The organism is Yersinia artesiana, assembly GCF_902726545.1.
Classification (GTDB): Bacteria; Pseudomonadota; Gammaproteobacteria; order Enterobacterales; family Enterobacteriaceae; genus Yersinia; species Yersinia artesiana.
Genome location: NZ_CACVAD010000005.1, coordinates 57672 through 115342, shown reverse-complemented (window position 1 = coordinate 115342; position 57671 = coordinate 57672). Strand labels below are relative to the sequence as shown.

Here is a 57671-nt window from a genome sequence, read left to right as displayed (position 1 = left end):
TCAGTTATTGCTTCAGCGACATAATGCTGCTGCTGTTGAAACTGCTTACTGAGAAAACGGTTACTTTTATGGATGACCTGCCCAATAGTTTCCGCGGCGATATCGCCAATATAGGGAGCCAGCCATTCAGCTGGTTCCCATTCGGCAAGATCAAGTAAGGTGATAAGTTGCTGAACGACTTGGATATCGCCTTCGACAATCAATTCACCACTACGCATCAAAGGTGAAAGCTGTTGACGGTCCCGCAACTTTGCCAACACAGCAACGTTCGTTTTCACTGTGCAATCCGCATCACCATCCCATTGACTTAAAACATCGACCTGCCGCTCACTAAATACTAATAGCAGAGGAAAGCTCACCTCACGCAGCTCGATACTCAGCACTTTTCCCGCTAAGCGTAAACGTGCAGCTTTCAAGCTTTTATCACGAAATAACACACTATTTAGTGATGTTTCTATAGCGGCAGTTATTAGTGGCGACAGCAAAGTTGGTTTCAGTGATAAGGATTTAAATATCAGTGATTTTAGCGGCATAGCCATATTCCTGTTAGAACTTGAAACCCCGATGTAACGCAACAATGCCACCGGTTAAATTGGAATAGGTTACGTTTTCAAACCCGGCATCCATCATCATGCCCTTCAGTGTTTCTTGGTCGGGGTGCATCCGAATAGACTCAGCCAAATAGCGGTAGCTTTCAGAGTCCTGCGCCACAAGCTCACCAATCTTAGGCAAAATATGGAAGGAGTAAGCATCATAGGCTTTGCTTAAAGGTTCCAGAAGTGGCTTAGAGAACTCAAGAACCAGTAAACGACCACCGGGCTTTAATACCCGAAACATCGATCGCAACGCCTTTTCTTTTTCAGTTACGTTTCTCAAGCCGAATGAAATAGTAATACAATCAAAGTAATTATCAGGGAAAGGTAATGCTTCAGCATTCGCCTGAACATAGCTGACATTACCGACAATACCTTTATCGCGCAGCTTTTCACGGCCCATACGCAACATTGACTCGTTGATATCAGCCAGAACGACCTCACCCTGTTCACCCACCAGACGAGAAAACTTGGCGGTTAAATCGCCGGTACCACCTGCCAGATCCAATACCCGTTGACCGCGCCGAACACCGCTACAGTCAATAGTAAAACGCTTCCAAATACGGTGAACACCGAACGACATCAGGTCATTCATCAGATCGTATTTAGCGGCTACGGAATGAAAAACTTCTGCCACCATGCCTTCTTTTTGTTCTTTGGCTACGGTGCGAAAACCAAAATGAGTGGTTTCCTTCTCCTGATCTACCATTTTCTGTGCCTGCTTTTCAGTCAATCTTTCGAGGAAGTGTACCAGAACTCCGATGAAAGCCCCACCTCACCTGGTATTGAAGTAACTGCTTAATCGCAGCTTTCTCAACATCATACAGAAGAGGAACATGCAACTAACCCTGATACTTCAGCGGTGCAGAATTATTAATTTCGGATTCTGCATCATCGGATAGCGCTAAATCGTCCTCAGGTTGATCTTCCAGACTGGCTTTCTCTGCCAGAGTTGGACTAATAGGTCGTTTTACCTCGACCCCCAGAGTACGAAAACCTTCAACTTGCCCTATCAGGTTACCACGGCCTTGCGACAGTTTGTTCATTGCCTGACGATAACTTAATTGTGCTTTATCGAGGCTTTGCCCCAACGACTCCATATCATCAACAAATAAGCGTAATTTGTCATAGAGTTTGGCGGCTCTCTCCGCAATACGTTGCGCATTTTGGCTTTGATGTTCGTAGCGCCATAAGTTAGTAATAGTCCGTAAAGCCACCAGCAGTGTTGTAGGACTAACCAACATAATATTGTGCTGTAACGCTTCACTGATCAATTCAGGTTGACGGTCGATAGCAACCAAAAACGCAGGCTCAACGGGAATAAACATCAATACATAGTCAAGCGAACGTAAACCGGGAAGTTGCTGATAATCCTTACGGCCCAGCATCCTGATATGTGCGCGTAGTGACGATAAATGCTCACTTAATGCCGCTTCGCGCTCAATATCATCTTCACTATTAAAATAGCGTTCATAAGCTACTAACGACATTTTAGCGTCAATAACGACATCTTTGCCCTGCGGCAACCGCACAATGACATCTGGTTGCATACGGCTATTACTATCAATTTTTATACTAACCTGAGTTTGATACTCATAGCCTTCACGCAAGCCTGACGCCTCAAGCACCTTCGCTAAAACCACTTCACCCCAGTTCCCTTGGGTTTTATTATCCCCTTTGAGAGCTTTGGTCAGGTTTAGAGCTTCCCGTGCCATTTGAGCATTGAGCTGCTGTAAGCTACGAATTTCATGGGTCAGAGTATGGCGTTCACGAGCTTCTTGCCCAAAGCTGTCCTGAACCTGCTTGCGAAAACCATCTAGCTGTTCCCGTAGAGGTAGCAATAAGCGATCCAAACTTTGCTTATTTTGTTCATCGGCTCGGCGACCAGTTTGTTCAAAGATGCGATTTGCCAGATTTTCGAACTGAGTGGTTAGCCGCTGTTCGCTATTAAGGAGTAAACGTTGCTTCTCCTCTGCGGTCAGCCGTGTTTCCTCCAAACGGATAGTCACTTCGCGCAGTTCAGCTTCTTGCGCACTATTCACTTCTCTTTGCGCCCGTAACTCTTGATTGAGCTGCTCACATTCATTACGCCAATGAGCTAATTGTTGCAGTTTTTCAGTATTTGCCGCGAGTTGGCTGTGCAAATTACGTTGTTCTAATTCACTTTGCCGTAATTGCTGTTCATTACGTTGCAAAAGGGTCTGTAATTCTAGAGTATTTTGCTGAGACTGTTGTAATGACTGTTCCAGTAACCGCCGTTCAATATCCTGCTGTGCTTTATTGCGCTGCTGAGACAAACTGGCAATCAGCCAACCTATAAGCCCGCCAAGCAGACAGCCTCCCAGCCCATAAAATAAACTGATATCCACAGTTATCTCCCCCTTTAACCTATGTCAGTCAAGGTAAGGGGATACTGTATGGATGTCCAGAGTGTTTTTCCATTACATACCATCTTGCGAAGCTGTACGCATAAATAATAAGCAGATAAAAAAACGCTTACATTGCGATAAAGAAATACGTTAAAACTGTCAGCCACAAAACATGGCGTCGTACCAAAGCTCATGTAAAGTTAATCTATCCAATGAGATAGCCACTGAATACCAAAAGCGCCAGGAGCAAGAATACCGAATGCCCAGATGATGGCAGATGTGATATTCGCCAACTGGAAATAGAATTTTGGCATAGCGCAAATTCCAGCAACTAGCGGGACTACTGCGCGCAGTGGGCCAAAGAAGCGGCCGATGAAGGCACCAAAGAACCCCCAACGCTCAAAGAAAGCATGGCCACGGACGAGTAGTTGAGGATTGCGGGAAAGAGGCCACAGGGTGCCGACGCGATCTTTATAATGATCACCAATCCAATAGGAGAGCCAGTCGCCAAAAAAAGCCCCTGCTACAGCGGCGGCCCAAATCGGCCAGAAGGAAATCCCACTTTCACCGATTAATGCGCCCAATCCAAGCAAGATAACCGTGGCGGGTAGCAGCAAGGAAAGAAAGGCAAGCGACTCACCAAAAGCGAGAATAAACACGATAGGAATTGCCCATGTTTCATGTACACGAACAAAATCAATAACGACAGTAATAACATCATTTAAGGTCACAGGCATTTTCCTGTTATCGATAAAGTAGCCATTAGCATACTCAATGTGTCGACATTTTTACTTAACAAAAAATAAACGGCCGGGAGGTTCCGACCGTTTATTAGGACTAAAGCTATTGATTTGGGATATCAGGCGTTGGCAGTAACCACCTTATTGCCAGCCATCTCGGCTGATCTGCGGATCCACAGTTCACGCCATTTTTTCAGTGCTGATATCAGGATAATGACACCCAATGTCATCATGATGATAGAGATGATGCCATTAAACAGGTTGTAACCTTTCGCTGCTGAATTGAAGTACACGTGAGTAATCATCCAGTAACCAGCATAGTTTACGGTGACAAACAGGTAAGCCAATGGAATCACACAAGTCAGCATATAAATCCGTTTGGTTGCCAAACGCAGAATAATAGTGGCACCGATAATCAAACCAACGGACGCCATTAACTGATTAGATACACCGAACAGCGCCCAGACCGAGTTGATATCACCGGAATTAAGGAGATAACCCCACAGCGCACAAGCAATAACGCTACATGCTAATGTGCCTGGCAACCAATCGGTACGTTTTAATGGAGCCCAGATATCGCCCAGGAAATCTTGCAGCAGGTAACGGGCAACACGGGTACCAGAGTCAACGGCAGTCAGAATGAATACAGCTTCAAACATCACAACAAACTGGAAGAAGTAAGCGGCCAAACTACTAAACCATGGTACACGAATGAAGATATCCGTCATACCCACAGCTAAGGTGACAGCACCACCGGTACGACCATACAAATCTAAGCCAATTTCCTGACTCAGTTTTGGTAGGTTAACCACTTCCATGCCGAGCACACTCCAGGCTTCGGCGGAAGAGTTAATCGCAAAGTAGTCAGCAGGATGCAGAGATGTTGCAGCGATCAAGGCCATTACCCCGACCATACACTCGGCCAGCATCGCACCAAAACCAACGGGTAAGATGTCACTCCATTTATCGATTTGTTTTGGTGTAGTACCTGAACCAATAAAAGCGTGGAAACCAGAAATAGCGCCACAGGCAATGGTAATAGAGATAAATGGCCAAACTGGGCCAGCCAGTACCGGGCCACCGCCATGGATAAACTGTGTTACTGCTGGAAATTGAATTTCAGGGTTAATAAATACAACACCAACAATCAGTGCACCGAATACGCCGATTTTCATAAAGCTGGAGAGATAACCGCGAGGGGTCAATAACATCCAGACAGGTAAGGCTGTCGCGAAGAAAGCATACATTGGCAGAATGATACTGACGGTATCTGCTTTCAGCATCAGCCATTCACCAAGCCAGGTGTGTTCGATATATGGACCAACAAATACGCACACCATAATGGCGGCGATACCAACATAAGAAGCCCCTTTCATGCTGCCGGTCATGCGTTCCCATAAGCCAACACAAATCGCAATAGGGATTGTCATGAACACCGCGAAAGTACCCCAAGGGTTACGTTCCAGCGCATGTACGACAACCATTGATAATCCGGCCATAGTAATAGTAATGATAAATAGCATTGCCAGACCGGTACACCAGCCCGCGATTGGCCCGAGTTCTGATTTAGCCACTTCAGATAGAGATTTGCCCTGATGTTTCATCGAAGCGAACAGAACAACGGTATCGTGAACAGCACCGCCGATAACACAACCAATCAATAACCACAGGAAGCCAGGTAAATAACCATACTGGGCCGCCAATACAGGGCCAACTAAGGGGCCAGCCGCAGCGATAGCTGCAAAGTGGCTACCAAAGTTCACCCATTTTTTAGTTGGAACGTAATCTTTACCATCTTCAAAGGTGTGGGAAGGTGTTACTTCACTGTCATCGACGCGCAGGACCTTACGAACAAAAAAGATACCGTATAAACGGTAGCAGATCACAAGGACACACGCGGAGGCGATAACAAAGGTAATCGCATGTTGCATGAGCATTCTCTCCAGGGAATTTGTCAGGCGTTAACATACGCTTGATCCCTAAGAGAAATATCAGCGAACTGGTTAAGCGGTAGTTTGCATCATTAAGCGGTTAAAAAGAGCCACTTAGTGGCACAGGCTGCTGACAAACTTCGATAACTCGATCTTGCAAGGTGAAGGCAGGTAGAAGAGTAAAGCGTCCGCGCCAGGGACGGCGCGGCTCGAGCCTCCAGGGAAGGGTCTACGGCGTCTTTACGATCTACCTGTTTTCAGCGTTACGGGCACTTTGTCATTAACTTCAGCCAATTAGTGATGGCTCAATACAGGAGAAATGAGAATATCACTCTCTTGGGAAACCATTACTCCAGGAAATACGACTGCAACTTTTCGCGCTCAATGCCGCCAAGACCAAATTCCTGCTGTAGCCATTGCTCCCGGCTCCCATACCGCTCTTGAATACATCGCAGTGCGGTTTGAATAAACTCTTCTCGAGCCGACAATACAAATGCAAACTGCCCTAGCGCCTGAGAATTTAGTTTTAATGCCAATTCCGCCAGCATGTGTTCACGGAAAGGTGCCAGTGTTGTTTCAGTTAACAGGTAATCTTCCAATACCGTCGATTCATCAGCGCCTAAAGCAAACAACACCAAAGCCGAACCCACTCCAGTACGGTCTTTCCCGACGGCACAATGCTGTACCACGCCAGCAGCCGCATGCTCTGGTGAAGCACTATTTTGTAGCAAACTGACTAACTGTTTATAAGCTTGATTATTAAATGGCAGGCGACGGTACAGCTCTAACATGAAAGCTCTGGCATCAAATGTTGCTAACGTCTCGTTAGTCAGTTTTTCCAGATTGGCGTTAACCTCACTGCTAAGGGGGTTGGCCGGAATATTGTGATAACTGGCCCCTTGCCACACAATATCAGGCTTGGCCTGAACCTCATCCGCATCACGATAATCAAGGATTTGTGCGACAGAACCGCTGCTAAGAACAGCACAATCTTTGGTGCTCAAACGGTCAAGTGATCCTGAACGAAACAATAACCCGCGCTTAATACGCCGGCCATCTGCAACGACGTTACCACCGAGATCACGAAAGTTAATACCACCATCCAGTGGCAGTAGTGAAGGATGAGATAGAGCAGGTGTCGTCATATTTTCCTCTTATTTTACTGTCCATTATAAGAGCTACGACATTAACAGATAATCAGCCGAAAAAAAGAACGGGCCAGTAAACTGACCCGCTCATTTGGTATTCATTGATTCGCTTATTGCGGGTTACACCCATAAGCCGTCTGTATTACAGCAGGTGACGAGCTGCTTCAACGACAATTTTTACTGCGTGGCTTTCAGTTGCTTTCATGGTTTCTTCATTCGGGATCTCTTGTTGGGTGCGGTTAACAATCACCCCAGCGACCATACCGGCACGCAGGCCCTGACTAGCACACATTGTCAGCAAAGTGGCCGATTCCATTTCATAATTCATCACGCCCATAGATTGCCACTCTTCCATGGAACCTTTAAAGCGGCGAACAACACGGCCAGAGTAGGTATCGTAACGTTCTTGCCCTGGATAGAAAGTATCGGAAGAAGCGGTAACGCCAATATGAGTCGTCGCGCCGACTGATTTAGCCGCGTTAACTAATGCCGTGGTGCAATCAAAATCAGCCACCGCTGGGAATTCCATTGGTGCAAAGTGCAAGCTGGCACCGTCTAAACGCACCGCTGCGGTGGTGACCAATACATCACCAACATTAATATGTGGCTGAATAGCACCTGTAGTACCAATACGTAGGAACGTCCGCACACCAAGTTGTGCCAACTCTTCAACCGCAATAGAAGTTGATGGGCCACCGATACCGGTTGAGCAGACAATCACAGCTTTGCCATCGAGTTCGGCACGCCACGAAGTAAATTCACGATGTGAAGCCAGATGCACTGGGTTATCCATCAATTTAGCGATTTTCTCAACACGCTGTGGATCACCCGGAACGATCGCCAGAGTCGCCCCTTGCAAATCATTTTTAGTCAGGCCCAAGTGAAAAACGTCGGATTTAGCCATGTGTGAGACTCCTCTTTCATGAGAGATGTTATGTCCGTCATACTTCAAGCTGCATGTGCGTTGGCTACGTTTAATCTCCAGAATCAGTTACTTATGCAACTCATCGGAATTAATTCACTTGCCGCCTTCCTGCAACTCGAATCATTTAGGAATATAGGGAGGTACAAAGGAATACTTTACTCAAAATCATCACATAATTTCGTGACGACAATCACCTTGATAAAAGAAATGATAAATACAAATACATTAAAAATGTGACTAAAATCACACATTAAGACTATCTAGCCTGAATTTCATACAAACACCACCACCGCAGTAATGATTTATATATGAATAACAATAGTAGGACTCATTGAGCAATGTTGGATGAATATCTTCTTATCAGCAACTGACTTATCTACCATACTCATGCCGCAATAAAATGCTTAATTACTGTAAACCTCATCTCATTAATCCCAAAGATTACCTATAGTTAAAGTCATCAACAGCAAATACCAAGGGCAATGGATAGCTCAACCCAATAAGACTTTACCGAGTCATACTTTCCTCATTTCATAAGGAGACCGCCATGAAAACTGATCAATCTATGACTCTCAGGCAGGCGACAAGCGGATTCACGCCCGCAGTAGATCCTCTGGCCTCGACGATCCGCCATACCGATCAACAAGGTATTCATTGCACAGAAACCACTATCCCTTCTCAAGGCGATGAGTTACCAGCTTATATTGCCAAACCCGCCCAACACCCGGGGCCATATCCTGTGGTGATTGTTGTACAAGAAATCTTTGGTGTGCATGAGCACATTCAAGATATCTGCCGCAGATTGGCGAAGCAGGGTTATCTGGCCATTGCTCCTGAGCTGTTTTTCCGCCAAGGCGATGCCAAAGAATATGATGATATCAATGCGTTAGTTAAAAATCTGGTGAGTAAGGTACCCGATCGGCAGGTCATGGTGGATCTTGATCATACCGCCCACTGGGCATCGCGCCACGGCGGCGATACCAGCAAACTAGCCATTACTGGTTTTTGCTGGGGTGGGCGCATTGCATGGCTATATGCTGCTCATAACCCGCAGTTAAAAGCGGCAGCAGCCTGGTATGGCAAACTGGTAGGAGAAAAAACCTTACTGCTGCCAAAATATCCGGTTGATGTTGCCGTCGACCTCAGCGCCCCAGTGCTGGGGCTGTATGGTGGTAAAGACGGTAGTATCACGCAAGAGCATATCGATACCATGCGTCAGGCATTACGAGCAGCGAATGCGGATGCTGAAATCATTATTTATCCAGATGCAGGGCATGCCTTTAATGCTGATTACCGCCCAAGCTATCACGAAGAATCGGCTCTTGATGGCTGGCAGCGCATGCTTGACTGGTTTGTGCAGCACGGAGCCGCCGCTAATCCCATTACCGAAGATGATAAATAACTGCCATAAAAAAGGGGCGCAATATATGCGCCCAAAGTCTCACAACACAGAGTAAATCGTTATTAATCAGACTTGTTCTTCACGCAGGCGTTGTGCCGCCAGTACCATGTTTGCCAGAGCCTGGCGAGTTTCTGGCCAGCCACGGGTTTTCAGGCCACAGTCTGGGTTAACCCACAGACGTTCCGCCGGGATACGCTGGGCCGCTTTACGCAGTAAAGCTTCAATCCATTCCACACTTGGCACATTCGGCGAGTGAATATCATAAACGCCGGGACCAATTTCATTCGGATACGCGAAATCTTCAAATGATTCCAACAGTTCCATGTCTGAGCGGGAGGTTTCGATGGTAATCACGTCAGCATCCAGCGCAGCAATGGAATCCATGATGTCATTGAATTCGCAATAACACATATGGGTATGAATCTGAGTATCGTTTTGCGCAACCGCAGCATTCAATTTAAAAGCATCAACCGCCCACTGTAGATAAGCTTGCCAGTCAGCACGGCGCAGAGGCAGGCCTTCACGCAGCGCTGGTTCATCAATCTGGATGATACCGATACCGGCTTTTTCCAGATCTTCCACTTCATCACGCAGTGCCAACGCAATTTGCTTCGCGATGGTTTCGCGGCTGACATCTTCGCGTGGGAATGACCAACACAGAATGGTCACCGGCCCCGTCAACATGCCTTTTACCGGTTTATCGGTTAGGGATTGAGCATATTTAGCCCACTCGACGGTAATGGCTTCAGGGCGGCTGATATCACCAATAATCACCGGTGGCTTAACGCAACGTGAACCGTAGCTCTGTACCCACCCATTTTGTGTAAAGACAAAACCGTCCAGATGTTCGCCGAAATATTCCACCATATCATTACGTTCAGCTTCACCATGAACCAGCACATCCAGCCCCAAACGTTCCTGTTCTGCAATAGCTTGCTTGATGTGTTCGCTAATACCGGTGCGGTAGTTTTTACCATCCAGGCGGCCTTGCTTGAAGTCCAAACGCAAGCCACGGATCTCGGTGGTTTGTGGGAATGAGCCGATGGTAGTGGTCGGCCAGGCTGGCAAATTAAACCGCTTACGCTGAGCAGCTGCGCGCGCCTCATAAGGCAGTTGGCGTTCAATATCTTGTGCAGTGATCGCCGCCAAACGTTGTTCTACTTGCGGATTATGCACACGGCTGGAAGCGCGACGAGCACGGATTGGTGCACTATAAGCCGCTAACTCCGCCAGTTTGGCTTCACTTGGTGCGTTCAATGCCTGGGTCAACAGCGCCAGTTCGGCACATTTTTGCAGGGCGAAAGCAAACCAACTCTTCACTTCGGCATCAAGACGTGTTTCTTCACTTAAATCAATCGGGCTATGCAATAAGGAACAAGAACTCCCCAGCCACAGTGGGCGGCTATTCACCAGCGGTTGCAAGCGCTCAAACCAGTGACTCAGATCGGCACGCCATACGTTACGACCATTGATAACGCCCAGTGATAGCAACCACTCTTGCGGCAATTTTGCATTCAGCTCAGCAATATCATCCTGACCGGCAACCACATCAACATGCAGCCCTTGCACTGGCAGAGCGCGGATGGTGTCGAGGTTATGACCGATACTGTCGAAATAGGTGGTCAGCAACAATTTAACCTGGCCTTGCAGCGCCTGATAAGCCGGTTGGTAAGCATCCAGCCACTCTTGTGGCAATTCCAGCACCAATGCCGGTTCGTCAATTTGTACCCACTCGATGCCGCGTTTGGCCAATTCGCCCAACACTTGTTGGTAAACCGGCAGAATGTCTTTCAATAATGACAAGCGATCAAACTGCTCACCTTTCACTTTACCCAGCCACAGATACGTTACCGGGCCAAGCAATACCGGCTTGATTTTGTGACCTAATGCCAGTGCTTCATCCACTTCATCTAACAACTGAGTCCAGCCCAGTTTGAACTGCTGGCCTTGTTGGAACTCTGGCACCATGTAGTGATAATTGGTGTTAAACCATTTGGTCATTTCTGCCGCAGCGGCCGGTATACCGGTTGGTGCCCGGCCACGACCAATGCGGAATAAGGTATCTAAATCAATCGAACCATCGGCATTCTGATGGCGATCCGGGACATTACCCAGCAGCAAACTGGTGGTCAGAACATGGTCATACCAGGCGAAATCACCGACTGGCACTAAATCAACGCCAGCTTGCTGTTGCTGTTGCCAATGGCGGGCGCGCAATTCACGACCCACATTGAGCAATTCTTCTTGCGTGGAGTTGCCTGCCCAGTAACTTTCTTGTGCTTTTTTCAGTTCACGTTTCAGACCTACACGCGGAAAACCCAGTGTGTGATTTAAAATTGTCATCGTCTTATTTCCCATTTAGCCATCCAGATGTTTACACATCCATAATCAGCAGGTACTGTATTAATCACAAGCGCAATTTGCTCACTGTCACTGTGAAGGACTCTCATGATCGAACTGAAACACTTACGCACCCTGCAAGCTCTGCGTAATACCGGCTCACTGGCTGCGGCGGCAACACAACTTCATCAGACTCAATCGGCGTTGTCCCATCAATTCAGTGATCTGGAACAGCGCTTGGGTTTTCGTCTGTTTGTGCGTAAAAGCCAGCCGTTACGTTTCACAACGCAAGGTGAGATCCTGTTGCAGTTGGCGGAACAAGTGCTGCCACAAATCAAGCAAGCGCTGCAAACCTGCAACGAGCCACACCAAACTGCGCTGCGTATCGCCATCGAATGCCATAGCTGTATTCAGTGGCTGACACCCGCGCTGGATAATTTCCACAAAAGCTGGCCGCAAGTGGCGATGGACTTCAAATCAGGCGTGACTTTCGACCCACAACCGGCCTTGCAGCAAGGGGAGTTGGATCTGGTGCTGACATCCGATATTTTGCCGCGCAGTGGTTTGCACTATTCGCCGATGTTTGATTTTGAGGTACGTTTGGTATTGGCACCTGACCATCCATTAGCCAATAAAGCGCGTATCGAGCCGGAAGATTTGGCACAAGAAGTGTTGATGATTTACCCGGTGCAGCGCCAACGGTTGGATATCTGGCGGCATTTTCTGCAACCGGCGGGGATCAATCCCGCGTTGAAAAATGTCGATAACACCTTGCTGCTGATTCAAATGGTCTCAGCACGAATGGGGATCGCCGCTCTGCCACACTGGGTGGTAGAGAGCTTCGAACGTCAGGGGCTGGTGGTGACGAAAACACTGGGAAATGGTTTGTGGAGCCGGTTATACGCTGCCGTCCGAGATGGAGAACAGCGCCAACCGGTCACTGAAGCTTTTATTCGTTCGGCCCGGCAACACGCTTGCGAGAATCTGCCGTTTGTAAAGAATGCGGAGCGACCCAACGCCGGTGTACCCATAGCGAGGCCATTATCACAATTGCCCCAATGATAAAGCTGGGCCAATGGGGTTTTTCTTGCCAAATAGCCAGATTCACCAGTAACCCAGCCGGAACATGCACGTTATTCATGATACCCAGGGTGCCAGCATCAACTTGTGTCGCACCATAGTTCCACATGAAGTAGCCCAAGGCCGAGGCCCCGACACCCAGCCAAACCAGCACCCCCCACTGCAACGGCGTGGTGGGCAGTTTTTGTGGATTGCCGAAAGCAAACCAGGCAATGACAGCGACTATCAAAGCACCAACGTAGAACCATGAAAATGCCACATGCTGCGGGATAGGATGGACTTCCATCAACCGTTTGTAGCCCACCTGCCCGATGGCAAAACAGATGTTTGCCGCCTGAACCAGAACCAATCCCCACCAAAAATGCTCACTGAGATGGTCATAACGGATGATTGCCGCCCCAGCTACAGCCAGCAAAGCGCTGAGGGCATAACCCCACCGCAGGCGCTGACGGCGCAGCAAATCATAGATTAAGGTGACATACAGCGGCGTCATGACGGTGAACAGCAGGAACTCCGGCACCGTCAAATAGAGATAGGCGCGGAAGCTGAACAAATACATGATACCCAGCTGAATTGCGCCCACCGTCATGTACAGCAGAATCACCCGCCAATTGATATTGCGCCAACGCAGGAAAGGCAGGAAGACCAGTGCCGCCAGCCCGACACGCATCAACACCGAGAACCAGCTATCTACCTGGCCGGCCAGATATTCGCCAATCAGGCTAAAAGAGAACGCCCACAAGATAGTGGTAATAACCAGTAACAACACAATAGTTGGCTCTTTGAGGTGATAAAGCGTAATTGTAACGGATGTTAGACACTAATTATTAGCGAAGTAGGTTTACATTTGATTAATAATAAATCAAACGAATGATATCCGCAGTCAGGAATATCATTCGCAGGAGAAAACGCATTTTCTGCGGTTAAGACATCCCGACACCAATAATGGTCAGAATCAGTGGGGTCGTCACCGCCGCGAGCACCGTGGACATCACTAAGCTGGCTGCGGCAGGGCCGGTCAGCACATTAAATTGGCGCGACATCAGATAGACATTTACACCCGTTGCCATTGACCCGAGCAATACCACCACCTGAGTTTCCAGCACGGGTAAATTCATTGTCCACGCCAGCGCCCATATCACCATCGGCTGCACAATCAGCTTCAGAAAACAGATAGCACTGCTGATTTGCCAGCCCTCGCTCACGCGATATTCCGCCAACCCCATGCCCAGCACAATCAATGACAGCGGCGGTGCCACCTGCCCCAGCATAGTGACCGGTTGGTCGATAAACTGCGGCAATTGCAAACCGGTCAGACTAAATAAAGTACCGGATATGATCCCGATAATCAGTGGGTTAGTCAGTACGCTACGGGCGGTTTTCGCAAACCCGGCTATTGTTGGCGAACCATTGCGCGCCCACTCCACGGAGATAGTGACTAATGTCCACAAGATCAATCCGTTAAACACCAAAACCAACGCCACTGCGGGAATAGATTTTTCCCCCAGCATAATGGTGGCAATGGGCAGCCCCAGCATCACGTTATTGGAAAAAATCCCCCCGAGGGCAAAGACCGAGCCGGACACACCATCCAGATGAAATACCCGGCTGGCAATGATTCGCCCGATAACAAAGACCACCAGACAACTGCCAAAAAAGGCAATCAGCAAGCGAGCATCCACCGCCGGGCGCTCAGAGAAATCACACATCATACGAAACAGCATGGCAGGTAACGCGAGGGAGAAGACAAAACGGGTCAGGCCATCAGTAATTGTGGATGGCCATTTACCAAATCGAACCAAACCGTAGCCCAGTGCGAGTAGAACGAACAGCGGTGAAGACAAAACAATCTGGTGCCAGAGCGAAATAACAAAGGCGGGCATGGTTCACTTCCTGTCAAACCGGGCCTGGTCAGCCCGTAAATGTAAGAATGGCTGACCGCTCTGTTTCCTGTTCTGCTTATATCAAAGTCATTGGAGTTACAGGTAGCCGGCAAGCTAACGCCCCTGTAGCTTCAAGGACGAGGATATATCAAATCTATACGGTCAGTACAGACACAGTCAACGCCCCAATTTAACAATTCTTGCGCCCGCGCGGGTTGGTTGACGGTATAAACCAAAATACGCAGCCCGGCGGCTTTGAGTAACGCCACCCGCTCGGCTGTCAGTTGTTTGTGGTTGATATGCAAAGAAACGCAATCCAACTCGCGAGTCATCGCTTGCCAGTTATCATCCCATTTATCCAGCAATAAGCCACGCGGCAACTCAGGAGCTGCCTGCTGCGCCGCCGCTAATGCTTCATACGAAAAAGAGGATAATAACGGCGGAATCGCCTGACCTTGCCATAATAAGCGAGCAGCCAAAGCAATGGCACGGCCAGTCGGGGTTTCAGTCCCGGTGGTCGGTTTAATTTCAATATTTGCCGCCATACCATACTGGGCACAACGGGCCGCCACCTCAGAGAGCAATGGCAGGCGCTCACCACGAAATGCGGTGCTATACCAATCACCGGCATCCAGTTGAATCAGCTTTTCCCAGGGCAAATCTCCGGCCACCCCCCAGCCATTGCTGGTGCGCTCCAGTGTGTCGTCATGCAACAGAAATATCTGGCCGTCTTGCGATAACTTGGCATCAAACTCAATCATTTTGTGGCCGTGACGCGCGCCTACATCAATCGCCGCCAGAGTATTTTCTGGCGCTAATGAACCGCCACCGCGATGAGCCACAATAGTTGGATAAGGCCAGTTTTTACTCATGATTCCATCCGTAGTCCGCTTTCTGAATCAAAAAAGTGCAGCGCCGCAGGAGGCAGATACAAATGCAATATACTGCCCGCCGCGGGCATCTCTTCATGGGATAAACGGGCGATCACACTCTGCCCGCCCCACTGACCATGGGCTAAATTATCCGCCCCCAACAATTCGAGCGTTAATAACGTCATAGGCACACCCTGCGCTGCGGTTCTTTGCTGAGATACTGTTGGCTGAGATACCATGTGCTGAATATGCTCCGGACGGATACCCAGGGTCAAGCGCCGATCTGCCCATTGTGGCCGTGGCACCTCCAGCGGTAGGGTCATTCCATCCGCCAGAATAAAGGCTCGCCCATCCGGGCTAACGGTGCCGGCTAACAGATTCATCGCCGGTGAGCCAATAAAGCTGGCAACAAATAGAGTCGCAGGTCGTTGATACACTTCACTTGGCGTGCCAATTTGCTCCGCCACGCCTTTGTTCATCACAATCACCCGCTGGGCCAGCGTCATAGCTTCAACCTGATCATGAGTGACATACAAACTGGTGGTTTTTAACCGCCGATGCAACTGTTGCAGCTCAAGGCGCATCTGTACCCGCAGCTTGGCATCGAGATTGGACAGCGGCTCGTCGAATAGGAACACCGCCGGTTCGCGCACAATGGCACGGCCCATCGCCACCCGCTGGCGCTGACCGCCGGATAACTCGCGCGGTTTGCGTTTGAGCAGTGGCTCTAGTTCCAAAATACGGGCGGCTTCATCTACGCGCTGGCGAATTTGCTCTTTGCCAAAACCACGGATTTTCAAGCCATAAGCCATATTGTCAAACACGCTCATATGGGGATATAGCGCATAGTTCTGAAACACCATGGCGATGCCACGATCTTTGGGTTCCAAATCCGTCACCCGCAGATTATCAATATAGATATCCCCGCTGGTAGTGCGTTCCAGCCCTGCGACCATACGCAGCAGTGTTGATTTACCGCAACCGGACGGGCCGACCATCACGATGAATTCGCCATCAGCGACATCCAAATCAATCTGCTTTATCACTGGCGTGACGCCATCATAAGATTTGGTTACTGCCTGAAGTTTTAAACATGCCATATCAGATTACTTCTCACTGTCTACCAGACCGCGTACAAACCAACGCTGCATCAAAAGGACCACCGCAACCGGTGGAATTAAAGTCAAAATCATCGCTGCCATCACCTGATTCCACTGAGTTGGAGCGCCTGAGCTGGAAATCATGCTTCTGATTCCCGCCACCGCCGTGCCCATAGAAGCATCGCTGGTAATCAGGATTGGCCAGAGATATTGGTTCCAACCATAGATAAAAGTGATAACAAACAGCGCTGCCAAATTGGTTTTCGATAGCGGCAAAACGATATCCCAGAAAAAGCGCATAGCGCCCGCCCCATCAATGCGCGCCGCTTCCAATAGCTCATCTGGCAAGGTCATAAAGAACTGGCGGAATAAGAAAGTGGCGGTAGCGGATGCCATCAGCGGCAGAGTCAGGCCGGTGTAGCTATCTAACATATTCAGGTTGGCAATCACCTGAATCGTCGGGAAAATTCGCACCTCCACCGGTAGCATTAAGGTGAGAAAAATTAGCCAGAAGAACAGATTACGTAGCGGGAAACGGAAATAGACGATGGCATAGGCAGACAGCATTGACACCGTGATTTTGCCGACGGTAATCGCCAACGCCATCACGAAACTATTAAACAACATCAGCCCAAAAGGCGCGCTGTTATTGCCCACACCAGCATGCCAAATATGGCTGATGTTCTGCCATAAATGCGGCCCAGGGATCAGGGTCATTGGCACCTGAAACACCTGGGTATCATCCAAAGACGCCGCCACAAAAGCCACGTACAGCGGGAACAGAATCAACAGCACGCCGATAATCAGCATGACGTGGCAAAAGATATCCAGCCCACGGCGATTTTCAATCATTGGTAACGCACCTTACGCTCAACAAAGCGGAACTGGATAACCGTCAGGCCAATCACCAGCAACATCAGCACAACCGACTGAGCGGCGGAACTGGATAAATCCAATCCGGCAAAGCCTTCGCGATAAATTTTATAAATCAGGGTGGTGGTCGCCTGCATCGGGCCACCGCCGGTTGCAGCATCAATGACCGGGAAAGTATCGAAGAAGGCATAGACCAGATTCACCACCAGCAGGAAGAAGCTCACTGGCGAAATCAGCGGCAACACCAGATTGAAGAAGCGGCGCACTGGCCCGGCTCCGTCAATAGCTGCGGCTTCAACTAATGAGCGCGGGATGGATTGCAGTGCAGCAAGGAAAAACAAAAAGTTATAACTGATTTGCTTCCACACCGACGCCAATACCACCAGAAACATCGCCTGCCCACTATTTTGGGCGTGATTCCAGTTGTAGCCGAGTGAAGCCAGAAAATGAGTGATCAACCCCAGACCGGGATTGAACAAAAAGATCCACAACACTGCCGCCACTGCGGGGGCTACGGCATAAGGCAGAATCATTAAAGTTTGATAGATACGGCTGCCGCGCAGCACATAATCCACCATCGCCGCCAGAAATAGCGACACCACCAGGCCTATCCCCGCCACCAGTGAACTGAAAATCAGTGTGGTGTAAAACGAGGCCAAATAGTATTCATCGTGAAACAGCGCAATAAAGTTACTCAGCCCAACAAATTCGCTGGAAAGGCCGAATGGATCGAGCATTTGTACTGAATACCACAGCGCTTCACCGGCGGGCCACAGGAAGAAAACGGCGGTAATAGCCAGTTGCGGTAATACCAGCAGGTAAGGTAACCAACTACAGGAAAAACCGGGACGGGAAGATGACATAAAATTAACCGTTTATCGAACAAAATGCTAATGGCAACACAGAGTCATTGGCCTGACGAATACAGCCAGTTTGGGTACCAAAACATCTCACCCAAACTGGCAAGTAAAGTAGCCAAATAATATTACTTGTTGGCTTGCTCGAAACGACGCAGCAACACATCACCTCGTGACACAGCGGTATCTAATGCTTGCTGTGGCGTTTTCTTGCCAGTCCAAACACCTTCCAGCTCTTCATCTACCACCGTGCGAATCTGCGGCATATTGCCCAGACGCAAGCCCTTGGTGTACGGCAATGGCGGCTTATTCAGCATTTGGCGAGTGGCGACATCAGCACCTGGATTCTTGTCATAGAAGCCCTGTTGCTTGGTCAGCTCATAAGCGGCGGTGGTGATAGGCAAGTAGCCTGTTTTCTGGTGCCATTCAGCAGCAATTTCCGGCTGGGTCAGGAATTGTAGGAATTCAGCTACGCCCTTATAAGTATCTTTGTCTTTCCCATCCATCACCCACAGGCTGGCACCGCCAATAATGGCGTTTTGTGGGGCATTTTTGGCATCTGCGTCATAAGGCATCATGCCAACACCGTAATTAAATTTGGCGTAATGGCGAATATCCGCAAGTGATCCGGAAGAGGCGGTGGTAATAGCGCAATCACCGTTATAAAACTTGGCAGTCGATTCATCTTTGCGGCCAAAATAGGTGAAATCACCTTTCTTGTTCATATCAGACAGCAATTGAATATGCTTAACTTGCAAAGGCTGATTAAATTCCAATACCGCATCGGTGCCATCAAAACCATTATTACGGCTGGCAATTGGCTGACCATGCCAGGCACTGAAGTTTTCAATTTGAATCCACCCCTGCCAGCCGCTGGCATAACCACAACTTGATCCTGCGGCACGTAATTTAGCGGTATCTTCGGCCAATTCTTGCCAGGTTTTAGGTGGTTGATCTGGATTCAAACCTGCTTTTTTGAAAGCATCTTTGTTGTAATACAACACCGGCGTGGAGCTGTTAAATGGCTGAGATAATAAGTGGCCAGTTTTAGCATCAGTGTAATAACCCGCAACCGTTGGGACGAAAACTGATTCATCAAAATTAATATTGGCGTCTTTAAATACCTGGAATACCGGCTTAATCGCCTTACTCGCCATCATGGTGGCGGTACCAACTTCATAAACCTGCAAAATAGCTGGTGCTTTCCCTGAACGGAAAGCAGCAATACCCGCCGCCAGATTTTGTTCGTAGTTGCCTTTATAGACCGGCACAATTTTATAATCGCTATGCGACTGGTTAAAGCGATCAGCTAACGAGTTAACTTCTACGCCTAACTCCCCTTCCATTGAATGCCAGAAAGGAATTTCAGTTACCGCCATCGCATTGGCACTGAATGCCAAAGTCAGCGCAACACAAATCGACGTTTTACGAACAGTATTGTTAAACATATCTGGCCCCTGAATAAATCTGTATGGCTCATCTCAATGAATTACGCGGATGAGCGAAATAAATCAGTTTTTGTTCGGAAGCAAACATGACACCTTTTCATGACAGAAATATAACCTTCACATTACAGAAAAGTGACAAAACAATGAAAATACCGAGTCAAATATGTGTCAGACAGGTTAGCGTTTTAAATAACACTTATTAGTGAATAATGACTATTTATTTCCTTAAAAAACAAACCCGCCACGAAGATAATTTCAAAGTTAATTTAACTTAAATACCAACCAATCATTAATAACATCCACAAAGCATAATGATAGATTATTTATCATATTGAATAATAGAATAATTTGAACCCAATAAAATAGGACTAACTCTTACTTGAAATAATGACATTTAAAATGCTAGTGTTCTTTCCGGCTTACGGATGGGTGTATTAACGCAACTACTTAACGCCCTCGTTATCATTGCCACATACACATATAAGCCATTCGTATTATTAACTCCTTTCCATTTATGGATAAGGCTCTCGTATAACACATAACGGACTATTGGATATTTACGATGAAAAAGACACTACTTTCAATGATGACTATGGCTATCTTGGCTAGTGGCAGTGCTAATGCGGTAGATATGGATATTAATGTTACGGCAGAAATTCCGCATAAAGTAAACATGATTCCACAGAGTGCTGGTGTCGATTTAAGTAATGCAAAACTTGCTGCCGACCCTAACGATGACTCTAAGTATATGTATACACAAGCAGTTACTTTAAAGGGAAATGGTAATAAGAGTGTTAATGTTAGGGCTAAAAATGCTTTACAGCTGCGACATAATACAGACAACCAGAGCACACTACCAATTAATGTAGTGACGCTAGGAGGCGAAAATATACAGACAGGTGCTTCGATAACAGCCGGAGGGCAAGATTTTGTTTTGACTAATGGAACAACAGATATTGTGTTGAAGATAGTTGCTGATAAATCACCGTCAACCACCACAGGTACATATGAAGGTGTTTTAGCATTAGAGCTTTCAGAAACGCCGTAATCAAATAAACAGTTATCATTCCTGAGTATTTAATATATACAGCTAGGGTAACCTTAGCTGTATATAGCATTTAAATAAATGAAAATAGTATCAAAAAAATCATTAAATGAAATATTTTTATACGGCAAGTTATGGAATGGAATCCAATGAAAAAATCGCTAATAATTAACAAGGCTACCGCACTTGCTTTATCGCTTGTTTCATTTAATTCATCCGGTAACGAAGATATAACCATTGAATATTTAGTTCCTGCTGGTTTTTCTGCCGCCGAAGAACATAATACACGGCAATTACTGGGTATATTAGATGGAAACCCCCTGCCCAGCCCGTTGTTCTTTTCAGAAGAGAAACAACAATTAAGCTTTGATCAACAACAATATCGCGATAACCATATTGATGAATCATCCATTGCATTATTAGCCGATATTTTACCGCAAATTCCTTATTTACAATGCCAAAATGGTTGTGACTATATCTTATCGGATCATCGCGTCACCGTAGATAAAGTCAATCATGTTGTTACCATATCTAATAACAGCAATCGATATTTTATGCCGGTCACCACTTGGGGGCTGGTACATAACCAATCTGTTGATCTGCGTATGACTGCCAAGAATTACCGCGCTATTTCTGCACGTGGGCAGGGGTATATTGGCCTGCCATGGCAATCATTTGGCTTTGCCCATTGGTTCTATAACACCACTCGAACCAAGAATAATTACGCTTTCGCCAATCAATCGCAATATCAGCAACAAACCCAGATGGGCATCGGCAGCTGGTATCTGCAAAAAAACTTTCAGGCACACTATTTGCGCGCTGGCCGGCAAAACAATCTTGATAGCAGCGCGGGTAGTATTCATACCCTAATCAATCCGTCCTTAGACCAATTCGTCACATTGGGTAGCCAAAGCTATTTAGCCATTGATAAGCCCTCGGCAGGCAGCTTAGTGCTATATGCCACCAGCGAGGGTGATTTTGAAATTTACCGCGACGGTCAACTGATCCGCCGTATTCCAGCCCAACTGGGCCGTAACGAAATTGATTACAGCCAGCTCCCCGGCGGCTATTACACCGCTGAGATTCGTTTAGTGGATCGCACCGGAAAAGTCATCAATCAGGAAAGCCAAATCATCAGTAATATTGGTACACAAACCAATAATGGCTGGTTCCTGACCCTTGGCAAAGGTGCTGTGCGTAACAGTAGCCATCCTCATCTGATGCAATTTGGCCGCAGCATGAGTCTGAAAAGTCTGCAAACTAATGTCACCCTACTAAAAGACACCGCCAGCCACTGGGCCGCAGAAGGTAATGCCTCGCATCCTTTGGGCGTTTCCAGTCTGAATATCACCCCAACGCTGGGAATAATGTCAGGTGAAAAACGCAGTGGGGGATATTTGCGCTTAACAGGTGGGAACTCTGATTTGGGGTATGCATCGGTTGCTCGTTACCAAACACCGGATGTATCAATATACGCACCAAACGCGGGCAGCACCTCAGCCTCTTATAGCCGTCGTTTTGGACCAACCCAACTTAGTTATCAATTCAATCAATATAAAAATAGCAGACAACATCGTATTCAAAGTCGCTGGAACTGGCGGCGACCACAATATGGCATTGCTCTGTCACTCGGCGTGCAAAAGGGCGGCCAATGGAACAGCCAAAATAATTACGGCATATTCCTCAATACCACCCTGTCTTTCCTCAGAAGCAGCGCCAGTATCAACAGCGCCTATACCCGGCAACAGTTAACGACCAGTGCCAGCTATCAAAAAGAGTTTAGTGATAACTACGGTACCAGCACTTTTGGTATTAATGGTAGCACCAGTGGAAAAGCCAATAGCGTGGGTAGTTTTGCCAGTCGCAGAGGGAGTCGTGGCGATGTCTCTGCACGTTTTGGTATTGATAATAAGATAGCCAATGGGGGTTTCAGCTATAACGGCATGCTGGCCATCAGCCCCCAAGGTATTGCACTTGGCCGCAGTAGCTACAGTGGCACCGCATTACTGATAGAAACACCAGATCTGGCGGGTACACCTTATAGCTTCAGTGCAGAAGGCCACCCGATAACTGGCGGCGGTACCTACGCAATCCCCATTCCCCGCTACCAGGACAGTTTATTCATCCGCACCCATAACAACCGCAGTGATCTGGATATGAACATTCGGTTGCCGGTCAATATCCTGCGCGCTCATCCGGGTCAGGTTTTTTCCAGTCAGGCAAACATCACTTTAGATCTGCTGTACAACGGTTTTCTTAAAGACTCACAGGGGCAGCCAGTGAGTGGGGTTATCCAGGAAACCGGTGATAGTGTTCACCCCAATGGGCTGTTTTCTATCCAATCGGGCGTGATACTAAAAAATATCACGGTTCAAAGTGCTTCTGCTCGTTACCGCTGTGATATGCGCCAGCAACACAATCACATTTACCGCTGTCATTTGGATTAAAATCAACAGGAATGGTTATGAAATACGCTTACTTATTCTCCGCAATTGCCTTATTGATTACCCCTATTGCTGCCACTTATGCGCAATTAGTGGCTATCCCCACCCGCACCACGATAGAGGCGTTGGATCAACATCGCACGGTGCAGGTTTATAACAGCGGGGATAAACCACTTTATTTGGATATCACATTACAGCGCGTTGATAACCCAGGAATCAGTCCAGAACTGAAAACACTGATAAGCGATATCACTCAACCTGAAATGATTTTCAATCCTAACCGCATTACCTTAGGCCCGAAGCAAAAACGCGACATTAAGTTATTACCTTTGAAAGTGCCCGCACAGGAAACACTTTATCGCTTGTATATCAACCCAGTAGTTGATGTTAAAGCGATCAACAAGAAAGAGGATAATAAGAAAATTCATGCCCCCGTGACCATCAGTATTGGCTACGGGGTGCTTATTCATCATATTCCCTCTCTGGCTGCGCAAACTCGTCACTGGCAGCATCAATGTTCACCTGATGGCACCATTACCCTCAACTCCACCGGTACCGTTCACAGCAAATTTGCACAGTTGAAATCGGGTGATAACCCAACACTGACAGATAGCCTGAATCTCTACCCTGGCACTCCCGTCACGCTGTCAGCCAAACAACTTACCGGTGAGGCAGATAATGAAACCTTTACTGTTCATTGCGGCTAGCGCCCTGCCCCTTGCTGCTTTTGCAGTCATTGATATTCAGCCACATGTACAGGAAGTGCAGCAGGAAAGTACGGTGGTTACAGTCACTAATCATGGCGCTGAACCTGAATACGTCACCGTGCAACTGTACCAGCTCAATAACCCCGGTGAACCACCTGAGCAGGAATCATTAACCCCGGTCGGCGAGCAACTGCAACCCGCCCTGTTTGCCGCCCCAGCAAAAATGACACTGGGGCCGAAACAGAGTGGGAGGATATTACTTAAAGCGCTGAGTACGCCGGATAAAGAGCAAGTTTATCGATTAGCAGTTATACCGGTAAATAGCCGAAAAGTGAGTGGGGACGGTGCCGTATTAGGTGTGCAACTCAGTTATATGGGGTTGATCAGGCACCTGCCAGCATCCCAACAGCATCAATGGACACACCGCTGCATCAATGGCGCGGTGGAATTACACAATACCGGTAATACTCGCTTGCAATGGTATCAATTAGAAGCTCAGGGCCGAGTTATTGATGATTTTAATCTTTATCCCGATAAACAACGGCAACTGGCTGTCAGCGAAGTGAAGGGAATGGTCGAAGATAAAACTTTCAACTTGCGTTGCCCTGCGGGCTAAAATAAGGAACGCTATGAACACACTAAAAATTGCGCTGATATTACTCTTACTCCCCAGCCAAGTCAGAGCCGATGATATTCCTCTGGGGGATATTAACGTCGCACTTGAGGTCACCGCACAACCCAGAATCGAGGTTGAAACACCCCGTAGCATTAACCTAATAAGCAGTCCCAAGAACAATGGGCTTTATTTGGCTAGCGTCCCAATAGCTGTAACTCTGCGCCGGCAAGAAAGCTTCCGTGTTTCAGTCAAACAACCGCTAACTCTCACCCGTGACACCGGTGTTGTTCAGGAGTTTTATCCTGCGACAATCTACTTGGTTTACCCGGTAGCAGCAGGAACAGGTATAGGTGCCGCAAAAAGAGAGTTATCGCAAATGCCAGAAACTTTCAACGTAGCTAAGGCCACCTCAAGTCATCCCAGAACGGATCTTTTATTAAATATTTACGCTCGGGCACCCGAGGGGCCAGATATCGCCGGTCAATATCACGGCCAGCTAACATTATTGTTTGAAACAAATAGCTGAGGCTAATAACGGACAGTCATGGAGAGACCATCAAGTGAATATGAACTATAAGAAATTAATAATGGGGATATTGTTATTAGTGCAACTCCCTGCCGCCAACGCAAATAGTGAAATGACACTCTATACCTCTAACCAAAATAAGGGCATAAATTATAACCAGTGCTCGATAAAATTATTAGACGATAACAACGTAGAAATTTATTTTCAAACGCAAGGTCTTAGTTTTATGGACGGTTCAGGGCTTGCTCCTGTTGGTGCAGCTTATGCGCTAAAAGAAAATGGTATCAAAGTTGATGGTGACTATTTTGGCAAGAAATTAATTAAAATCTCTCCTAATCGTGTGTTTCTTTCATTTTATTTTTATCACGCTGATGGTACGCGAGATTCAACTATTCAGTTAAATGAAATCAGTAACATTTCGCTCAATGGTATTATTCCTTCTGGTTCGAAGGAGAATGCTCAAGAAATACAGTTCGATAATCAGTCATTATCACTCAGTAATAATTATAATGTATCTTTCAAAATTTCCGCTAATAAGCTAAATAATATTAGTATCGCGGCCACGGTGGGTGGTGAGTTCAGTTATAAAGAGCAATCTTACTCAGTACTCTCATCAAAGGGCGTCTCTTTTAGCCCAGATGGCACACAATGCAGAGACTTCGATCCTCAGGCAGATATCGCGCCAGAAGCACTAAAAATTGATCCTAAATTCCGGATGGACTCAGCCGTCTGGCAATTAAAAACACTCGATCTGGATGAACTACTCGATAATACTGCCAACAATCGTGGTTTGCCCACTCAAATTATCGATGCAGCAAAAAATCGTTTCTGTCTCAATTATCGCGCAATTGCTACGCGAAATAATAGTTATATGATTAGCGCCACGAATATCAATGGACTGGCACTAAACAATCAACATTTTCAGTTAAAAGAACCAGAAGGAAATAACTTTATTAACTACAAGGTAGAGTTGCGTAGTTATGAGAATTCCGGAGCAGATTTTGAGCTTCCCAAAGACAAAAAATATATTCAATTGAAAAATGATAATAATCAGGTGATGTCAGATATGTGCTGGGAACCTAATATAACGCTGTTCAGTACGGATACCACAGGCAAAGGCAGTTATAGCGATACACTGAATTTTACTATCACACCTTTAGCATAAAGAAATTAATAAGGCCCAGACTTGGGCCTTAAAAAATAATAATACAAAAGAGTTAAATAGTTAACCGCCCAAATAAGCTGAACGCACCGCTTCATTTGCCAGTAAAGCCGCGCCCGTATCCTCCAGAACAATACGGCCATTTTCCAGCACATAACCGCGGTCTGCCAACTTCAGTGCCTGATTCGCGTTTTGTTCAACTAAAAAGATGGTCATCCCCTCTTCCCTTAGCTGTTGAATAGTATCGAATATTTGCAAAATAATAATCGGGGCCAGCCCCAGAGACGGCTCATCCAGCAGTAATAATTTAGGCTGGCTCATCAAAGCACGGCCAATCGCCAACATTTGTTGTTCGCCACCTGACATAGTGCCAGCGCGCTGAACACGGCGTTCGAATAACCGTGGGAATAAGTCGTAAACCCGCTCGATACGCTGTTGATATTGCTGGCGATCAGCAAAAAAGCCGCCCATCGCCAGATTCTCTTCCACCGTCATGCGGGAAAACACCCTGCGCCCTTCCGGCACAATGGCAATCGCCTCGCGCATAATGCGTGCCGTCTGCCAGCCGGTAATATCCTGCTCGCCGAAAATAATACTGCCTTCGGTGGCACGCGGTTCGCCACACAATGTGCCCAACAGGGTGGTTTTACCCGCACCATTAGCACCAATCAATGTGACAATTTCACCTTGTTGGATGTGCAAACTAACTTGATGTAATGCCTGAATTTTGCCGTAATGGGCTGAAACTTGATTAAATGACAACATGTTAGGTTAATGCCTCGCCCGTTTTTTATTGGCCTGATAATAAGTTATTCACCCAAATAGGCTCGGATCACATCTGGATTATTACGAATTTCTACTGGTGAGCCTTGTGCCAACGGCGTTCCCTGATTCACCACATAAATACGATCAGAAATCCCCATCACCAGTTTCATATCATGTTCAATTAACAAGACCGAGACTTGGTGTTGATCACGCAATTCCATAATCAACTGGTTCAGTTCATCCGTTTCTTTCGGGTTCAAGCCAGCAGCGGGTTCATCCAGCATCAATAGCTCAGGACGAGTCACCATACAGCGGGCAATTTCCAAACGCCGTTGCTGGCCGTAAGCCAGATTCCCCGCCTGGCGATTGGCAAGATCCAATAACCCGACACGCTCTAGCCAGCTTGCCGCTCGTTCCAATGCATCAGCTTCTGCCCGCCGAAAGCCCGGCGTTTTCAGCAAACCGGCAAACACACCACTTTTAAGATGCTGATGCTGTGCCACCAGTAGGTTCTCTACCACCGTCATCTCGCGGAACAAACGCACATGCTGGAAAGTACGAATCACCCCCATACGCGCAATAACTTGCCCAGCTAACCCTTCAATATGGCGATCACGTAGTTTTATTGTGCCGCCCGTCGGGCGATAGAAACCGGTTAGGCAGTTAAAAATTGTGGTTTTACCTGCACCATTAGGGCCAATCAGCGAGACAATCTCGCCTTGATTGAGATTCAGGCCAACATTGTTCACCGCCAATAACCCACCAAAGCGCATCGACAGCCCTTCGACCGCTAACAAAGGTTGCGTACTCATGCTTGCTCTCCTTGTTTAGCTTTGATATCGGCGACTTTCAGCTTCAATTGTGGTCGCTTCATCGGCAGCAAGCCCTGTGGACGCCAAATCATCATCAATACCATCAATGCACCCAATAGCAACATACTGTACGCATTGAGATCACGCATTAATTCGCGCGATACCACTAGCAATATCGCCGCCAGAATAACGGCGAACTGCGACCCCATCCCACCTAAAACCACAATCGCTAAGACAAAAGCCGACTCGACAAAGGTGAAGGACTCAGGGCTAACAAACCCTTGTCGCGCAGCAAACAGCGTGCCCGCAAAGCCAGCAAAAGCAGCACTGATGGTAAACGCGGTCAGCTTGATTTTGGTTGGGCTTAAACCTAATGAGCGGCAGGCAATTTCATCTTCGCGCAGCGCTTCCCAGGCCCGCCCCAGCGGCATACGCAGCAACCGGTTAATCACAAACAAGGTCAGGATCACCAGCAGTAGGGCTACCATATACAGAAAAATGATGCGATCACTTGGGTCATAAGTCAGACCAAAGAAGTTATGGAAAGTATCCCAGCCCCCGTCTTTTGCCGTGCGGCTGAACTCCAGACCAAACAACGTCGGTTTAGGAATTTGGCTAATCCCATTCGGCCCGCCGGTAATTTCCGTATTATTGAGCAGCAAAATACGCACAATCTCACCGAAGCCCAATGTCACAATCGCTAAATAATCCCCACGCAGACGTAAAACTGGGAAGCCCAATAGGAAGCCCGACAGTGCCGCGACAATCCCCGCCAGCGGCAAACTCTCCCAGAAACCCAAACCGTAATAGTGATTTAGCAACGCATAGGTATAAGCACCGATAGCATAAAAACCACCGTAACCCAGTACCAACAGGCCTGATAGCCCAACTACGACATTTAATCCCAGGCCCAACATGACATAAATCAGTGTCAGGGTCGCGATATCAACGGAACCTCGAGAGACCAAAAATGGCCAGGCTATTGCGGCGATAATAATCGCAGCCGCCAATAATTTCTGGCGCGGGGTGGTGCCGTCAAAGCTGGGCAATACCCAGGCCGGGCCAGAGACTTTTTTAATCCCTTGCTGGATGAACGGGCGCACCAATTGGAAGAAAAACACCACGATACAAGCCGCGCCAATCCACAACCAACGCACTTCCGACGCCCCTTGTACAATGAGTTTGGTGCCGTCTAACTGCAACTGCAATCCCATCACAAACGAAGCGAGAACGAGCAAGACAAAACTGGAAATAATGGCATTAAGGAAGTTGAGCTGTTTCATACTTTTTCAACCTCCGGACGGCCTAAGATCCCGGTAGGCATCACTAACAGCACCACAATCAGCAGTGCAAATGAAACTGCATCTTTGTATTCCGTGCTGAGATAAGCAGAAGTTAATGCTTCCGCGATCCCCAGAATCAAGCCACCGATCATCGCGCCCGGAATACTGCCGATACCACCGAGTACAGCGGCGGTGAATGCTTTCATGCCGGCCATAAAGCCGATGTATGGGTTAATAACACCATAAAACTGCCCCAACAAGACCCCAGCAACTGCGGCCATCAGCGCCCCGATAACAAAAGTCAACGAGATAACCCGGTCAGTATTAATGCCCAGCAAACTGGCCATTTTTAAATCTTCGGCACAGGCACGACAAGCGCGGCCCATACGGGAATAACGAATAAAGAGTGTCAGCGCCAACATTGCCAGGAAGGTCACTATCCAAATGGTCAACTGCATGGTGCTAATGGTCGCGGCAAAACCATTAGCTTCTGCCAGCGTCCACTGGCCTGTCACCAAGCTCGGTAAAGCCAGATCCCGCGAGCCTTGGTTAAGGCTAACGTAGTTTTGCAGGAAGATAGACATCCCGATCGCCGAGATCAGCGCGATCAAGCGCTTAGAGCTGCGAACCGGTTTATACGCCACTCGCTCAATACTCCAACCATAAGTGCTGGCAATGACAATTGAGACAAGAAAAGCAGAGCCTATCAATAACCAACTGGCATCAATCCCCACCATCATCAATGCGGCGATCACGATAAAGGAGACGTAGCTGCTGATCATATACACTTCGCCGTGAGCGAAGTTGATCATGCCGATAATGCCGTACACCATGGTGTAACCAATGGCGATCAGCGCATAAGTGCTGCCCAACGTCACTCCGTTGAACATCTGTTGCAGGAAATAAAGAAACTGCTCTGACATACCCTAACCCTTTGATTCACTTGCCTGGCTGCCCTAGCCAACTGCACCTAATCTACTGTGTGCAGTAAGGAAAAATCCCCCCGGAACGTGGGGGGATGCAGTTGGTAAAAGGGGCCGGATTGCTGCAACAACAACCCTATAACTTATTGATTCTAATATTATTTGACTGCGGTAGATGAGCCATCCGCATGCCATTCAAAAATACCGAATTCAAACCCTTTCAGATCGCCTTTTTCATCCCAGCTCAATGGCCCCATCACTGTTTCCACCGGCTTACCGGTTTTCAGATCTTTGACCAAATCGGCAGGTTCCTGGCTACCACTACGTTCCATCGCGGTGGTCAGCGATTGCAGTGCGGCATAGGTTGTCCAAACGAATGGGCCAGTTGGATCCAGTTTCTTCGCTTTCAACGCATCAACGATAGGTTGGTTAGCAGGAACCTGATCATAACGTTTTGGCAAAGTCACCAGCATGCCTTCAGAAGCATCACCTGCGATATTAGACAGTGAGGAGTTACCAACGCCCTCTGGGCCCATAAAGCGTGCGGTCAAGCCAGCCTGCTTAGCCTGACGTAGGATTTGCCCCATCTCTGGGTAGTAACCGCCGAAATAAACAAAATCGACGTTCTCTTTCTTCAGGCGAGCCACCAAGGTAGAGAAATCTTTATCACCTGCGGTCACACCTTCAAACAACACAGGTTCTGTACCTTGTTTTTTCAAACTATCACGCACAGAGCGCGCCAAACCTTCACCGTATTGCTGCTTATCGTGTACCACAGCTATGCGTTTCGGTTTGATGGTTTCAAGAATATATCTAGCCGCAGTTGGGCCTTGATCCGAGTCCAGACCCGTGGTTCGCATAATCATTTTGTAACCACGAGTGGTTAGATCAGCATTGGTCGCAGCAGGGGTGATCATAATCACGCCTTCATCTTCATAAATATCTGAAGCAGGCTGAGTTGAAGAGGAGCACAAGTGGCCGATAACGTAACGAATACCATCGTTAATGACTTTGTTAGCCACAGCTACAGCTTGTTTCGGGTCGCAGGCATCATCGTATTCCACGCCAACCAGTTTATCGCCTTTAATTCCGCCTTTGGCATTGATATCAGCAATAGCCTGACGTGCGCCGGTAAACTCCATGTCACCATACTGGGCAACCGGGCCGGACATCGCGCCAACAATGGCAACTTTAATGTCTTTCGCCAGCACAGAATGACTCATCGCCATTGCTATACACCCAGCCAGCAACACTTTACCTTTTGTTAATTTCATCCGCGAATTCCCCATCTGTCATTGTGAACGTGCTTGTTGTGTTGGTCTTAACGTTTTATAGCGCCGTAACGTTTTATTCATAAGTAATAATGATTTAGTCTTAAAAATAATACTTTTTCATAATAAGACTTTATTTTTCATACCATTAAACAGGAGTTTTATGCTGTAAATCAACTGAGACAAGCAGAAACAAGCGGTGTAAACAGCATAAAATTAGGATTAAATTGAATGGGTTTTGCACAAATGCTAGTGAGTTGTGCTGGTTATGTGATCATTTACTCTGTTAAAACTCGGAAAATGCAGTAGCGAAAAAACATTTTCCCCCATGAACGTACAGAAAAACTTACACAACTCTCTGACCTGTGATCTAGTACAATAAACCACAGCCCTATAACCCTTATATCTTTGCGGTCTATTGACGATGAAACTGACTATTGAACGTTTAACAAACCTTACTCATCAGGATCTTATCGATTTAGCTAAAATTTGGCCTGAACAGCAACAGACCACTTGGCTGCAATGGATTAATGACGGCAATCCACTCTTCGCTGCACGATTTAATGAGCGCTTGCTCGGAGCAGTAAAGGTCAGAGTAGATGGTCAACGGGCGGAGCTTGAAGATTTGTGTGTCAGAGAAGTGACGCGCCGGCGCGGGGTAGGGCTTTATCTTATCGAACAAACGTTACGTCAGTTACCCGCAGTTCAACAGTGGAATTTAGCTGATAAGCAAGTGATGGCCACAAACCACGAGGCAATGGATGGTTTTATGCTGGCCTGTGGTTTTAGCCGCAATACGCAAGGCTGGCAGCGATAACCCTCTAAATTAAACCTGTGGTGAATAGCAGAAAAGCAAAAGGGCGATATTTCTATCGCCCTCTTTTCGTATTACACAGCGTTGTGTCGCCGTATTAGGCTTCAATCGCCATACGTAATTTTTTCATCGCATTCTTTTCAAGCTGACGAACACGTTCAGCAGATACGCCGTACTGATCAGCCAGTTCCTGCAACGTAGACTTGTTGTCATCATCCAACCAACGAGCACGAATAATATGCTGGCTACGTTCGTCTAGCCCTTCCAGAGCATATGTCAATTTGTCTGCCGCGTGGTTATCCCAATTATCCTCTTCAATGCCATCGGCAAAGTCTGAGGTTTTATCCTGCAAATACAGGACAGGAGCCATAGATTGACCATCACGAGCTTCATCATCTGGAGATGGATCAAACGTCATATCCTGTGCGGACATACGTGATTCCATCTCGCGAACATCTTTACTGGTCACACCCAGTTCTTTGGCAACCAGCTCGACTTCATCCTGGTTGAACCAGCCCAGACGCTGCTTAGTCTTCCGCAGGTTAAAGAACAACTTACGCTGAGCTTTAGTGGTCGCGACTTTAACAATCCGCCAGTTACGCAGAACATATTCATGAATTTCTGCTTTGATCCAGTGTACCGCGAAGGACACCAAACGCACCCCAACTTCAGGGTTAAAGCGGCGAACTGCTTTCATCAAGCCAATATTACCTTCCTGAATAAGGTCAGCCTGTGGCAAACCATAACCGGAATAGTTACGGGCAACATGAGCAACAAAGCGCAGGTGAGACAGGATTAGCTGTTTAGCCGCCTCCAGATCGCCCTGGTAATGCAGCCGTTCAGCCAGTTCCCGCTCTTCCTCTGCTGTCAGCATTGGATAGGCATTGGCAGCCCGAATATAGGCTTCCAGACTACCTTGGGGTACTAAGGCTAAAGTTTGCATTTCTTTGGTCATTCGAAACCCTCTCATTGCATGCATGTTTAGTGCAGATTTCTCTCAGCGCCAATATTTTAGCATCTGCTTAAACAGATTCAAACGCTGTGCACCTTATCATTTCACTGTGCTGTTCGACCGATTATTGCCGTAAAAGTTCAAACTAGATCACAATTTCAACTAATGATCTTAGCAGATAAATCGCTGTGCGTGTCAGGGAGAACTCATGGAATTAGCCGATAACAACGACTCTTTCCCCGCATTAACTGAGCGCCGCAGGGAAAGAGTATAACAAACATTTATTACTGCGGTGTAAATCGGCGTAAATGTTGAACCGTCGCCAGCCAGGCGGCGATCCAGCCAATCATCGCCGAGATTAACACCAACAACAGGCATTCATCCCAGCTCAAACCATGCAGAGTGAAGCTGGTGCCAAACACGGTGGCTACTTGCGTAACAACGGAGCCAAGCTTCCATACCAGCGCTTCCGAGAGAATCAGTGATAACACCGCACCACCGAAGCCCAGCATCGCGCCACCATTCAAGAATGGCCGCAGAATAAACCCATCGGTTGCACCAATCAGCTTCATGACATTGATTGTATCGCGGCGGCTAAAGATGCTCAGACGCACACTGTTACCAATAACCAGGAATACCGCAACCACCATCAATACACCAATCATGGCCGCAACTTGTCCAACCAAGCCGGTTAATGCCGCTAAACGAGCAAACCAACTGTCATCCATACGAACTTCCGCGACCCCTTCAACCTTACTCACCCGGTCGCGCAGAGTATCGAGGGTGCCAGAGTTTTGGAAATCCAGCTTAGGCGTGATAATCGCCACTGCGGGCAACGGGTTTTCTTCCAACATATCCAGCGCACCGCCAAAACCAGACCAGTTGCGGAACTCACCCATCGCTTCTTCCCGCGACAGATAATTAACTTTCTCCACACCGGCTTCTGCTTTCAGCGTAGTCACGACATTTTCAGCCGCATTATCATCCAGCGCTTTATCCAGATAGACCGTCAATTGCGGGGTTGGATACCATTGATCCGCCGCCTGACTGACGTTTTTCCACACGATATAACACACGCTTGGCAAGGTCAGTGAGATGGCAATCACCATCACGGTTAACAATGTCGCCAATGGTTGGCGCATCATATCGGCAATAGCATTGACCCACGAATAGCGCCACTGCTCGCGCCAACCACCTTTCAGCGCCTTGGTTTTTGCTTTCTGCGCACTATTATTCGCCATGATGTGCTCCTGACATCCGCCCCTGACTTAATGTCAGAATCGGGTAGCGACGCCGGGCAATCAACGACGTGTCGTGGGTTGCCATTAATACGGTAACGCCCACACGGTTAAACTCTTCAAACAGACGCAAAATACCTTCGGATAACGCATCATCCAGGTTACCGGTCGGCTCATCGGCCAGTAATACTGCTGGCTTGTTTACCACCGCGCGAGCAATACCAACACGCTGTTGCTCACCACCAGAAAGCTGAATTGGGAAATTCTTTGCCTTATCCAATAACCCGACTTTATCCAGCGCGGCTGACACCCTGCGGCGAATATCTTCGGTACTGGCACCAGCAATAATCAATGGCATAGCAACGTTGTCATATACTGTTCGGTCTAACAGCAGGTGGTGATCCTGGAAGATCATCCCGATCTGACGCCGCAAAAAAGGCACTTCGCGGTTTTTCAGGCGGCTGATGTCGTGACCACCAAACCAGATATGGCCGGCACTGGGGCGCTCAATGCCACAAATCAGTTTCAGCAGAGTACTTTTCCCTGCACCGGAATGGCCGGTCAAAAACGCCATTTCCGCCGGACGCAGATGAAAATCTACCCCTTGCAGCGCCTGTCGTCCGCCCAGATAAGCTTTACTGACCTGTTCAAAGCGAATCATCCGTATTAATCCTCTCGGGCAAAAAGAGCCTCAATAAAATCGTCAGCCTTAAATGGCCGTAAATCCTCTATACCTTCCCCAACACCGATATAACGAATTGGGATACCGAACTGATCTGCGATGGCAAAAATCACCCCGCCCTTAGCGGTACCATCAAGTTTAGTCAGGGTGATTCCGGTCAGACCTACTGCTTCATTAAACAGTTTTGCCTGACTAACCGCATTTTGTCCGGTACTGGCATCTAACGTCAGCATAACCTCATGAGGGGCATCGCCGTCCAGCTTTTTCATCACGCGGACAATCTTCTTCAGCTCTTCCATCAAGTGGGCTTTATTTTGCAGACGCCCGGCGGTATCCGCCAACAGTACGTCGATACCACGCGCTTTAGCAGCCTGAATCGCATCGAAAATAACTGACGCCGAGTCTGCACCAGTATGCTGCGCGACGACAGCAATCTTGTTGCGATCACCCCAGACTTGTAGCTGTTCTACTGCCGCTGCACGGAAAGTATCACCCGCAGCCAGCATGACGGATTTCCCTTCAGCCTGGAATTGGCGCGCCAACTTACCGATGGTGGTTGTTTTACCCACCCCATTAACGCCAACCATTAAGATGACATACGGATTTTTACCACTGACATCCAATGGCTTGTCTACTTTGGACAAAATTTCAGACATTTCCTCTTTGAGCTTGCCATACAGAGCTTCGGCATCTTTGAGTTGCTTACGGCTGGCATGTTCTGTCAGAGAGGTAATAATTTTACGGGTTGTTTCGACGCCAACATCGGCGATCAGGAGCTGTTCTTCCAGTTCTTCAAACAGATCGTCATCGATTTTCTTACCGCTGAACAGCCCCATAAAACCGGAGCCAAGATTCTGCTTGGTTTTGATTAAGCTGCGTTTTAAACGGGCAAAAAAGCCTTCTTTGGTTGGCCGCTCTTGTTCTTGAGCCACAACCGCTACGACTTCCTCTTCAGCTTCAATTTCTTCTTCAAGAACAACCGGTTCTTCAATAACCTCAGCCGGAGATTCTTCCACAATAATAGTTTGCGGTGCTGGTGTATCAATAACGACATTGTGTTCCGTCAACGGCAATTCTGGCGCACTGACTGTGCCTTCATTCCATGAGCTAACATTGTCTTTATCATTTTGATTTTGTGAGAAATGGTGCTGTAAATACTGAGGATCTTCAGCGAAGTCTATAGGCTCGTCAACAACCTGCACAGCCGGTTCCGCTCCCACTTCTGGCAGAGTTTCAGCCGCGGCTTCACTGATCGCGGCGCTATCCCATTCACCTGGGGTCAGTGTAGAGTGCTCAGCCACCGGCTCGCGCCCTTCTGCCTCGATAGAGGTGTTCTCAGGTGCTATTTCAGCCTGTCTCTCGCTGATAGCTTGTTCTTCGGCAGCATGCTCAACTGCATCTTCTTTTTCAGTAGCCAATGGCTCTGCGGTGTGTTCTTCATTCTGACGGCCTAAGCCCAGCCAGGAAAAAAATCCACGTTTTTTTTCTTTTGCCATTTTTGGACTCTAATTACTTTGGGTTTGCATAAATAAGATAATAGTTCGCAAGTCTACCACTTTCCCCTGAACAGCAACACGCGCACGATACTGCTTTCTATTGTGAATTCAATCAACAAAGGTTTAACGTTTCCCCCACACTGCACACATAGGTAGAATAGGGATAACTTTTATATTCAGTGCTGCAATACTGGCCAACTTTCAAGCAAAGCAATCTATGGCAAAGCGACCTTTAAAGCGATCTACAACAGCAAAACAAGCCCCACAACAGTCGGCAGGCCAAATCCGCATCATCGGCGGTAAATGGCGTGGGCGCAAATTACCGGTGCCGGTTAGCCCAGGGCTACGCCCTACTACCGATCGAGTCAGAGAAACACTATTCAACTGGCTCGCCCCCATGATTCAAGGTGCCCGATGTCTGGATTGCTTTGCCGGCAGCGGTGCTTTGGGGCTGGAAGCACTATCCCGCTATGCCGATTTTACCGTTCTGTTAGAAGCTGACAGGCATGTAGCGAAGCAACTGAGTAACAACCTGACGTTATTGAGTGCCAACAATGGCCAAGTGGTCAATACCAACTCTTTACAATGGTTAACTCAGCCAGGGCAACCTTTTGATCTGGTTTTCCTTGATCCCCCTTTTCGTCAAGGCTTGTTGGCTGAAACCGTCAATCTACTGGAGAAATTCAATTGGCTGACGGCTAATGCCTGGATTTATGTTGAAGCTGAAGCCGAAAGTGCCGCCGCTGATGTCCCTGCCAGTTGGCAGTTACATCGAGAGAAAATTGCCGGACAGGTTGCCTACCGCCTCTATATTCGTAACAAAGATGTTCCCCAAGACCGGGTATCAGTTGAAGAACAGGAGCAACATCATGTGGATTAATTTAGGCCGGTTATTGATGTTAGGGGTATGGTTTTTCCTACTGCTGAATCTATTCCAGCCGTTCCCTAAGCCTTTGAGATATTTTATTGATGTCGCAATGATCTTCATGGTCTTGATGCATGGCTTACAACTGATATTACTTAAATCCACTCAGCCAAAAGACCAGACAATCAGTGGGTTACAGCAATTTAAAATTTTTGTGTTCGGAGTTTTCGAACTATTGGCCTGGCAGAAGAAGCAACCACCACTGCCTAAAAAATAATAACCGTCATCGATATATATATTATTTTGCTATGACAACGGGTGGTTTATTTAGCAACTGAATTTGGGGTAAAGCCAATATAGCGAGTCCCCTGGAGGCGTAGAGTGCCCTTTGCGCCTTGCTCAATGCGATTATATTCCTGCAGTGGAAGTACTATCTTGATTTCGTTGTTCTTTTTTACTTCTATCCCGCTCAGTAATGGTTGAAAATAAACTTCATAGCGTTTTTCCTCCGCCACAATCTCTTCACGCTGCCGTGAACGACGATTGGGGGCCAAGACTTCGCGTTTATCGATAACTTCAACTTGTAAACTGCGTACAGGTGAGCGGTCATTTTCTGCGTCTTGCCGTTTCTTCTGCCAATATTGACGTGTTGCCAACACCACAATCAGTACCACCACGGCAATAAATATTAATGGAGGTTTATTCATAAAATCTTGCCCACTAAATCTTACTCAAAAGAGGGATTTAAGGTTTATTACCCGGTAGATAAGGGAAACTCATCACGTTACTGCCCAACTCGGAGATTCGAGCGCTGCCCTTTTCAGTTACCGCATCAATGCGAATCACTGAATGAAGGGGGATATAGCTACGGTTAACACCGGAAAACTCGGTCTTCAATTTTTCAGTTGAAGGATCAACCAGTAAAGACGATTGGTTATCAAAGACAAAATCAGCAATTTCAATAAACCCAAACAAAGTGCTTGGGCCGACCTCGCGGACATAAAGCTGATAATTCTTACCGTTATTTATAAACTGAATGCGATAAAGCAATTGTTCATTGGCCATGTGCTATTGCCTCTATCCCTTGATTTAGCGAACGGAAACCGGCGTTAACATAACATGTGGGCCAGACAAGACCAAGACTTCAGCTAGCCAATCCCAGCGCTAAATCTGATTATGCGTACTGCTACGCATTAAGTGGCACAAATCATGCAATTCACTGTAGTGTGGCTATCACTCTTGTCTTCCATCCCTTACACTTAATTAATGTATTATCAAAGTTGTTGGCATTGCGGATTATCATTACAACACAGGTACTTTCACTGAAACCTGTATAGAAAAAAGGATAAATAATGAGCTGGCCATTCCTTGCCGTATTCTTTTCTGGTTGGTTGTTTGTCGATGCAACTTACCGAGGCCCACGCTGGCAACGTTGGGTATTCAAACCCGTCACTCTGTTACTGTTGTTGTTACTTGCATGGCAGGCACCTATTCTTGGTCCGGCAGGCTATCTGATTGTTTTAGGTTTGTTGGCAACACTGATAGCAGATGCCTTATTGTTGCTACCCAGTGAGCGCTTACTTTATGCTCTGGGTGCATTTTTCCTCTCCCATTTATTATATACCATCAGTTTTGCCAGCCAGATGACATTCACCCTATTCTGGCCGCTTCCCTTGGTACTCATTATTGTGGGTGCGTTGCTGTTAGCCACTATTTGGACCCGGCTGGATGAAATGCGCTGGCCTGTCGTTGCTTTCGTCGGAATGACATTACTTATGGTATGGATGGCAGGCGAACAATATTTTGCGCGCAGCACGGATATGAGCTTCTCATTGCTAACCGGGACGGTGCTATTGTTGGTATCTCACACCATCTGGTTGCTAAACCGCTATCGTTTTTCTTTCCGGGCTTCAGATGCCATCGTCGCTGGATGCTACTTTGTAGGGCACTTCCTGATTGTCAGGTCGCTATATTTGTAATTAACCTATTACTGCGCAATATAATTTTGCGAAGTCCATTTTGCGATAGTAATGCGGCTATGGGGTTCCAAGGATGGAGCCTAAACACCAAGCGCGGCATGCACTCCTTTCCGATATACCTTTCTTTTGGTATCTGCCCCTTTTAGCAATTATTCTCATTTACCCTCTTGACTCTGGAGTTGACTCCAAGGTGTAGAGTGCAACCATACCGGCAAAATCCTGTATATCTTTTACATTCTGTCCAGGAGGTACCATGCATTCACATTCCGAACATCGACATTCAGCCGAACCACAAAATCACTGCGGCTGTGGTCATACTCACGCAAAAAAACAAACAGGTTGTAGCAGCCAACCAGTGGCTAATGCCAGCAATGAAAGCACCAACTCAGTAAGTGAGCATTCACACCATGAGGAGGGATGCTGTAGTCAGAGCAGTCATATCGATGACGATGATGAGGAAAGCGATAGGCTAACTAACGCAATACCTGCGGGTAGCCAACGTTTTAGTTGGCAAGTGAAAGGGATGGATTGCCCAAGTTGTGCGCGTAAAATTGAAAATGCAGTCAGTAACCTGGCCGGAATTGAAAATGTAAAAGTTCTGTTTGCTACAGAAAAACTGGTGGTTGATGCCCGTTCAGACATTCGTCCCCAAGTTCAGCAGGCCGTTATACAGGCAGGGTTCAGCCTGCGCGATAGCCAGTCCCCCACGGCGGGCAAAAAAATTGAGTCAGAAACACGCTTTCGTGAATATCTACCAATTGCATCATTAACCACGCTGATGCTCCTCAGTTGGGGAATCTCTTTATTCAGTGTTGAGCTGAGCGAATTAGCCTTTACCGTGACCACCATTGTCGGGTTGATTCCGATTGTCACTAAAGCCTGGAAGCTTATTCGCTCCGGCACACCATTTGCGATTGAAACCTTGATGAGCGTCGCGGCTATTGGCGCGATGTTTATTGGTGCGACTGCCGAAGCAGCTATGGTATTGCTGCTGTTTATGGTCGGCGAGTTACTCGAATCCTATGCAGCAAATCGCGCACGTCGTGGTGTGACTGCACTCATGGCGTTAGTTCCTGAAGAAGCCTTACTACTCAAGGATGGTGAGCGCAAACAGGTTCCTGTTGCCAGCTTGCGCCCTGGCGATATCATTGAAATCTCACCGGGGGGCCGTTTACCTGCTGATGCTGAATTAATGACTCCCTTCGCCAGTTTTGATGAAAGTGCTCTCACCGGTGAGTCTGTTCCTGTTGAACGCCGGCAAGGTGAAAAAGTCGCGGCGGGGAGCTTATCAGTTGATCGCGCGACCGAAATGCGGGTTATCTCTGAGCCGGGTAATAATGCCATTGACCGAATTTTACAACTCATTGAATTAGCAGAAGAACGCCGTGCGCCTATTGAGCGTTTTATTGACCGTTTCAGTCGCATTTATACCCCTGCCATTATGCTTCTCTCAGCACTGGTGATGCTGGTTCCGCCTTTGGCTTTCGCCGAGCCTTGGGAAACCTGGATATACCGAGGTCTGACACTACTGTTGATCGGCTGCCCATGCGCATTAGTCATTTCCACTCCGGCAGCCATCACCTCAGCACTGGCGGCGGCAACGCGGCGCGGAGCGTTGATTAAAGGTGGTGCCGCGCTTGAGCAGCTTGGCCACATTCAAACTGTCGCTTTTGATAAAACTGGCACGCTGACTGAAGGTAAGCCACAAGTCACTGATATCTTGCCCGTTTCCGGTGTGAGTGAAACTCGCCTGTTGTCACTGGCTGCGGCGGTCGAAGCAGGTTCGCACCATCCTCTGGCTGTCGCGATCATACAGCGAGCGCAGCAAAATACCCCGATGCTGCCACTCGCCGAAGAACGGCGTGCACTGGCTGGCATTGGCGTTGAAGGTATAGTTAACGGGTTAGTAGTTCGTGTTAGCGCACCCAGTAAAATATCGCCAGAGTTATTAACCGCCGAGTGGCTCGCGCAGTTCGATGAACTGGAAAGCAGTGGTAAAACGGCTGTTGCCGTACTGGAAAATGAGAAATTCATTGGTGTCGTGGCGTTGCGAGACACTTTACGTACCGATGCCAAACAAGCCATTGATGCCCTGAAAAAGCTGGGGATTCAAGGTGTGATGTTAACTGGTGATAACCCTCGTGCAGCGGCGGCCATTGCCGGTGAACTGGGAATTGATTACCGCGCTGGATTGTTACCGGCAGATAAAGTGCAGGCCGTTATGGCACTGAATGCCACACACCCGACAGTGATGGTTGGCGATGGCATTAATGATGCTCCCGCCATGAAAGCGGCTAGTATCGGTATTGCGATGGGCAGCGGCACTGATGTGGCCCTGGAAACAGCCGATGCGGCATTGACTCATAATCGGCTGACCGGGCTGGCAGAAATCATTTTGTTATCACGAGCTGCCAACGCCAATATTCGCCAGAACATTACTATCGCATTAGGGCTAAAAGGTATTTTCCTGGTGACCACATTGCTGGGTTTGACCGGTTTATGGCTAGCGGTATTAGCCGACTCTGGCGCAACCGCCTTGGTGACAGCAAACGCGCTGAGGTTATTGCGCAAGCGGGATATTTGACAACAAGGGCAAAGCGGCTTTTTACTCCGCTTTTGCCCCTTTTTTGACCAGATAGCGGTAAGGCGTCTGCCCGGTATCTTGTGCCAGCAACTGATGGTCCATAAAGCGGCAAAAACCGGGAATGTCACGGGTTGTGGCGGGATCGTCAGCAATAATAAGCAAAGTTTGACCGTCCTCCATATGCCGGACGGTTTTACGCACCATCATCACTGGCTCAGGGCAGCGCAAACCCAGTGCATCAAGTGTTTTATCCGGATTGGCAAAAATATCGGTCATTGCGGTTCTCTTGTGTGTCAGTCAACAGGTTAATAGCAAAAATGTAAGCAGGCTTACGAAGCGAGATAGTTTACTCCGCCGGTTTTTAGGTGCAAGTGGCACAATCGCTTTCGTGAAAAGGCCATCGTTTGCGCTAAAATTAACCATTGCATTCGTTGCGCAAACGCGTATTATGCCGCGCGTCGCAGAAATTGCGGCACATTATGTTTGGGTTCCCTCACCCCAATAACCAAAAAGGTCACATTTATGTTTTCGTTTACTGCCCAACAGCGGATGACCGCTTTGGTATGGCTGTCGCTATTCCATATTGTCATCATCACCTCCAGCAACTATCTGGTGCAATTACCGATATCTATCTTCGGTTTTCACACTACCTGGGGGGCTTTTACCTTTCCGTTTATCTTTTTAGCTACCGACCTGACCGTGCGGATTTTTGGTGCTCCCTTAGCGCGCCGGATTATTCTGTCCGTTATGGTGCCTGCTTTACTTATTTCGTATCTGATTTCAGCCCTGTTCTATCAAGGAAGCTGGCAAGGGTTCCCGGCATTAACCAGTTTTAACCTATTTGTTGCGCGCATCGCCGCTGCCAGCTTTATGGCCTATGTGCTGGGTCAAATTCTTGATGTTCAAGTCTTTAACCGCCTTCGTCAGCGCAGTGCATGGTGGGTTGCCCCAACCGCTGCCATGTTCTTTGGCAATATCAGTGACACTATGGCGTTCTTCTTTATTGCTTTCTATCGCAGTTCTGATCCTTTTATGGCGGCAAACTGGGTGGAAATCGCCTTGGTAGACTATAGCTTTAAGCTGCTGATTTGCATGTTATTCTTCTTACCTGCTTATGGCGTGATGCTCAATGTATTACTGAAATACTTTGCCCGGAAGACCGAACAGCAAACGTTAATGCAGGCGAACACCGCTGAACAATAGATTGCTTTTAGCGTCTGAATAAGGTGCGATAATGCTATTCATCATTGATAAGGGATTCCCATGCATAAAATAACCAAGTTTCTTGCTGTTGGCCTGCTGGTTGTAGGATTAAGTGCCTGCGATAGCGGCAGCGATAACAATGTAGGCCAGCCAGTCAGCTTGTTGGAAGGTAAAGTCGCATTTAATCTCCCAGCAGATTTATCTGACCAAAGCGGGAAAATGGGTAGTCAGGCTAACAACATGCACGTTTATGCCAACAAAACTGGTGATAAAGCGGTTATCGTGATTTTAGGTGATGACACCAATGAAGCGTTGAATGTGTTGACTGATCGCCTGGCCGAGCAGCAGCGTGCCCGCGATGCCAATCTACAGGTCGTGACAAATAAAGCGATTAAGGTCGATGGGCATCCTTTCCAGCAATTGGATAGCATTATTACCAGTGGTGGTCAGAAAGCCTATTCATCCGTGTTGATGGGGATAGTTGATAACCATTTGATGACAATACAAATTACTCTGCCAGCCGACAATCAGCAGCAAGCACAAACAGAAGCTGAATCTATTATCAGTACCTTGAAGCTGAAATAATCTCCTGCAATAGAGCGCGGCTTATCCGCGCTCTAAGAGTTAATGACAAAGTGCCCGTAACGGTGAAAACAGGCAGATCGTAAAGACGCCGTAAACCCTTCCCTGGGGGCTCGAGCCGCGCCTTCCCTGGCGCGGACGCTTTACTCTTCTACCTGTCATCACCTTGCAAGATCGAGTCATTGGGGTTTATCAGCAGTCTGGAAACGCGGATAAATCGCGCTCTGTCCGTATTATCGAGCCAATGCTTGTGCTAATAAGGTAATCGGATGCTCGCACTTCTTGCTGGTCGACATTTCTATCTGCCATTTACAGGTTTCGCAGTCGGTAATCACCAAATCAACACCGCTTTCTTCGATTTGTTGGAATAACGATGCCCCAATCCCTTGGGATGTTGCGTAGTTCTCTGATTTAAAACCATATGTTCCGGCAATCCCGCAACATTGAGAGTCCAAGACCACCAGCTCAATACCCGGAATGCGCTGTAATAACGCCAGGGTATAAGCCGTCCAGCCCATTTTTTCCATATGACAAGGTGTGTGATAGGCAATGCGCAGCGGTTTGTTTTGGTTTGAGAGCAACGGTTTTAACGGTAATTCGCGCCCTTGATCCAATAATCGGTAAAGATAACGAGTCGCCAGTTCCACTCTGTCGCGCACCGGTGCGGTATCGACATCCAGCAAGTGTGGATATTCATCGCGCAACGTAAAAGTACAGCTTGATGAGGTGGCGACCACCGGAATATCTCGATCAATCACAGCATCAGTCAGGGACTCCAGATTCACCCGCGCCTGTTTTTTCGCCTGTTCGATAAACCCATTCGCAATCAGCGGTACACCGCAGCATTTCTCACGTTTCAGTAATTGAACACCAATATTCATCGCATTGAAGACACTGACTAAATCTTTGCCTAATTGCGGATGGTTGTAGTTAACAAAGCAACCATGGAAAAACGCCACCTGTTCGGCATATTGCTGCTGTTTCTCAGCTTGCTTGTGATACCAGCGGCGGAATGTGCCAAACGAGTATTTGGGTAACTCGCGTCGATGGTCAATTTTCAGCGCTTTATCCAGCAAGACCCGCACCGGCTTTAAACCCGTGACCGCATTGATGACCGGAGCAAATGGCGTTGATAGCGTCCCCATGATATCGGTGTGACTGAGGATAGCATCGCGCAGCTTGGGCTTATTACTGCTGTAACTGGCTTTCGCGCGCTGGATGATGTCGCCAATTTTGACATCTGACGGGCAGGCCACTTCGCAACGTTTACAGTTAGTACAATACTTCAGTGCGTCATCATATAACGCCGGATCTTTTAGGCGTAGCCGTTCACCATCAGGGCCGGCCTGTTTTGGCCCCGGATAAAGTGGGTTAACTTTCGCCACCGGGCAATAAGTGGTGCATACCGTGCATTTGATACAACTTTCGAAACTCTTATCCCGTGCCAAATGTGTATCCTGAGTGTCTTCGTGCTGTGGTAACCACGTCATAATGTCACCTCCATAGCGCTGACAATCTGCTCTGCTACAAACAAGGCACTGGTGAGAGAAACGCCCGCGCCACAGCCCTGTTGCAGCGGATCGTATCCTCCGAGCACCGCGCCAATAACATGCAGGTTATCCAGCGCAACTCCCCCGCGCAGCGCCCGTAGCCGGTTATCAGTGTTGACGCCAAATTGCAGATAAGGTTGCGGCGCAAACATATTGCTGTTGCTCCAGTCTGCGCGGTTGGGTAGCGATAAAATATCCAGATCCAGTATTGGCTCATAGACATGCTCAAAGGTTGCTACCAGCCCATTACTGAAGAAACTGCCACTCGCCAGCACCATCTGAGCCGCACGCAGTGGAATATCACCATGATTACGGCTATACAGTCCGGTAATTCGGTTCCCCACCAGTTCGGCACGCAATACCGCATCACCCGGCATGACAATGCCGCCTAATTGCTGGAAACGGTGGCGTAGCGCTTGATGTAAGCGCATGCCGAGTAATGACGGCGGCAGTGTCGGCAACAATTGAATCGGTTTACCAACCGCCGCACGTAGTGCGTCCAATGGCGCGGATTCATCCAGCCCGATGCATGCTGGCAGCAAAATCATTTCTGCGGTAGATGACAAACGAGCCAGCTCATCGGCCAGCGGTTGCAAGTTTTCGGGTTGATCTAGTACACGCGCAATATTCACCGCGCGGAATTCGCTAGGGTTATCGCGTAAACGGTCCAGTGCCGGTAAATGAAGATAATCTGCTGTGACTTCAATACCCTGTTCCTGCAAGGCACTGGCGACCATCTGCGGCTGAAAATCGAGGAATCCCTCAATACCAACCACCGCCACTTTTTGCCAAGGTAACGGGCCTTCTAATGGTGCAATCGGAATATCCGCTGGGCTGAGCCATGTGGGTCGACAGTTGCCCATCGGCGTCAGGCGCAGGTGGTTTTTGGCCGCACTGCCAACCAGATTCAGGCCGCAGCGGCTTAGCAGAGACTCGGCTTGTTGCGCCAACTCACCCACCTGACCGGTTTGCCCCATCTTGCTATAAGGGTGCTCCGGCGCTAACTCTGCTAGCGTTTCAAGTGCAGAAAGTGGCTGACTAACCGCCTGCCCATTAGGTAATTTCGCCAAGAGATCCAAAGAGCCAGAAGAGAAATGCAGCGCATTTTGACCGGCGCTGACAATCGCGCAATATTTACCTTGTTCGGCGAGGCGGATACCGCACACCAGCCCAGCTAATCCACCACCGATGATAATCACATCAAATTTCATCTGGTTTCTCCTGAACATTGGCCGTATTCGGGCTGTCATCCAAGCCACAAAGCCCTTGATAAACCCAATGGGTAAACTCGCTTTCCCGCAAGGCGTCACCCCATGCTATCGGGCGCACACCTTTCCAGCGCTCATTCAAAAACTGCCTAAGCTGTTCACGGGATTGCTGCGGCGTGGTCACTTTAAAGCGGCTGAGTAAACCCGCTGCCCGGCAAGCACAAAGCTCACCCTGACAAGTCCCCATGCCAACCCGGGTGCGACGACGTAGATCCAGCAGGTTATTAACCGACAATGATTCAATGGCATAGCGCACTTCACCGGCCGTCACCGCTTCACATTCACACACTAAACTGTTGTCCAGGCGGTTTCCTGCCAATAACTGTGTCGCACGGTCACCATGACGATAAACCGCCGAGCCACGGATACTGGCAGGTAAAGAAATTACTTTGCTGAGCGTTTGCTCGGCTGATTGCTGTGAACCAGGAAGTGGCTCTTGGGCTGTAGTGCAAGCCGCTGTCACGCCCAGCTTTTCACATACTTTATCCGTTGCCCATTCGGCCATCAGCCGGTAGGTCATCAACTTGCCACCGGTGATGGTGATAAAGCCTTCCAGCCCATCGCGGCTGGCGTGATCGAGTAATACAATGCCGCGACTCACATTGCGCCCGGAAGGATCATCATCACTGGCAACCAGTGGTCGAACCCCGGCATAAGCACGCAAAATGCGCGTTTGCGCCAGTTGCGGCGACAGTTTGGAGCCTTCGCGAATTAAGGTATCCACCTCTTGTGCCGTTACGACCATATTGTCTATCTGGTCATATTCAATATGGGTGGAGGTGGTGCCAATCAGTGAAATGGTATCGCCCGGCACCAGAATGTCGGCATCTGCGGGTTTACGGCAGCGGTTGATCACCATGTTGTTGATCCGATGTCCCAGGATCAACAGCGCGCCTTTGGCGGGGAACATGCGAATGCGAAGATCGGCGTATTCAGCAATGTGCTGACCCCAGATCCCCGCCGCATTCACGACGATTTGCGCATGAATATCATATTGGCGCTGATTTTTATGATCGAAAACGCGCACGCCACTTACCCGGTCACTGTGGCGCAATAAGCCGATAACTTCGTGATAAGTCAACACATTGGCTCCGTGCTCACGGGCATCCAACATATTGGCGGCGGTTAAGCGGAAGGGGTCAACAGTGCCATCAGGTACCCGCACGGCCGCAATCAGCGCAGGGTTCGCGGCAGGTTCAAGCCGTAATGCTTGTTTGGGATCAATGGCTTCAGCCTCGATCCCCGCCTCCTGGCAGCGGGCAATAAATTGTTCCTGATAGTCGAGGGAGTCTTCCGGCAAGGTGATAAACAAGCCATCGGTTTGCTCAATACAATGGCGGGCAATACGTTTCAGTATCCGGTTTTCTTCAATACATTCACGCGCGGACTCACCGTCAGTCACAGCATAACGCGCACCACTGTGTAATAAGCCATGATTGCGGCCAGTAGCACCAGTGGCAATGTCGTGCCGCTCCAAGAGCGTACAAGCCAAACCCCGTCGGGCGCAGTCTCGGGCAATCCCGGCACCGGTCGCACCACCACCAATGATGATGACATCCGTTTCTGTGTAAGGAGAACTGTTCGTCATGAAAGACCCCACATTATCAGACAGCCGCCTGGCGGCTAATTATGAATCTATTGAGCCACAGTCTTTATGGTTATTGTTTGATAAGGAACAAAAACGAACGAAAAACGAAAGTAATATGGTGTTTAAAAACCATGATTGTGATCAAAGTCACAGGTAATTTGTCATTACCGGTTTCAAAATGTTAACCAATCGCTCAAAATTGCCGCCGCGTTCATATAACTGTAACAAATGCGCCATTACTCACAGATAAGTTCAGTGAATTTATCTAGCATGGTGCTCGTTATGGAACATAAACGACTGTAGCTTCGCCGTTTAACTACCGGCAGCCCTTAACAAACGGATAGATATCAGGCTATACCGGAGTCAAAAACAACAAAAAGCCATCGGAGGCACTTATGTTGAGTATTTTTAAGCCCGCGCCACATGTGGCACGGCTTCCCGCAGACCAGGTCGACCCCACTTACCGCCGCTTACGCTGGCAAATCTTCATGGGTATATTTTTCGGTTACGCAGCCTACTATCTGGTGCGTAAAAACTTTACTCTGGCCATGCCGTATTTGATCGAACAAGGATTCTCTCGTGGGGATCTGGGTTTCGCACTATCCGGTATTTCTATTGCTTACGGCTTCTCAAAATTCATCATGGGTTCGGTTTCTGACCGGTCTAACCCACGGGTGTTCCTCTCCGCCGGTTTGATTCTCGCCGCTGCCGTGATGCTGTTTATGGGCTTTGTGCCTTGGGCAACATCCAGTATCGCAGTCATGTTCGTGCTATTGTTCTTATGCGGCTGGTTCCAGGGTATGGGGTGGCCGCCATGTGGCCGTACCATGGTGCACTGGTGGTCGAAGAAAGAACGTGGCGGCATTGTTTCTATCTGGAACTGCGCCCATAACGTGGGTGGTGGCTTGCCGCCATTGCTGTTCTTGCTGGGGATGGCATGGTTTAACGACTGGAAAGCCGCGCTCTATATGCCAGCATTCGGTGCCATTTTGGTGGCATTGATTGTCTTTGGTTTGATGCGTGACACCCCACAATCTGTGGGTTTACCTCCGATTGAAGAGTACAAAAACGACTATCCGGATGACTATAGCGAAGAAGCGGAAGAAGAGCTGACGGCGAAGCAAATCTTCATGCAATACATTCTGCCAAACAAGCTGTTATGGTATATCGCGATTGCTAACGTTTTTGTTTATTTGCTGCGTTACGGCATCCTCGACTGGTCACCAACCTACCTGAAAGAAGTAAAACACTTCGCGCTGGATAAATCCTCATGGGCTTATTTCCTGTATGAATACGCTGGTATTCCAGGGACGCTACTGTGTGGTTGGATGTCCGACAAAGTGTTTAAAGGTAACCGTGGTGCTACCGGTGTGTTCTTTATGACTCTGGTGACTATCGCGACCATCATTTACTGGCTAAACCCGGTGGGTAACCCTGGTATCGATATGGCCTGTATGATCACCATCGGCTTCCTGATTTACGGCCCGGTGATGTTAATTGGCTTACATGCCCTTGAATTAGCACCGAAAAAAGCAGCAGGTACCGCAGCAGGCTTCACCGGCTTGTTCGGCTATCTGGGCGGTTCGGTCGCGGCCAGTGCCATCGTCGGTTACACCGTTGACTACTTCGGTTGGGACGGCGGCTTTATGGTCATGATTGGCGGTAGCATCCTGGCGGTTCTGTTATTGATTGTGGTGATGTTCAGCGAGAAAAAACATCACGAAGAACTGGCAAGACAGGCCGAGATGGATAAAAAATAGGATCATAAATTTGTATCCTAATGATTAAGTAGCTTACAGGCTGTGCCGTTATCTATGGATTAATAGCGACACAGCCTTTTTTACCCCTACCCTATATACCCAATAGATTTCAAGTTGCAGGAAGGCGGCAAGCAAGATAATCCCGATGAGCTGACACCAGTCAGTGATTCGGGTTAACGAGCGTAGCCAACACATCTGCGGCTTGAAAGATGACGGGTATAAATGGAGCAATATCAATGAAAACCCATCTGAAGTCACTGGTAGCAAGTATGATTCTGGCATCCTCAGTCGCCGGCATAGCGCATGCGGCAGAACCCGTAGCCAAAGATAAATCAGCCGATAAAGTGGTTATCGCGCACCGCGGTGCCAGCGGCTATTTACCTGAGCACTCACTGCCAGCCAAAGCTATGGCTTATGCACAAGGCGCTGATTATCTTGAACAAGACTTGGTGATGACCAAAGATAATGAGTTGGTGGTGCTGCACGACCATTATCTGGATCGCGTGACCGATGTCGCTGAGCGCTTCCCAGACCGCGCCCGCAAAGATGGTCGCTATTACGCCATTGACTTTACCTTACCGGAAATCAAGTCACTGAAATTTACCGAAGGCTTTGATATTGATAAAGAGGGTAAAAAAGTACAGAGCTATCCGGGCCGCTTCCCGATGGGCAAATCTGACTTCCGTGTGCACACCTTCCAGGAAGAGATTGAATTTGTTCAGGGGCTGAATCATTCGACCGGTAAGAACATCGGTATCTATCCTGAAATCAAAGCGCCGTGGTTCCATAAACAGGAAGGGAAAGACATTTCCACCAAGGTGTTGGAAGTGTTGAAGCAGTATGGTTACACCACTAAATCCGATAAAGTCTATCTGCAATGCTTTGATGCCAATGAATTAAAACGCATCAAGAATGAGCTGGAACCGAAGATGGGTATGGACCTGAAACTGGTTCAACTGGTGGCTTATACTGACTGGAATGAGACTTACGAACAGAAACCTGATGGCAAGTGGGTTAATTACAGCTATGACTGGATGTTCAAACCGGGAGCAATGAAGCAAGTCGCGCAATATGCCGACGGCATCGGCCCTGACTATCATATGCTGGTGGTAGAAACCTCGACGCCAAATAATATCAAGCTGACCAATATGGTGAAAGAAGCACATGCCAACAATATGATGGTTCACCCTTTCACCATCCGTGCTGACAAGTTGCCTAAATACGCCACTGACGTGAACCAACTGTTTGATATTATCTACAATCAGGCCGGGGTTGACGGGGTATTTACCGATTTCCCAGATAAAGGTGTGCAATTCCTGCAAAAACAAGGACAGCACCAGTAAGTGACTTGTCTGAGATAACTTAACATCTGAGATAACTTAAAATAGGAAAGTCAGACTACTGACAAACTCCGACAACCCGATCTTGCAAGGTGAAGGCAGGTAGAAGAGTAAAGCGTCCGCGCCAGGGAAGGCGCGGCTCGAGCCCCCAGGGACGGGTTTACGGCGTCTTTACGATCTGCCTGTTTTCACCGATACGGGCACTTTTTCATTAATCTCAAATGGCGAACTCATCTACAGTTCGCCATTTTTTCACTGCAATCAATTCTTTATTTATCAGTACCTAAGAACATTTTGCGCAAATAATGCGGCACAGCGTCATCGGCATTAGAACCAATCACTTCCAGATTCGGCAACATATCTTTTAGGCGCTGATGAGCATCGCGCATAATGCAGCCCTTGCCCGACATAGAGAGCATTTCCAAATCATTCATACCATCGCCAAACGCGATACATTCTTTCAATGAATAACCAATGATTTTAGCGACTTGCTCAAGTGCGTGGCCCTTGGAAACACCACCGCCCATCACTTCCAGACAGGTTGGGAAAGAGAAGCTGACATTTACCCGATCGCCCCAACGCGCATTGATAGCTTCTTCCAAAATCAATAACTTATCATGATCGTCGCAGGTAAAGTAGACCTTACATACTCCGTCGGTCGGCAGTAAAGCCGGTTCGAACACTTGATATTTGAACACCGACTCGCGGAAGAACTCTTCCTGAGCCGGGCTTTCGCGGTTCATGTACCATTCGTCATTCAAATAGACGTTGGTCAGAATATCTGGATTGTGATGTTCGATATTGTACAAATCACGGGCGATATCCGCATCGAGGTTATGGCTGAAAATCAGCTCCCCGGCCGTGTTGTGCACGCGCGCGCCATTGGAGGTTATCATAAAAGCACTGATCTCCAGATTGTCGCGGATTTGCGCCACATCAATATGGTGGCGGCCGGTCGCAAACACAAAGTGCACATCACGCTGCGTCAGCAACTTAAGTGTCTCTTTGGTATAAGGCGTCAGTATGTGGTCAGGTGATAGCAGGGTGCCATCTAAATCGGAAGCAACAACATGATACATAGCGGTATGTTCTAACCTCTGGTGGTGTCGGGGTTTTGAGAGCCGACTGATGATTGATGTTGCGCAAAAAAGCGCAATATGGCGCTTAGCGCCTCGGCACGCAGCTCGTCCCGCTCGAACAGGATCTCATGGCGTGCACCTTTAATTAACTTAGGCTGCCCCCCTTCGCAAGGGTGCCCCGCCAGAGTCATTGCCTGAGAAAATGCATTGTGGGCCGGGTTATGTACCACCCGGTCCTCACTGGCCTGAAGTAACAGAACCGGTGTGGTAATTTTGTCTGCCTGAGCAATAATTTGCTCCCCCACCAACAGGCTTTCACGGATCCAATGGTAGGTTGGCCCGCCGACGCGGATTTCTGGGGTGTCAGCATATTGGCGCAAATAGCGGCGATAGCGTTCGCGACTGTGAGTCAGCATATTGACCACATAGGGCAATGGCCGCCACTGCCCGGTGCCTATTGCGTAGTAATCCCGCAGCTTTTGATGTTTCTCAGCCCAATCGACAATTCGGTGGGCCAGCCAGCCCGGCATCGGCAAATGGATGCCAAACATGGGTGCGCAGAGCGCTACAGCATTAAATACTGTCGGCTCTCGCGCCAGATAACGGGTCAGAATCGCCCCCCCCATCGAGTGGGCCAACGCAAAACACTGCTGATAATGGCTTCCGGTTATTTCACGCTGCACCAGCTGCGCAAAATCTTCAATGTAATCATCAAATTTGATCACATGCCCGCGGTTACGATCATCAAGTATTCGCCCGGATCGGCCCTGCCCACGATGATCCAACACGATAACATCATAGCCTTGCTGGAATAGATCATAAGCCACTTCGGGATATTTAACGTAACTTTCAATGCGGCCAGGCACCACCACCACCACGCGGGTATGTTGTGGTGAACAAAAACGAACATAGCGAATGGGAATATTATCAACCCCCATAAACTCATCTTCATCCCGCTGCAGCCAAAAGTCTAACAGAGGGCCGTTCACAAAAGCAGCAAATTGCTCTTCGCGGGTCAACCAGTTATTCATATGATTATCAAACGGCATAGCGTGGCTCGATATAGCGTGAGTTATAAATCATGAGCTTATAAATCATGATGTTGTGAATCATGGTTTTATAAAACATAGCTGATTGCAGCCTCTGACCTGAATTGCTCGGTATTCTGTGAGCCATAGCACAACTATTAGCAATAGAGTATTGTGGCATAAATTTACACATTCAGGGAACTTTGCCGATGACCTTAGACTGGTGGTTAACTTATCTGCTGACGACACTTATCCTCAGTTTGTCCCCCGGATCGGGTGCCATTAATACCATGAGCACCGCCATCAGCCACGGTACGCGCGGAGTGATTGCCTCCATTTGCGGATTACAATTAGGGCTGGCCGTGCACATTGTACTGGTTGGTGTCGGCCTGGGCGCACTGATTTCACAATCGTTACTGGCATTTGAACTATTAAAATGGCTCGGCGCGGCTTATTTAATCTGGCTTGGTATTCAACAATGGCGCGCGGCCGGTGCGCTGGATCTGCATGCATTAGCCAACAGTATGCCACGGCGAAAACTGTTTAAACGCGCAGTATTTGTTAATCTGACCAACCCGAAAAGCATTGTTTTCCTGGCCGCATTGTTCCCACAATTTGTTCTGCCGCACCAACCGCAGGTGGCGCAATATCTGATTCTCGGCAGCACCAGTGTGATAGTCGATATTATCGTGATGATTGGTTACGCGACTCTTGCCACACGAATTGCTGGCTGGATTAAATCACCACAGCAAATGAAATTATTGAATCGGATATTTGGCGGTTTATTCATGCTGGTAGGCGCATTATTAGCCACCGCGCGCAAAGTATAAAATGCATTGATATGCCCTGACCGGATAATTCACCGGTTGGGGAACTCGCTAGCGAGACAATATCAGATGGATACCAAAACCGGCGAAGAGTACCCCAGCCAGCCCATCAATCCATTTGGATAGCCGTTGATAACCACGGCGCATCACCGGCAAAGCAAAGACACAGGCCACAATGCTAAACCATACAAAAGTTTCCGCCACAATCAGCACAAACAACCCCCAGCGCGCGCCAGCAGCTACATTATCACCAACAAACAATGAAAATACGCTGCCAAAATAGATAACCGCTTTGGGGTTCGATAAATTAGTTAGAAAGCCACGCAAGAAAGTCCGGCCACGCGCAGGAAGTGCAACTTGCACCTCAGCTTCTGAAGTGTCTCGTTTGGCACGGGCCGATCTCAGCAGTTGCCAACCCATCCAGCACAGGTATAGTCCGCCGCCGACCATAATAATCTGATGCAACCACGCCATTTTCTGCAAGATAAGATTTAGCCCCATCAGAGCAACGCCAGCCCAAACCACAATCCCCAAAGAGATTCCGGTCACTCCCATCATCGCTTCGCGGCGTGAGCGGCTGGCCGCAGTTTGCGAAACAAAAAAGAAATCAGGCCCTGGGCTCATCAGAGCAACCAAGTGCACCAGCGCGACGGTCAGAAATAGCATTAGCATGAGGCGTTTCTCTTAACAAATAAGCGGCGAGTTAATCATCGTTGTTATCTACATGGTCGCGGATCATCGCCATAAACGGTGCGCCAAAGCGCTCCAGCTTACGTTGCCCGACGCCATTGACACTCAACAGTTCACTGGCAGTAATTGGCATCTGCTCCGCCATCTCCAGCAAGGTGGCATCGTTAAACACCACATAAGGCGGAATATTGCCTTCGTCGGCGATAGATTTACGCAATTTGCGCAATTTGGCGAACAACTTGCGATCGTAATTGCCGCCATAGGATTTTTGATTGGCGCTACTACGCACTTTCAAACTCTGAATGCGCGGCACTGCCAGTTGTAGTGGCAATTCAGCACGTAATACCGGGCGGGCAGCCTCGGTCAACTGCAAGGCGGAGAACATGGCAATATTCTGGCTCAGTAATCCGAGGTGAATCAGTTGGCGTAGGACACTGACCCAATGCTCATGACTCTGTTCACGACCAATACCGTACACTGACAGTTTGTCATGACCAAATTCACGAATACGCTGGTTATTGGCCCCGCGCAGCACCTCGACGATATACCCCAAACCAAACCGCTGCCCGACACGATACACACATGACAGCGCTTTTTGCGCATCGGCCAGCCCATCGTAGCGCTTAGGTGGGTCGAGGCAGATATCACAGTTACCGCATGACTGCTGTTTGCCTTCACCAAAATAGTTCAGCAAGACTAATCGGCGGCAGGTTTGCGCTTCAGCAAAAGCCCCCATCGCATTGAGTTTATGCCGCTCAATATCTTGTTGCGCACCAGCCGGTTTCTCTTCCAGACAACGGCGCAACCACGCCATATCAGCGGGGTCATACAGCAACATCGCCTCGGCGGGCAAACCATCACGACCGGCACGGCCCGTTTCCTGATAGTAAGATTCGATAGTGCGCGGAATATCAAAATGCACCACAAAACGAACGTTGGGTTTGTTAATCCCCATCCCGAAAGCCACGGTGGCGACCACCACTTGCAAATCATCGCGCTGAAAAGCTTCCTGCACCTGTGCGCGGCGCTCATTGTCCAGCCCGGCATGGTAAGCCGCCACACTTAAACCACGGCTTTGCAGGCGCGCGGTGGTGTCTTCTACCTTAGCCCGGCTATTGCAGTAAATAATGCCACTTTTGCCACGCTGGTCTTGAACAAAACGCCACAGTTGATCAAGCGGTTTGAACTTCTCAACCAGGGTGTAACGAATATTGGGGCGATCAAAGCTGCTGACCTGAATTAATGGATTATCCAGATTGAGTAACCGCACGATATCGCCGCGCGTGGCTTCATCAGCCGTCGCGGTCAGTGCTATCACCGGTAAATTAGGGAAACGCTGCTTTAACTGACCAAGGGCACGGTATTCCGGGCGGAAATCATGACCCCATTGAGAGATACAGTGTGCTTCATCCACCGCCAACAGCGCAGGACGCCACTGGTGCAGTTGATCAAGAAAGCTCTCCATCACCAGCCGTTCAGGCGCGATATACAGCAGCTTAATCTGACCGCTGCGACAGCCGTCCATCACCGCCAATTGCTGCTCGCGTGTTTGTGATGAGTTTAAGCACCCCGCACCTACGCCATAGGCCAGCAGTTGGTCAACCTGGTCTTTCATCAGGGAAATTAAGGGGGAGACCACCAGCGTTAAGCCATCCGTCACCAGTGCCGGGATCTGATAACACAAGGATTTACCGCCGCCCGTTGGCATCACTACCAGGCAATCTTGCCCTGAAAGGGTGGCGTTGATAATTTCTTGTTGTCCGGGCCGGAATTGCTGGTAGCCGAAAGTATCTCGCAATACCTGCTCTGCCAGTAACTCCCTATTTATCACTGCTGCGGTTGACACACTTTTCCCCAACTATGAGATCTGCACAGGCCGGTTAACCGGCCTGTGTCTGAAACTTTTCTAACGCCGGATGACGTTAAAGGACATCGTTCAACATGATACCCACACCCACCCGTGTTTGCCTAAAGTTATAGTCAATCATTGACTCACCATAGCCACTGAACACTTGGGTATAGAAACGAACATGCTTGGTGATTGGGTAGCTCCAGCCCATTTCAGCACCACCATAACCGGTATTCCAGTTATAACGGCCATCCAGACTGAATACACTTTCACCCAAGGCATAGCCCACTTTCAACCGATAATAACCCATGTATTTATTGATATCCGGGTTGTCATCTTTGCTGTCGCTTTCAGGGATACGATACCAAGGCTTCAGGTCGATTTCCAAGTTGCCGCGTTGAGCCATCAGGCGGGTATAAACGCGATCCCAGCTACGTGAGGTAGGATCAGCTTTACCGTTAGACTGATGATTATAACCAAATTCTACTTCGCGGAATGTCCAACCAGCCAACTCATAATCCGTTGCCCAGGCCAGGAATATCTGCGGTTCATAGTTGGTTTCACGGAAGGGTGAGGACTCATCGCTGTTTGATGCTTGCCACCAGGAACGCTGAGTATAGGATGCACCCAGCAACGAGTTATCACCGGCAATACCGCGCCAGATAGGGAAACCCAAACTCAGTTGGAACTTAACTTCGTCTTTCTTGGCATTCTCAGCCCAATCATAAGAGCTTATCGCATCCTTATTGATGTCGCTGGTATAGGTATAGAGTAAGTAGTTGGTTTCATACGGATAAAGCAAGAAAGGATTATCGTGATCTTGCAACATTGCCGCAATAATACTGCCACGCACCGCTGGCGCGTCATGAATCTTCTCAACCGTTGCTTCTTCTGCCTGCGCCAAAGTCGGCACCAGTAATAAAGCGATTAAAATCTGCCAAAATCTACCCATCATTCCCCCGTCACCTTACGAATTATTTCTATTTGTAATGAAAACAGCTCATTCTACACACAAATGTTATCTGGGATTAGTGTTGTTTATATTTATGATTTAACGACTGGAAAACAACAAAATAGGAGCATAAAATAAACAAACTAATAACATGAGAAATTATCTTTAAGAGAAAACTAATGCCTGTAACACCGTTAACCTTGGAAAGTGCCCGCAACCTCATCGGTGAA

The 57671-nt window shown here is 48.2% G+C and carries 55 protein-coding genes (2 of these 55 cut by a window edge); 20 read left to right on the top strand and 35 right to left on the bottom strand.

Annotation, left to right across the window (positions count from 1 at the left end; translation table 11 throughout):
- From ubiJ to udp, 7 genes are all read right to left on the bottom strand, one after another.
- On the bottom strand, positions 1 to 533 hold the 5' portion of the coding sequence (ubiJ, locus tag HU019_RS02820) for a ubiquinone biosynthesis protein UbiJ (RefSeq protein WP_174848172.1). It extends 121 nt beyond the left edge of the window; only the first 533 of its 654 coding nucleotides appear in the window; the start codon lies at positions 531 to 533; its stop codon lies beyond the left edge, outside the window.
- Positions 534 to 546: 13 nt separating this feature from the next.
- Positions 547 to 1302: a bifunctional demethylmenaquinone methyltransferase/2-methoxy-6-polyprenyl-1,4-benzoquinol methylase UbiE gene (gene ubiE / locus HU019_RS02815; protein ID WP_019080147.1), complete on the bottom strand. Its 756-nt coding sequence runs from the start codon at positions 1300 to 1302 to the stop codon at positions 547 to 549.
- Positions 1303 to 1435: 133 nt separating this feature from the next.
- Positions 1436 to 2962 (bottom strand): DNA recombination protein RmuC, encoded by a 1527-nt coding sequence (gene rmuC / locus HU019_RS02810; RefSeq protein WP_174848171.1) that lies wholly within the window; start codon positions 2960 to 2962, stop codon positions 1436 to 1438.
- A 200-nt stretch (positions 2963 to 3162) separates the two neighbouring features.
- Entirely contained in the window at positions 3163 to 3693 is a 531-nt protein-coding gene (locus HU019_RS02805) for a DedA family protein (protein ID WP_174848170.1), read from the bottom strand.
- Between the two features lie 128 nt (positions 3694 to 3821).
- Entirely contained in the window at positions 3822 to 5633 is a 1812-nt protein-coding gene (locus tag HU019_RS02800) for a carbon starvation CstA family protein (RefSeq protein WP_174848187.1), read from the bottom strand.
- 347 nt (positions 5634 to 5980) lie between these two features.
- Positions 5981 to 6778, bottom strand: a complete 798-nt coding sequence (locus HU019_RS02795; RefSeq protein ID WP_174848169.1) for a tyrosine-protein phosphatase — start codon at positions 6776 to 6778, stop codon at positions 5981 to 5983.
- A gap of 145 nt (positions 6779 to 6923) precedes the next feature.
- On the bottom strand, positions 6924 to 7685 hold the full coding sequence (udp, locus tag HU019_RS02790; RefSeq protein ID WP_019080151.1) for a uridine phosphorylase: 762 nt from the start codon (positions 7683 to 7685) through the stop codon (positions 6924 to 6926).
- A gap of 568 nt (positions 7686 to 8253) precedes the next feature.
- Between udp and HU019_RS02785 the strand changes: the two genes are divergently transcribed.
- A complete protein-coding gene (locus HU019_RS02785; protein WP_174848168.1) occupies positions 8254 to 9108 on the top strand; it encodes a dienelactone hydrolase family protein in 855 nt (284 codons plus the stop codon).
- A 66-nt stretch (positions 9109 to 9174) separates the two neighbouring features.
- Here HU019_RS02785 and metE read toward each other — a convergent pair whose 3' ends face one another.
- On the bottom strand, positions 9175 to 11451 hold the full coding sequence (gene metE / locus HU019_RS02780) for a 5-methyltetrahydropteroyltriglutamate--homocysteine S-methyltransferase (protein ID WP_174848167.1): 2277 nt from the start codon (positions 11449 to 11451) through the stop codon (positions 9175 to 9177).
- Between the two features lie 105 nt (positions 11452 to 11556).
- On the opposite strand from metE, the gene metR reads away from it, so the two are divergent.
- Positions 11557 to 12510: an HTH-type transcriptional regulator MetR gene (metR, locus tag HU019_RS02775; RefSeq protein WP_174848166.1), complete on the top strand. Its 954-nt coding sequence runs from the start codon at positions 11557 to 11559 to the stop codon at positions 12508 to 12510.
- Here metR and HU019_RS02770 read toward each other — a convergent pair.
- The 7 genes from HU019_RS02770 to ugpB form a co-directional block, all read right to left on the bottom strand.
- Positions 12398 to 13297 (bottom strand): carboxylate/amino acid/amine transporter, encoded by a 900-nt coding sequence (locus HU019_RS02770; RefSeq protein WP_174848165.1) that lies wholly within the window; start codon positions 13295 to 13297, stop codon positions 12398 to 12400. The genes metR and HU019_RS02770 overlap by 113 nt on opposite strands.
- 154 nt (positions 13298 to 13451) lie before the next feature.
- Positions 13452 to 14411 carry an AEC family transporter gene (locus HU019_RS02765; RefSeq protein ID WP_174848164.1) on the bottom strand — a complete coding sequence of 320 codons (960 nt, stop codon included), beginning with the start codon at positions 14409 to 14411 and terminating at the stop codon, positions 13452 to 13454.
- A 131-nt stretch (positions 14412 to 14542) separates the two neighbouring features.
- Positions 14543 to 15283 (bottom strand): glycerophosphodiester phosphodiesterase, encoded by a 741-nt coding sequence (gene ugpQ / locus HU019_RS02760; RefSeq protein WP_174848163.1) that lies wholly within the window; start codon positions 15281 to 15283, stop codon positions 14543 to 14545.
- Positions 15280 to 16383: a sn-glycerol-3-phosphate import ATP-binding protein UgpC gene (locus HU019_RS02755; RefSeq protein WP_174848162.1), complete on the bottom strand. Its 1104-nt coding sequence runs from the start codon at positions 16381 to 16383 to the stop codon at positions 15280 to 15282. Before HU019_RS02755 ends, ugpQ begins: the two co-directional genes overlap by 4 nt.
- Positions 16384 to 16389: 6 nt before the next feature.
- Positions 16390 to 17235, bottom strand: coding sequence for a sn-glycerol-3-phosphate ABC transporter permease UgpE (ugpE, locus tag HU019_RS02750; RefSeq protein ID WP_019080159.1), 846 nt, complete (start codon positions 17233 to 17235; stop codon positions 16390 to 16392).
- The gene (ugpA, locus tag HU019_RS02745; RefSeq protein ID WP_004703935.1) at positions 17232 to 18119 is read right to left on the bottom strand and encodes a sn-glycerol-3-phosphate ABC transporter permease UgpA; all 888 of its coding nucleotides are present in this window, start codon (positions 18117 to 18119) and stop codon (positions 17232 to 17234) included. The genes ugpE and ugpA overlap by 4 nt, the downstream gene beginning before the upstream one ends.
- 122 nt (positions 18120 to 18241) lie before the next feature.
- Positions 18242 to 19561, bottom strand: a complete 1320-nt coding sequence (gene ugpB / locus HU019_RS02740; RefSeq protein ID WP_174848161.1) for a sn-glycerol-3-phosphate ABC transporter substrate-binding protein UgpB — start codon at positions 19559 to 19561, stop codon at positions 18242 to 18244.
- A gap of 562 nt (positions 19562 to 20123) precedes the next feature.
- Here ugpB and HU019_RS02735 point away from each other — a divergent pair.
- From HU019_RS02735 to HU019_RS02710, 6 genes are all read left to right on the top strand, one after another.
- Positions 20124 to 20609 carry a CS1 type fimbrial major subunit gene (locus tag HU019_RS02735; RefSeq protein ID WP_174848160.1) on the top strand — a complete coding sequence of 162 codons (486 nt, stop codon included), beginning with the start codon at positions 20124 to 20126 and terminating at the stop codon, positions 20607 to 20609.
- A gap of 146 nt (positions 20610 to 20755) precedes the next feature.
- Positions 20756 to 23053: a TcfC E-set like domain-containing protein gene (locus tag HU019_RS02730; RefSeq protein WP_407083954.1), complete on the top strand. Its 2298-nt coding sequence runs from the start codon at positions 20756 to 20758 to the stop codon at positions 23051 to 23053.
- Positions 23054 to 23070: 17 nt separating this feature from the next.
- Entirely contained in the window at positions 23071 to 23757 is a 687-nt protein-coding gene (locus HU019_RS02725; protein WP_174848158.1) for a pilus assembly protein, read from the top strand.
- Positions 23729 to 24373, top strand: coding sequence for a fimbrial biogenesis chaperone (locus tag HU019_RS02720; RefSeq protein ID WP_174848157.1), 645 nt, complete (start codon positions 23729 to 23731; stop codon positions 24371 to 24373). Before HU019_RS02725 ends, HU019_RS02720 begins: the two co-directional genes overlap by 29 nt.
- A 13-nt stretch (positions 24374 to 24386) precedes the next feature.
- Complete coding sequence (locus tag HU019_RS02715; protein WP_174848156.1) at positions 24387 to 24899, top strand: fimbrial protein; 513 nt, start codon at positions 24387 to 24389, stop codon at positions 24897 to 24899.
- A gap of 40 nt (positions 24900 to 24939) precedes the next feature.
- The gene (locus HU019_RS02710; protein ID WP_227739245.1) at positions 24940 to 26064 is read left to right on the top strand and encodes a hypothetical protein; all 1125 of its coding nucleotides are present in this window, start codon (positions 24940 to 24942) and stop codon (positions 26062 to 26064) included.
- Between the two features lie 60 nt (positions 26065 to 26124).
- Here HU019_RS02710 and livF read toward each other — a convergent pair whose 3' ends face one another.
- The 5 genes from livF to HU019_RS02685 all read right to left on the bottom strand — a co-directional run bounded on the left by livF (position 26125) and on the right by HU019_RS02685 (position 31118).
- Complete coding sequence (gene livF / locus HU019_RS02705; protein WP_019080167.1) at positions 26125 to 26826, bottom strand: high-affinity branched-chain amino acid ABC transporter ATP-binding protein LivF; 702 nt, start codon at positions 26824 to 26826, stop codon at positions 26125 to 26127.
- Between the two features lie 44 nt (positions 26827 to 26870).
- Complete coding sequence (gene livG / locus HU019_RS02700) at positions 26871 to 27638, bottom strand: high-affinity branched-chain amino acid ABC transporter ATP-binding protein LivG (RefSeq protein ID WP_174848154.1); 768 nt, start codon at positions 27636 to 27638, stop codon at positions 26871 to 26873.
- The gene (locus tag HU019_RS02695) at positions 27635 to 28921 is read right to left on the bottom strand and encodes a high-affinity branched-chain amino acid ABC transporter permease LivM (RefSeq protein WP_019080169.1); all 1287 of its coding nucleotides are present in this window, start codon (positions 28919 to 28921) and stop codon (positions 27635 to 27637) included. Before HU019_RS02695 ends, livG begins: the two co-directional genes overlap by 4 nt.
- The gene (livH, locus tag HU019_RS02690) at positions 28918 to 29844 is read right to left on the bottom strand and encodes a high-affinity branched-chain amino acid ABC transporter permease LivH (protein ID WP_174848153.1); all 927 of its coding nucleotides are present in this window, start codon (positions 29842 to 29844) and stop codon (positions 28918 to 28920) included. The genes HU019_RS02695 and livH overlap by 4 nt, the downstream gene beginning before the upstream one ends.
- A 158-nt stretch (positions 29845 to 30002) precedes the next feature.
- Positions 30003 to 31118: a branched-chain amino acid ABC transporter substrate-binding protein gene (locus tag HU019_RS02685; protein WP_174848152.1), complete on the bottom strand. Its 1116-nt coding sequence runs from the start codon at positions 31116 to 31118 to the stop codon at positions 30003 to 30005.
- 421 nt (positions 31119 to 31539) lie between these two features.
- On the opposite strand from HU019_RS02685, the gene panM reads away from it, so the two are divergent.
- Positions 31540 to 31932, top strand: a complete 393-nt coding sequence (gene panM, locus HU019_RS02680; RefSeq protein ID WP_174848151.1) for an aspartate 1-decarboxylase autocleavage activator PanM — start codon at positions 31540 to 31542, stop codon at positions 31930 to 31932.
- A gap of 94 nt (positions 31933 to 32026) precedes the next feature.
- On the opposite strand, the gene rpoH is transcribed toward panM, so the two are convergent.
- The 4 genes from rpoH to ftsY form a co-directional block, all read right to left on the bottom strand.
- Positions 32027 to 32884 (bottom strand): RNA polymerase sigma factor RpoH, encoded by an 858-nt coding sequence (gene rpoH, locus HU019_RS02675; RefSeq protein WP_174848150.1) that lies wholly within the window; start codon positions 32882 to 32884, stop codon positions 32027 to 32029.
- A gap of 281 nt (positions 32885 to 33165) precedes the next feature.
- The gene (gene ftsX / locus HU019_RS02670) at positions 33166 to 34122 is read right to left on the bottom strand and encodes a permease-like cell division protein FtsX (RefSeq protein ID WP_174848149.1); all 957 of its coding nucleotides are present in this window, start codon (positions 34120 to 34122) and stop codon (positions 33166 to 33168) included.
- Positions 34112 to 34780, bottom strand: coding sequence for a cell division ATP-binding protein FtsE (ftsE, locus tag HU019_RS02665; RefSeq protein ID WP_004391337.1), 669 nt, complete (start codon positions 34778 to 34780; stop codon positions 34112 to 34114). Before ftsE ends, ftsX begins: the two co-directional genes overlap by 11 nt.
- Before the next feature lie 5 nt (positions 34781 to 34785).
- Positions 34786 to 36297: a signal recognition particle-docking protein FtsY gene (ftsY, locus tag HU019_RS02660; RefSeq protein ID WP_174848148.1), complete on the bottom strand. Its 1512-nt coding sequence runs from the start codon at positions 36295 to 36297 to the stop codon at positions 34786 to 34788.
- A gap of 217 nt (positions 36298 to 36514) precedes the next feature.
- Between ftsY and rsmD the strand changes: the two genes are divergently transcribed.
- Both rsmD and HU019_RS02650 read left to right on the top strand, forming a co-directional pair.
- Positions 36515 to 37177 (top strand): 16S rRNA (guanine(966)-N(2))-methyltransferase, encoded by a 663-nt coding sequence (rsmD, locus tag HU019_RS02655; protein ID WP_174848147.1) that lies wholly within the window; start codon positions 36515 to 36517, stop codon positions 37175 to 37177.
- Entirely contained in the window at positions 37167 to 37439 is a 273-nt protein-coding gene (locus tag HU019_RS02650; RefSeq protein ID WP_174848146.1) for a DUF1145 family protein, read from the top strand. Before rsmD ends, HU019_RS02650 begins: the two co-directional genes overlap by 11 nt.
- Positions 37440 to 37485: 46 nt before the next feature.
- Here HU019_RS02650 and HU019_RS02645 read toward each other — a convergent pair whose 3' ends face one another.
- Complete coding sequence (locus HU019_RS02645; RefSeq protein ID WP_174848145.1) at positions 37486 to 37869, bottom strand: DUF2500 domain-containing protein; 384 nt, start codon at positions 37867 to 37869, stop codon at positions 37486 to 37488.
- A gap of 37 nt (positions 37870 to 37906) precedes the next feature.
- The gene (locus HU019_RS02640; RefSeq protein ID WP_174848144.1) at positions 37907 to 38227 is read right to left on the bottom strand and encodes a DUF1820 family protein; all 321 of its coding nucleotides are present in this window, start codon (positions 38225 to 38227) and stop codon (positions 37907 to 37909) included.
- Between the two features lie 287 nt (positions 38228 to 38514).
- Between HU019_RS02640 and HU019_RS02635 the strand changes: the two genes are divergently transcribed.
- Together HU019_RS02635 and HU019_RS02630 are read left to right on the top strand one after the other, a co-directional pair.
- Positions 38515 to 39141 carry a lysoplasmalogenase gene (locus HU019_RS02635; protein ID WP_174848143.1) on the top strand — a complete coding sequence of 209 codons (627 nt, stop codon included), beginning with the start codon at positions 38515 to 38517 and terminating at the stop codon, positions 39139 to 39141.
- A gap of 253 nt (positions 39142 to 39394) precedes the next feature.
- The gene (locus HU019_RS02630; protein ID WP_174848142.1) at positions 39395 to 41725 is read left to right on the top strand and encodes a zinc/cadmium/mercury/lead-transporting ATPase; all 2331 of its coding nucleotides are present in this window, start codon (positions 39395 to 39397) and stop codon (positions 41723 to 41725) included.
- Between the two features lie 21 nt (positions 41726 to 41746).
- On the opposite strand, the gene tusA is transcribed toward HU019_RS02630, so the two are convergent.
- Complete coding sequence (tusA, locus tag HU019_RS02625; protein WP_005176396.1) at positions 41747 to 42001, bottom strand: sulfurtransferase TusA; 255 nt, start codon at positions 41999 to 42001, stop codon at positions 41747 to 41749.
- A gap of 246 nt (positions 42002 to 42247) precedes the next feature.
- Between tusA and HU019_RS02620 the strand changes: the two genes are divergently transcribed.
- The gene (locus HU019_RS02620; protein WP_174848141.1) at positions 42248 to 42928 is read left to right on the top strand and encodes a 7-cyano-7-deazaguanine/7-aminomethyl-7-deazaguanine transporter; all 681 of its coding nucleotides are present in this window, start codon (positions 42248 to 42250) and stop codon (positions 42926 to 42928) included.
- Positions 42929 to 42988: 60 nt separating this feature from the next.
- Positions 42989 to 43513, top strand: coding sequence for a DcrB family lipoprotein (locus tag HU019_RS02615; RefSeq protein ID WP_174848140.1), 525 nt, complete (start codon positions 42989 to 42991; stop codon positions 43511 to 43513).
- Between the two features lie 230 nt (positions 43514 to 43743).
- On the opposite strand, the gene glpC is transcribed toward HU019_RS02615, so the two are convergent.
- The 3 genes from glpC to glpA are packed head-to-tail and all read right to left on the bottom strand — an operon-like array spanning position 43744 to position 47916.
- On the bottom strand, positions 43744 to 45000 hold the full coding sequence (gene glpC / locus HU019_RS02610) for an anaerobic glycerol-3-phosphate dehydrogenase subunit GlpC (protein ID WP_050076855.1): 1257 nt from the start codon (positions 44998 to 45000) through the stop codon (positions 43744 to 43746).
- Positions 44997 to 46271, bottom strand: coding sequence for a glycerol-3-phosphate dehydrogenase subunit GlpB (gene glpB / locus HU019_RS02605; RefSeq protein WP_174848139.1), 1275 nt, complete (start codon positions 46269 to 46271; stop codon positions 44997 to 44999). Before glpB ends, glpC begins: the two co-directional genes overlap by 4 nt.
- Positions 46261 to 47916 (bottom strand): anaerobic glycerol-3-phosphate dehydrogenase subunit A, encoded by a 1656-nt coding sequence (glpA, locus tag HU019_RS02600; RefSeq protein ID WP_174848138.1) that lies wholly within the window; start codon positions 47914 to 47916, stop codon positions 46261 to 46263. Before glpA ends, glpB begins: the two co-directional genes overlap by 11 nt.
- Here glpA and HU019_RS02595 point away from each other — a divergent pair.
- From HU019_RS02595 to glpQ, 3 genes are all read left to right on the top strand, one after another.
- The gene (locus HU019_RS02595; RefSeq protein ID WP_174848137.1) at positions 47915 to 48073 is read left to right on the top strand and encodes a hypothetical protein; all 159 of its coding nucleotides are present in this window, start codon (positions 47915 to 47917) and stop codon (positions 48071 to 48073) included. The two genes, glpA and HU019_RS02595, sit on opposite strands and share 2 nt — an antisense overlap.
- Before the next feature lie 238 nt (positions 48074 to 48311).
- Positions 48312 to 49676: a glycerol-3-phosphate transporter gene (glpT, locus tag HU019_RS02590; RefSeq protein WP_174848136.1), complete on the top strand. Its 1365-nt coding sequence runs from the start codon at positions 48312 to 48314 to the stop codon at positions 49674 to 49676.
- A 236-nt stretch (positions 49677 to 49912) separates the two neighbouring features.
- Positions 49913 to 51019, top strand: coding sequence for a glycerophosphodiester phosphodiesterase (gene glpQ, locus HU019_RS02585; RefSeq protein ID WP_174848135.1), 1107 nt, complete (start codon positions 49913 to 49915; stop codon positions 51017 to 51019).
- 266 nt (positions 51020 to 51285) lie between these two features.
- On the opposite strand, the gene yigL is transcribed toward glpQ, so the two are convergent.
- Both yigL and pldB read right to left on the bottom strand, forming a co-directional pair.
- Positions 51286 to 52095 (bottom strand): sugar/pyridoxal phosphate phosphatase YigL, encoded by an 810-nt coding sequence (gene yigL / locus HU019_RS02580; protein ID WP_019084340.1) that lies wholly within the window; start codon positions 52093 to 52095, stop codon positions 51286 to 51288.
- A gap of 11 nt (positions 52096 to 52106) precedes the next feature.
- The gene (pldB, locus tag HU019_RS02575) at positions 52107 to 53144 is read right to left on the bottom strand and encodes a lysophospholipase L2 (protein WP_174848134.1); all 1038 of its coding nucleotides are present in this window, start codon (positions 53142 to 53144) and stop codon (positions 52107 to 52109) included.
- A 188-nt stretch (positions 53145 to 53332) separates the two neighbouring features.
- Here pldB and rhtB point away from each other — a divergent pair, with 188 nt between their 5' ends.
- The gene (gene rhtB / locus HU019_RS02570) at positions 53333 to 53953 is read left to right on the top strand and encodes a homoserine/homoserine lactone efflux protein (RefSeq protein WP_019080185.1); all 621 of its coding nucleotides are present in this window, start codon (positions 53333 to 53335) and stop codon (positions 53951 to 53953) included.
- Positions 53954 to 54001: 48 nt separating this feature from the next.
- On the opposite strand, the gene rhtC is transcribed toward rhtB, so the two are convergent.
- The 3 genes from rhtC to pldA form a co-directional block, all read right to left on the bottom strand.
- A complete protein-coding gene (gene rhtC, locus HU019_RS02565; protein WP_174848133.1) occupies positions 54002 to 54622 on the bottom strand; it encodes a threonine export protein RhtC in 621 nt (206 codons plus the stop codon).
- Between the two features lie 31 nt (positions 54623 to 54653).
- A complete protein-coding gene (gene recQ / locus HU019_RS02560; RefSeq protein WP_174848132.1) occupies positions 54654 to 56486 on the bottom strand; it encodes an ATP-dependent DNA helicase RecQ in 1833 nt (610 codons plus the stop codon).
- A gap of 76 nt (positions 56487 to 56562) precedes the next feature.
- On the bottom strand, positions 56563 to 57441 hold the full coding sequence (pldA, locus tag HU019_RS02555) for a phospholipase A (protein WP_174848186.1): 879 nt from the start codon (positions 57439 to 57441) through the stop codon (positions 56563 to 56565).
- Between the two features lie 179 nt (positions 57442 to 57620).
- Here pldA and HU019_RS02550 point away from each other — a divergent pair, with 179 nt between their 5' ends.
- A protein-coding gene (locus HU019_RS02550) for a thioesterase family protein (RefSeq protein ID WP_050076846.1) crosses the window boundary here: on the top strand, positions 57621 to 57671 show its 5' end (the start). Its footprint extends 420 nt past the window's final position; the window shows 51 of its 471 coding nt (coding positions 1-51); its start codon is at positions 57621 to 57623; its stop codon lies off the right edge, out of view.

Coding starts and splice junctions, on each gene's coding strand:
- udp (WP_019080151.1), bottom strand. CDS start 7,685: ATGGCTAAATCCGACGTTTTTCACTTGGGCCTGACTAAAAATGATTTG.
- HU019_RS02795 (WP_174848169.1), bottom strand. CDS start 6,778: ATGACGACACCTGCTCTATCTCATCCTTCACTACTGCCACTGGATGGT.
- HU019_RS02720 (WP_174848157.1), top strand. CDS start 23,729: ATGAAACCTTTACTGTTCATTGCGGCTAGCGCCCTGCCCCTTGCTGCT.
- ugpQ (WP_174848163.1), bottom strand. CDS start 15,283: ATGAGTAAAAACTGGCCTTATCCAACTATTGTGGCTCATCGCGGTGGC.
- glpB (WP_174848139.1), bottom strand. CDS start 46,271: ATGAAATTTGATGTGATTATCATCGGTGGTGGATTAGCTGGGCTGGTG.
- HU019_RS02715 (WP_174848156.1), top strand. CDS start 24,387: ATGAACACACTAAAAATTGCGCTGATATTACTCTTACTCCCCAGCCAA.
- HU019_RS02800 (WP_174848187.1), bottom strand. CDS start 5,633: ATGCAACATGCGATTACCTTTGTTATCGCCTCCGCGTGTGTCCTTGTG.
- ftsY (WP_174848148.1), bottom strand. CDS start 36,297: ATGGCAAAAGAAAAAAAACGTGGATTTTTTTCCTGGCTGGGCTTAGGC.
- HU019_RS02640 (WP_174848144.1), bottom strand. CDS start 38,227: ATGGCCAATGAACAATTGCTTTATCGCATTCAGTTTATAAATAACGGT.
- ugpA (WP_004703935.1), bottom strand. CDS start 18,119: ATGTCATCTTCCCGTCCCGGTTTTTCCTGTAGTTGGTTACCTTACCTG.
- HU019_RS02695 (WP_019080169.1), bottom strand. CDS start 28,921: ATGAAACAGCTCAACTTCCTTAATGCCATTATTTCCAGTTTTGTCTTG.
- HU019_RS02620 (WP_174848141.1), top strand. CDS start 42,248: ATGTTTTCGTTTACTGCCCAACAGCGGATGACCGCTTTGGTATGGCTG.
- livG (WP_174848154.1), bottom strand. CDS start 27,638: ATGAGTACGCAACCTTTGTTAGCGGTCGAAGGGCTGTCGATGCGCTTT.
- ugpE (WP_019080159.1), bottom strand. CDS start 17,235: ATGATTGAAAATCGCCGTGGGCTGGATATCTTTTGCCACGTCATGCTG.
- metE (WP_174848167.1), bottom strand. CDS start 11,451: ATGACAATTTTAAATCACACACTGGGTTTTCCGCGTGTAGGTCTGAAA.
- glpC (WP_050076855.1), bottom strand. CDS start 45,000: ATGACGTGGTTACCACAGCACGAAGACACTCAGGATACACATTTGGCA.
- HU019_RS02785 (WP_174848168.1), top strand. CDS start 8,254: ATGAAAACTGATCAATCTATGACTCTCAGGCAGGCGACAAGCGGATTC.
- glpA (WP_174848138.1), bottom strand. CDS start 47,916: ATGACGAACAGTTCTCCTTACACAGAAACGGATGTCATCATCATTGGT.
- glpQ (WP_174848135.1), top strand. CDS start 49,913: ATGAAAACCCATCTGAAGTCACTGGTAGCAAGTATGATTCTGGCATCC.
- HU019_RS02615 (WP_174848140.1), top strand. CDS start 42,989: ATGCATAAAATAACCAAGTTTCTTGCTGTTGGCCTGCTGGTTGTAGGA.
- ftsX (WP_174848149.1), bottom strand. CDS start 34,122: ATGGCGAATAATAGTGCGCAGAAAGCAAAAACCAAGGCGCTGAAAGGT.
- livH (WP_174848153.1), bottom strand. CDS start 29,844: ATGTCAGAGCAGTTTCTTTATTTCCTGCAACAGATGTTCAACGGAGTG.
- HU019_RS02710 (WP_227739245.1), top strand. CDS start 24,940: ATGAACTATAAGAAATTAATAATGGGGATATTGTTATTAGTGCAACTC.
- panM (WP_174848151.1), top strand. CDS start 31,540: ATGAAACTGACTATTGAACGTTTAACAAACCTTACTCATCAGGATCTT.
- rsmD (WP_174848147.1), top strand. CDS start 36,515: ATGGCAAAGCGACCTTTAAAGCGATCTACAACAGCAAAACAAGCCCCA.
- ftsE (WP_004391337.1), bottom strand. CDS start 34,780: ATGATTCGCTTTGAACAGGTCAGTAAAGCTTATCTGGGCGGACGACAG.
- HU019_RS02735 (WP_174848160.1), top strand. CDS start 20,124: ATGAAAAAGACACTACTTTCAATGATGACTATGGCTATCTTGGCTAGT.
- HU019_RS02685 (WP_174848152.1), bottom strand. CDS start 31,118: ATGAAATTAACAAAAGGTAAAGTGTTGCTGGCTGGGTGTATAGCAATG.
- glpT (WP_174848136.1), top strand. CDS start 48,312: ATGTTGAGTATTTTTAAGCCCGCGCCACATGTGGCACGGCTTCCCGCA.
- rpoH (WP_174848150.1), bottom strand. CDS start 32,884: ATGACCAAAGAAATGCAAACTTTAGCCTTAGTACCCCAAGGTAGTCTG.
- rhtB (WP_019080185.1), top strand. CDS start 53,333: ATGACCTTAGACTGGTGGTTAACTTATCTGCTGACGACACTTATCCTC.
- pldA (WP_174848186.1), bottom strand. CDS start 57,441: ATGGGTAGATTTTGGCAGATTTTAATCGCTTTATTACTGGTGCCGACT.
- HU019_RS02635 (WP_174848143.1), top strand. CDS start 38,515: ATGAGCTGGCCATTCCTTGCCGTATTCTTTTCTGGTTGGTTGTTTGTC.
- rhtC (WP_174848133.1), bottom strand. CDS start 54,622: ATGCTAATGCTATTTCTGACCGTCGCGCTGGTGCACTTGGTTGCTCTG.
- HU019_RS02725 (WP_174848158.1), top strand. CDS start 23,071: ATGAAATACGCTTACTTATTCTCCGCAATTGCCTTATTGATTACCCCT.
- HU019_RS02730 (WP_407083954.1), top strand. CDS start 20,756: ATGAAAAAATCGCTAATAATTAACAAGGCTACCGCACTTGCTTTATCG.
- pldB (WP_174848134.1), bottom strand. CDS start 53,144: ATGCCGTTTGATAATCATATGAATAACTGGTTGACCCGCGAAGAGCAA.
- HU019_RS02645 (WP_174848145.1), bottom strand. CDS start 37,869: ATGAATAAACCTCCATTAATATTTATTGCCGTGGTGGTACTGATTGTG.
- HU019_RS02650 (WP_174848146.1), top strand. CDS start 37,167: ATGTGGATTAATTTAGGCCGGTTATTGATGTTAGGGGTATGGTTTTTC.
- ugpB (WP_174848161.1), bottom strand. CDS start 19,561: ATGTTTAACAATACTGTTCGTAAAACGTCGATTTGTGTTGCGCTGACT.
- metR (WP_174848166.1), top strand. CDS start 11,557: ATGATCGAACTGAAACACTTACGCACCCTGCAAGCTCTGCGTAATACC.
- yigL (WP_019084340.1), bottom strand. CDS start 52,095: ATGTATCATGTTGTTGCTTCCGATTTAGATGGCACCCTGCTATCACCT.
- HU019_RS02595 (WP_174848137.1), top strand. CDS start 47,915: ATGAAAGACCCCACATTATCAGACAGCCGCCTGGCGGCTAATTATGAA.
- tusA (WP_005176396.1), bottom strand. CDS start 42,001: ATGACCGATATTTTTGCCAATCCGGATAAAACACTTGATGCACTGGGT.
- livF (WP_019080167.1), bottom strand. CDS start 26,826: ATGTTGTCATTTAATCAAGTTTCAGCCCATTACGGCAAAATTCAGGCA.
- HU019_RS02630 (WP_174848142.1), top strand. CDS start 39,395: ATGCATTCACATTCCGAACATCGACATTCAGCCGAACCACAAAATCAC.
- HU019_RS02755 (WP_174848162.1), bottom strand. CDS start 16,383: ATGGCATGTTTAAAACTTCAGGCAGTAACCAAATCTTATGATGGCGTC.
- ubiE (WP_019080147.1), bottom strand. CDS start 1,302: ATGGTAGATCAGGAGAAGGAAACCACTCATTTTGGTTTTCGCACCGTA.
- HU019_RS02765 (WP_174848164.1), bottom strand. CDS start 14,411: ATGCCCGCCTTTGTTATTTCGCTCTGGCACCAGATTGTTTTGTCTTCA.